At 59.1% G+C, this 53,774-nt stretch carries 62 protein-coding genes and 6 pseudogenes (2 of these 68 cut by a window edge); 39 read left to right on the top strand and 29 right to left on the bottom strand.

Features of this window, described 5'->3' with window-relative positions; genetic code table 11:
* Together QSK43_RS16945 and QSK43_RS16940 are read right to left on the bottom strand one after the other, a co-directional pair.
* Positions 1-871 carry the 5' portion of an NAD-dependent epimerase/dehydratase family protein gene (locus QSK43_RS16945; protein WP_442967848.1) on the bottom strand. The gene continues 1,166 nt to the left of window position 1, outside the view, so the window shows 871 of its 2,037 coding nt (coding positions 1-871); its start codon is at positions 869-871; its stop codon lies off the left edge, out of view.
* Entirely contained in the window at positions 868-1,974 is a 1,107-nt protein-coding gene (locus tag QSK43_RS16940) for an NAD-dependent epimerase/dehydratase family protein (RefSeq protein ID WP_332304422.1), read from the bottom strand. Before QSK43_RS16940 ends, QSK43_RS16945 begins: the two co-directional genes overlap by 4 nt.
* A 230-nt stretch (positions 1,975-2,204) precedes the next feature.
* Here QSK43_RS16940 and QSK43_RS16935 point away from each other — a divergent pair, with 230 nt between their 5' ends.
* Together QSK43_RS16935 and QSK43_RS16930 are read left to right on the top strand one after the other, a co-directional pair.
* Positions 2,205-3,191 carry an MDR/zinc-dependent alcohol dehydrogenase-like family protein gene (locus tag QSK43_RS16935; RefSeq protein WP_332304421.1) on the top strand — a complete coding sequence of 329 codons (987 nt, stop codon included), beginning with the start codon at positions 2,205-2,207 and terminating at the stop codon, positions 3,189-3,191.
* Positions 3,192-3,378: 187 nt separating this feature from the next.
* Positions 3,379-4,152 (top strand): Crp/Fnr family transcriptional regulator, encoded by a 774-nt coding sequence (locus QSK43_RS16930; RefSeq protein WP_332304420.1) that lies wholly within the window; start codon positions 3,379-3,381, stop codon positions 4,150-4,152.
* Here the strand turns inward: QSK43_RS16930 and QSK43_RS16925 are convergent.
* Together QSK43_RS16925 and QSK43_RS16920 are read right to left on the bottom strand one after the other, a co-directional pair.
* On the bottom strand, positions 4,108-4,347 hold the full coding sequence (locus QSK43_RS16925) for a DUF6894 family protein (RefSeq protein ID WP_332304419.1): 240 nt from the start codon (positions 4,345-4,347) through the stop codon (positions 4,108-4,110). The genes QSK43_RS16930 and QSK43_RS16925 overlap by 45 nt on opposite strands.
* Positions 4,348-4,399: 52 nt before the next feature.
* A complete protein-coding gene (locus QSK43_RS16920; protein WP_332304418.1) occupies positions 4,400-4,588 on the bottom strand; it encodes a hypothetical protein in 189 nt (62 codons plus the stop codon).
* A gap of 153 nt (positions 4,589-4,741) precedes the next feature.
* Between QSK43_RS16920 and QSK43_RS16915 the strand changes: the two genes are divergently transcribed.
* The 3 genes from QSK43_RS16915 to QSK43_RS16905 are packed head-to-tail and all read left to right on the top strand — an operon-like array spanning position 4,742 to position 5,490.
* A complete protein-coding gene (locus tag QSK43_RS16915; protein ID WP_332304417.1) occupies positions 4,742-4,945 on the top strand; it encodes a hypothetical protein in 204 nt (67 codons plus the stop codon).
* A gap of 44 nt (positions 4,946-4,989) precedes the next feature.
* Entirely contained in the window at positions 4,990-5,178 is a 189-nt protein-coding gene (locus tag QSK43_RS16910) for a hypothetical protein (protein ID WP_332304416.1), read from the top strand.
* 21 nt (positions 5,179-5,199) lie between these two features.
* The gene (locus tag QSK43_RS16905) at positions 5,200-5,490 is read left to right on the top strand and encodes a DUF3175 domain-containing protein (RefSeq protein WP_332304415.1); all 291 of its coding nucleotides are present in this window, start codon (positions 5,200-5,202) and stop codon (positions 5,488-5,490) included.
* Between the two features lie 69 nt (positions 5,491-5,559).
* Here the strand turns inward: QSK43_RS16905 and QSK43_RS16900 are convergent, their stop codons facing one another.
* Both QSK43_RS16900 and QSK43_RS16895 read right to left on the bottom strand, forming a co-directional pair.
* Positions 5,560-6,090 carry a DUF4142 domain-containing protein gene (locus tag QSK43_RS16900; protein ID WP_332304414.1) on the bottom strand — a complete coding sequence of 177 codons (531 nt, stop codon included), beginning with the start codon at positions 6,088-6,090 and terminating at the stop codon, positions 5,560-5,562.
* A 111-nt stretch (positions 6,091-6,201) separates the two neighbouring features.
* Positions 6,202-7,089: a LysR family transcriptional regulator gene (locus QSK43_RS16895; RefSeq protein ID WP_332304413.1), complete on the bottom strand. Its 888-nt coding sequence runs from the start codon at positions 7,087-7,089 to the stop codon at positions 6,202-6,204.
* Positions 7,090-7,195: 106 nt separating this feature from the next.
* Here QSK43_RS16895 and QSK43_RS16890 point away from each other — a divergent pair, with 106 nt between their 5' ends.
* Entirely contained in the window at positions 7,196-7,534 is a 339-nt protein-coding gene (locus QSK43_RS16890) for an antibiotic biosynthesis monooxygenase (protein WP_332304412.1), read from the top strand.
* Entirely contained in the window at positions 7,531-8,718 is a 1,188-nt protein-coding gene (locus QSK43_RS16885) for an MFS transporter (protein ID WP_332304411.1), read from the top strand. Before QSK43_RS16890 ends, QSK43_RS16885 begins: the two co-directional genes overlap by 4 nt.
* A gap of 278 nt (positions 8,719-8,996) precedes the next feature.
* On the opposite strand, the gene fabF is transcribed toward QSK43_RS16885, so the two are convergent.
* Positions 8,997-10,277 carry a beta-ketoacyl-ACP synthase II gene (gene fabF, locus QSK43_RS16880; protein ID WP_332304410.1) on the bottom strand — a complete coding sequence of 427 codons (1,281 nt, stop codon included), beginning with the start codon at positions 10,275-10,277 and terminating at the stop codon, positions 8,997-8,999.
* Between the two features lie 126 nt (positions 10,278-10,403).
* Positions 10,404-10,991, bottom strand: a complete 588-nt coding sequence (locus tag QSK43_RS16875) for a TetR/AcrR family transcriptional regulator (RefSeq protein ID WP_332304409.1) — start codon at positions 10,989-10,991, stop codon at positions 10,404-10,406.
* Positions 10,992-11,089: 98 nt separating this feature from the next.
* Here QSK43_RS16875 and QSK43_RS16870 point away from each other — a divergent pair, with 98 nt between their 5' ends.
* Positions 11,090-12,202, top strand: a complete 1,113-nt coding sequence (locus QSK43_RS16870) for an efflux RND transporter periplasmic adaptor subunit (protein ID WP_332304408.1) — start codon at positions 11,090-11,092, stop codon at positions 12,200-12,202.
* Complete coding sequence (locus tag QSK43_RS16865) at positions 12,202-15,312, top strand: efflux RND transporter permease subunit (protein WP_332304407.1); 3,111 nt, start codon at positions 12,202-12,204, stop codon at positions 15,310-15,312. Before QSK43_RS16870 ends, QSK43_RS16865 begins: the two co-directional genes overlap by 1 nt.
* Positions 15,313-15,405: 93 nt before the next feature.
* Here the strand turns inward: QSK43_RS16865 and QSK43_RS16860 are convergent, their stop codons facing one another.
* On the bottom strand, positions 15,406-16,152 hold the full coding sequence (locus QSK43_RS16860) for an SDR family NAD(P)-dependent oxidoreductase (RefSeq protein ID WP_332304406.1): 747 nt from the start codon (positions 16,150-16,152) through the stop codon (positions 15,406-15,408).
* Positions 16,153-16,172: 20 nt separating this feature from the next.
* A complete protein-coding gene (locus QSK43_RS16855) occupies positions 16,173-16,571 on the bottom strand; it encodes a DoxX family protein (protein WP_332304405.1) in 399 nt (132 codons plus the stop codon).
* Positions 16,572-16,739: 168 nt separating this feature from the next.
* Between QSK43_RS16855 and QSK43_RS16850 the strand changes: the two genes are divergently transcribed.
* The 3 genes from QSK43_RS16850 (at position 16,740) to QSK43_RS16840 (ending at position 18,439) form a co-directional block, all read left to right on the top strand.
* Complete coding sequence (locus QSK43_RS16850; RefSeq protein WP_332304404.1) at positions 16,740-17,129, top strand: winged helix-turn-helix transcriptional regulator; 390 nt, start codon at positions 16,740-16,742, stop codon at positions 17,127-17,129.
* 161 nt (positions 17,130-17,290) lie between these two features.
* A complete protein-coding gene (locus QSK43_RS16845) occupies positions 17,291-17,617 on the top strand; it encodes a GCG_CRPN prefix-to-repeats domain-containing protein (RefSeq protein ID WP_332304403.1) in 327 nt (108 codons plus the stop codon).
* A 126-nt stretch (positions 17,618-17,743) separates the two neighbouring features.
* Positions 17,744-18,439 carry a superoxide dismutase gene (locus tag QSK43_RS16840; protein ID WP_332304402.1) on the top strand — a complete coding sequence of 232 codons (696 nt, stop codon included), beginning with the start codon at positions 17,744-17,746 and terminating at the stop codon, positions 18,437-18,439.
* A gap of 55 nt (positions 18,440-18,494) precedes the next feature.
* On the opposite strand, the gene QSK43_RS16835 is transcribed toward QSK43_RS16840, so the two are convergent.
* Complete coding sequence (locus tag QSK43_RS16835) at positions 18,495-18,785, bottom strand: winged helix-turn-helix transcriptional regulator (protein WP_332304563.1); 291 nt, start codon at positions 18,783-18,785, stop codon at positions 18,495-18,497.
* 9 nt (positions 18,786-18,794) lie between these two features.
* Here QSK43_RS16835 and QSK43_RS16830 point away from each other — a divergent pair, with 9 nt between their 5' ends.
* A complete protein-coding gene (locus QSK43_RS16830; RefSeq protein ID WP_332304401.1) occupies positions 18,795-19,157 on the top strand; it encodes a hypothetical protein in 363 nt (120 codons plus the stop codon).
* 107 nt (positions 19,158-19,264) lie between these two features.
* On the opposite strand, the pseudogene QSK43_RS16825 reads toward QSK43_RS16830, so the two are convergent.
* Positions 19,265-19,466 (bottom strand): annotated as a pseudogene (locus QSK43_RS16825) (AAA family ATPase); the annotation flags it as partial.
* A 177-nt stretch (positions 19,467-19,643) separates the two neighbouring features.
* Between QSK43_RS16825 and traD the strand changes: the two are divergent.
* The 3 pseudogenes from traD to QSK43_RS16810 form a co-directional block, all read left to right on the top strand.
* Positions 19,644-19,790: pseudogene (gene traD, locus QSK43_RS16820) on the top strand (conjugal transfer protein TraD); the annotation flags it as partial.
* Positions 19,790-19,952 (top strand): annotated as a pseudogene (locus QSK43_RS16815) (type IV secretory system conjugative DNA transfer family protein); the annotation flags it as partial. The pseudogenes traD and QSK43_RS16815, both read left to right, overlap by 1 nt.
* 83 nt (positions 19,953-20,035) lie before the next feature.
* Positions 20,036-20,129 (top strand): annotated as a pseudogene (locus QSK43_RS16810) (IS6 family transposase); the annotation flags it as partial.
* Positions 20,130-20,186: 57 nt separating this feature from the next.
* Here the strand turns inward: QSK43_RS16810 and QSK43_RS16805 are convergent.
* Positions 20,187-20,768: a TetR/AcrR family transcriptional regulator gene (locus QSK43_RS16805; RefSeq protein ID WP_332304400.1), complete on the bottom strand. Its 582-nt coding sequence runs from the start codon at positions 20,766-20,768 to the stop codon at positions 20,187-20,189.
* 132 nt (positions 20,769-20,900) lie between these two features.
* Here QSK43_RS16805 and QSK43_RS16800 point away from each other — a divergent pair, with 132 nt between their 5' ends.
* Positions 20,901-21,938, top strand: coding sequence for an aldo/keto reductase (locus tag QSK43_RS16800; protein WP_442967851.1), 1,038 nt, complete (start codon positions 20,901-20,903; stop codon positions 21,936-21,938).
* 231 nt (positions 21,939-22,169) lie between these two features.
* On the opposite strand, the gene QSK43_RS16795 is transcribed toward QSK43_RS16800, so the two are convergent.
* The 6 genes from QSK43_RS16795 to QSK43_RS16770 all read right to left on the bottom strand — a co-directional run bounded on the left by QSK43_RS16795 (position 22,170) and on the right by QSK43_RS16770 (position 25,342).
* Entirely contained in the window at positions 22,170-23,000 is an 831-nt protein-coding gene (locus tag QSK43_RS16795; RefSeq protein ID WP_332304398.1) for an NHL repeat-containing protein, read from the bottom strand.
* Positions 22,997-23,416, bottom strand: coding sequence for a carboxymuconolactone decarboxylase family protein (locus QSK43_RS16790; protein ID WP_332304397.1), 420 nt, complete (start codon positions 23,414-23,416; stop codon positions 22,997-22,999). Before QSK43_RS16790 ends, QSK43_RS16795 begins: the two co-directional genes overlap by 4 nt.
* Positions 23,352-23,780: a MerR family transcriptional regulator gene (locus QSK43_RS16785; protein WP_332304396.1), complete on the bottom strand. Its 429-nt coding sequence runs from the start codon at positions 23,778-23,780 to the stop codon at positions 23,352-23,354. Before QSK43_RS16785 ends, QSK43_RS16790 begins: the two co-directional genes overlap by 65 nt.
* A 166-nt stretch (positions 23,781-23,946) precedes the next feature.
* Positions 23,947-24,513, bottom strand: coding sequence for a DUF4865 family protein (locus QSK43_RS16780; protein WP_332304395.1), 567 nt, complete (start codon positions 24,511-24,513; stop codon positions 23,947-23,949).
* On the bottom strand, positions 24,510-24,944 hold the full coding sequence (locus QSK43_RS16775; RefSeq protein WP_332304394.1) for a cupin domain-containing protein: 435 nt from the start codon (positions 24,942-24,944) through the stop codon (positions 24,510-24,512). The genes QSK43_RS16780 and QSK43_RS16775 overlap by 4 nt, the downstream gene beginning before the upstream one ends.
* Entirely contained in the window at positions 24,941-25,342 is a 402-nt protein-coding gene (locus QSK43_RS16770) for a tautomerase family protein (protein ID WP_332304393.1), read from the bottom strand. Before QSK43_RS16770 ends, QSK43_RS16775 begins: the two co-directional genes overlap by 4 nt.
* Positions 25,343-25,446: 104 nt before the next feature.
* Between QSK43_RS16770 and QSK43_RS16765 the strand changes: the two genes are divergently transcribed.
* Complete coding sequence (locus tag QSK43_RS16765) at positions 25,447-26,376, top strand: LysR substrate-binding domain-containing protein (RefSeq protein WP_332304392.1); 930 nt, start codon at positions 25,447-25,449, stop codon at positions 26,374-26,376.
* A 64-nt stretch (positions 26,377-26,440) separates the two neighbouring features.
* On the opposite strand, the gene QSK43_RS16760 is transcribed toward QSK43_RS16765, so the two are convergent.
* On the bottom strand, positions 26,441-27,214 hold the full coding sequence (locus tag QSK43_RS16760) for an SDR family oxidoreductase (RefSeq protein WP_332304391.1): 774 nt from the start codon (positions 27,212-27,214) through the stop codon (positions 26,441-26,443).
* A gap of 138 nt (positions 27,215-27,352) precedes the next feature.
* Here QSK43_RS16760 and QSK43_RS16755 point away from each other — a divergent pair, with 138 nt between their 5' ends.
* The 3 genes and pseudogenes from QSK43_RS16755 (at position 27,353) to QSK43_RS16745 (ending at position 29,012) form a co-directional block, all read left to right on the top strand.
* A complete protein-coding gene (locus tag QSK43_RS16755; protein WP_332304390.1) occupies positions 27,353-28,255 on the top strand; it encodes a LysR family transcriptional regulator in 903 nt (300 codons plus the stop codon).
* Between the two features lie 133 nt (positions 28,256-28,388).
* The gene (locus tag QSK43_RS16750; protein WP_332304389.1) at positions 28,389-28,622 is read left to right on the top strand and encodes an AbrB/MazE/SpoVT family DNA-binding domain-containing protein; all 234 of its coding nucleotides are present in this window, start codon (positions 28,389-28,391) and stop codon (positions 28,620-28,622) included.
* Positions 28,619-29,012: pseudogene (locus QSK43_RS16745) on the top strand (type II toxin-antitoxin system VapC family toxin). The gene QSK43_RS16750 and the pseudogene QSK43_RS16745 overlap by 4 nt, the downstream one beginning before the upstream one ends.
* 15 nt (positions 29,013-29,027) lie before the next feature.
* Here QSK43_RS16745 and QSK43_RS16740 read toward each other — a convergent pair.
* Positions 29,028-29,432: a hypothetical protein gene (locus QSK43_RS16740; RefSeq protein ID WP_045021250.1), complete on the bottom strand. Its 405-nt coding sequence runs from the start codon at positions 29,430-29,432 to the stop codon at positions 29,028-29,030.
* Positions 29,433-29,671: 239 nt separating this feature from the next.
* On the opposite strand from QSK43_RS16740, the gene QSK43_RS16735 reads away from it, so the two are divergent.
* Complete coding sequence (locus tag QSK43_RS16735) at positions 29,672-30,247, top strand: thermonuclease family protein (protein WP_332304388.1); 576 nt, start codon at positions 29,672-29,674, stop codon at positions 30,245-30,247.
* A gap of 259 nt (positions 30,248-30,506) precedes the next feature.
* On the opposite strand, the gene QSK43_RS16730 is transcribed toward QSK43_RS16735, so the two are convergent.
* Complete coding sequence (locus QSK43_RS16730; protein ID WP_332304387.1) at positions 30,507-31,166, bottom strand: outer membrane protein; 660 nt, start codon at positions 31,164-31,166, stop codon at positions 30,507-30,509.
* 211 nt (positions 31,167-31,377) lie between these two features.
* Here QSK43_RS16730 and QSK43_RS16725 point away from each other — a divergent pair, with 211 nt between their 5' ends.
* Positions 31,378-32,190: a nickel-binding protein gene (locus QSK43_RS16725; protein WP_332304386.1), complete on the top strand. Its 813-nt coding sequence runs from the start codon at positions 31,378-31,380 to the stop codon at positions 32,188-32,190.
* Positions 32,191-32,282: 92 nt separating this feature from the next.
* Here QSK43_RS16725 and QSK43_RS16720 read toward each other — a convergent pair whose 3' ends face one another.
* From QSK43_RS16720 to QSK43_RS16710, 3 genes are all read right to left on the bottom strand, one after another.
* On the bottom strand, positions 32,283-32,609 hold the full coding sequence (locus QSK43_RS16720) for a hypothetical protein (protein WP_332304385.1): 327 nt from the start codon (positions 32,607-32,609) through the stop codon (positions 32,283-32,285).
* A 115-nt stretch (positions 32,610-32,724) separates the two neighbouring features.
* On the bottom strand, positions 32,725-33,240 hold the full coding sequence (locus QSK43_RS16715; RefSeq protein ID WP_332304562.1) for a YidB family protein: 516 nt from the start codon (positions 33,238-33,240) through the stop codon (positions 32,725-32,727).
* A 421-nt stretch (positions 33,241-33,661) separates the two neighbouring features.
* Positions 33,662-34,654, bottom strand: coding sequence for a LacI family DNA-binding transcriptional regulator (locus QSK43_RS16710; RefSeq protein ID WP_332304384.1), 993 nt, complete (start codon positions 34,652-34,654; stop codon positions 33,662-33,664).
* Positions 34,655-34,880: 226 nt separating this feature from the next.
* Here QSK43_RS16710 and QSK43_RS16705 point away from each other — a divergent pair, with 226 nt between their 5' ends.
* The 7 genes from QSK43_RS16705 (at position 34,881) to QSK43_RS16675 (ending at position 40,497) form a co-directional block, all read left to right on the top strand.
* On the top strand, positions 34,881-35,813 hold the full coding sequence (locus QSK43_RS16705) for a sugar ABC transporter substrate-binding protein (RefSeq protein WP_442967850.1): 933 nt from the start codon (positions 34,881-34,883) through the stop codon (positions 35,811-35,813).
* Positions 35,814-35,925: 112 nt separating this feature from the next.
* Positions 35,926-37,047 (top strand): ABC transporter permease, encoded by a 1,122-nt coding sequence (locus QSK43_RS16700; protein ID WP_332304382.1) that lies wholly within the window; start codon positions 35,926-35,928, stop codon positions 37,045-37,047.
* Between the two features lie 2 nt (positions 37,048-37,049).
* Positions 37,050-37,850, top strand: coding sequence for an ATP-binding cassette domain-containing protein (locus tag QSK43_RS16695; RefSeq protein WP_332304381.1), 801 nt, complete (start codon positions 37,050-37,052; stop codon positions 37,848-37,850).
* A gap of 22 nt (positions 37,851-37,872) precedes the next feature.
* On the top strand, positions 37,873-38,673 hold the full coding sequence (locus QSK43_RS16690; protein WP_332304380.1) for a TIM barrel protein: 801 nt from the start codon (positions 37,873-37,875) through the stop codon (positions 38,671-38,673).
* Between the two features lie 57 nt (positions 38,674-38,730).
* A complete protein-coding gene (gene iolG / locus QSK43_RS16685; protein WP_332304379.1) occupies positions 38,731-39,729 on the top strand; it encodes an inositol 2-dehydrogenase in 999 nt (332 codons plus the stop codon).
* A gap of 170 nt (positions 39,730-39,899) precedes the next feature.
* Positions 39,900-40,160, top strand: coding sequence for a hypothetical protein (locus QSK43_RS16680; protein ID WP_332304378.1), 261 nt, complete (start codon positions 39,900-39,902; stop codon positions 40,158-40,160).
* 121 nt (positions 40,161-40,281) lie between these two features.
* Positions 40,282-40,497, top strand: coding sequence for a hypothetical protein (locus tag QSK43_RS16675; protein ID WP_332304377.1), 216 nt, complete (start codon positions 40,282-40,284; stop codon positions 40,495-40,497).
* On the opposite strand, the gene QSK43_RS16670 is transcribed toward QSK43_RS16675, so the two are convergent.
* Positions 40,458-41,393: a 2-dehydro-3-deoxygalactonokinase gene (locus tag QSK43_RS16670; protein ID WP_332304376.1), complete on the bottom strand. Its 936-nt coding sequence runs from the start codon at positions 41,391-41,393 to the stop codon at positions 40,458-40,460. The two genes, QSK43_RS16675 and QSK43_RS16670, sit on opposite strands and share 40 nt — an antisense overlap.
* Before the next feature lie 115 nt (positions 41,394-41,508).
* Here QSK43_RS16670 and QSK43_RS16665 point away from each other — a divergent pair, with 115 nt between their 5' ends.
* From QSK43_RS16665 to QSK43_RS16625, 9 genes are all read left to right on the top strand, one after another.
* Entirely contained in the window at positions 41,509-42,417 is a 909-nt protein-coding gene (locus QSK43_RS16665) for a dihydrodipicolinate synthase family protein (protein WP_332304375.1), read from the top strand.
* A complete protein-coding gene (locus tag QSK43_RS16660; protein WP_332304374.1) occupies positions 42,414-43,580 on the top strand; it encodes a mandelate racemase/muconate lactonizing enzyme family protein in 1,167 nt (388 codons plus the stop codon). Before QSK43_RS16665 ends, QSK43_RS16660 begins: the two co-directional genes overlap by 4 nt.
* 24 nt (positions 43,581-43,604) lie before the next feature.
* A complete protein-coding gene (locus QSK43_RS16655; RefSeq protein ID WP_332304373.1) occupies positions 43,605-44,876 on the top strand; it encodes an ABC transporter substrate-binding protein in 1,272 nt (423 codons plus the stop codon).
* A 70-nt stretch (positions 44,877-44,946) separates the two neighbouring features.
* Positions 44,947-45,873 carry a carbohydrate ABC transporter permease gene (locus tag QSK43_RS16650; RefSeq protein ID WP_332304372.1) on the top strand — a complete coding sequence of 309 codons (927 nt, stop codon included), beginning with the start codon at positions 44,947-44,949 and terminating at the stop codon, positions 45,871-45,873.
* A 10-nt stretch (positions 45,874-45,883) separates the two neighbouring features.
* A complete protein-coding gene (locus tag QSK43_RS16645) occupies positions 45,884-46,714 on the top strand; it encodes a carbohydrate ABC transporter permease (RefSeq protein ID WP_332304371.1) in 831 nt (276 codons plus the stop codon).
* Positions 46,715-46,716: 2 nt separating this feature from the next.
* A complete protein-coding gene (locus QSK43_RS16640) occupies positions 46,717-47,799 on the top strand; it encodes an ABC transporter ATP-binding protein (RefSeq protein ID WP_332304370.1) in 1,083 nt (360 codons plus the stop codon).
* Positions 47,796-48,779, top strand: coding sequence for an NAD-dependent epimerase/dehydratase family protein (locus QSK43_RS16635; protein ID WP_332304369.1), 984 nt, complete (start codon positions 47,796-47,798; stop codon positions 48,777-48,779). The genes QSK43_RS16640 and QSK43_RS16635 overlap by 4 nt, the downstream gene beginning before the upstream one ends.
* Entirely contained in the window at positions 48,704-50,458 is a 1,755-nt protein-coding gene (locus QSK43_RS16630) for an SMP-30/gluconolactonase/LRE family protein (RefSeq protein ID WP_332304368.1), read from the top strand. The genes QSK43_RS16635 and QSK43_RS16630 overlap by 76 nt, the downstream gene beginning before the upstream one ends.
* A gap of 3 nt (positions 50,459-50,461) precedes the next feature.
* Positions 50,462-51,223 (top strand): SDR family NAD(P)-dependent oxidoreductase, encoded by a 762-nt coding sequence (locus QSK43_RS16625; RefSeq protein ID WP_332304367.1) that lies wholly within the window; start codon positions 50,462-50,464, stop codon positions 51,221-51,223.
* Between the two features lie 147 nt (positions 51,224-51,370).
* Here QSK43_RS16625 and QSK43_RS16620 read toward each other — a convergent pair.
* The 3 genes and pseudogenes from QSK43_RS16620 to QSK43_RS16610 form a co-directional block, all read right to left on the bottom strand.
* Positions 51,371-51,463: pseudogene (locus QSK43_RS16620) on the bottom strand (bifunctional methylenetetrahydrofolate dehydrogenase/methenyltetrahydrofolate cyclohydrolase); the annotation flags it as partial.
* A gap of 28 nt (positions 51,464-51,491) precedes the next feature.
* Positions 51,492-52,037, bottom strand: coding sequence for a sarcosine oxidase subunit gamma family protein (gene soxG / locus QSK43_RS16615; protein WP_442967846.1), 546 nt, complete (start codon positions 52,035-52,037; stop codon positions 51,492-51,494).
* Positions 52,018-53,774, bottom strand: partial view of a sarcosine oxidase subunit alpha gene (locus tag QSK43_RS16610; protein ID WP_332304365.1) — the 3' portion only. It continues 1,207 nt past the right edge of the window; 1,757 of the gene's 2,964 nt are visible here — the last part of the coding sequence; the start codon falls outside the window, past its right edge — the gene reads right to left on this strand; it ends in the stop codon at positions 52,018-52,020. Before QSK43_RS16610 ends, soxG begins: the two co-directional genes overlap by 20 nt.

The following is a 53,774-nucleotide window of genomic DNA, read 5'->3' as shown; positions in this document are numbered from 1 at the left end:
TGACCGCGCCAAGATGATAATGCCTCGGGTCAAACCAGAGACCCTCCTGCACCGCGACGTCGGGAGGCACATCCTGCCAGGCGTACCAGTACATCCGGTCGGCATCGACGTTCAGCGCCACCATGAACCGCCGCGCCTGTTCTATTTCGTCCTTGCGCCAGGTGGAGTAGCCGGTCTCGGTGATCCAGATTTCTGCGTCCGGGTTGAAGCGGTTGAGAACCTTGCGCATTTCCCCCAGATGCATGTCCCAGCCGCCCCAGGCGCCTTGCTCGCTGTCCCAGGTGCCGGGAAAACCATGAAAGCCCACCGCATCGACCACGCCGAGGACGCCCCGTTCTCCCATAAGGTTCAACCAAAAGGGATCGAAAGGGCAGGGACCGCCGAGCACGGGCTTGAAACCGCGTTGTCTGGCCCAATAGGCCGCTCCGCCGACCATTTCGCAAAACAGCATGAAGTCGCTGTCTTCACGCCAGTCCCAGTCGAGAAGGTTGTTAGGTTCGTTCCACAACTCGACATGCGTGAAATGGTGCCCGTAACGGGTTAGGATGTGGTCGATGAAATCGGCATACGATTTCAGCTCGACGGGAGCCCCGGAGGAGCGCCCGGTGCGGGACATCGAAGGCGGCGTATAGTGAATGCAGGGCAGAAGTTCGATCTGGCCGGCGAGATGGGGGATCAGCCAGTCGAACCATTCTTCACCTCCAGGAGCCAGATACTCCGCCCAGGAAAGATGAGTGCGCAAATAGCTCGCACCGCTGGCACGGATGTCGAGCAGGGCGGCTTTCGCCCTTTCGAATTCGCCCGGCCGAAACCATTCCACGAAGCCGAATTTCCGGGGGGCGGGTTGCAGGCTTGTCACGCGTTCCATCATGATACCAGACCTCTCGCGAGCAGTTCCTGCTGCATCTGAGCGCCCCGGTCCTGCCCACCGGTGCTGCGTACCCACGCGGCGAAGGGACCGAGGGAGTTTTCCAGCCGGTAGCGGGGCGTGAAACCGAGAAGCTCCTGTGCCTTGGAAATATCCGCAAAGCAGTTGCGGATGTCTCCCGCCCGGGCCTGATACGTCATCTCCGGCGCGATATGCGCTCGATCCAGAGCCTGCGCGAGCAGGGTGGCGACCTCGGCTATCGTATAGGCCTGGCCGCTACCAATATTGAAGACATGGCCGGGTGCGGCGGGTTTCTCAAGCGCCAGCCGGAAGGCCCGGGCGACATCCTGCACATGGACGAAATCCCGTCGTTGCTCGCCATCTTCGAAGATGATTGGGCGCTGGTTGTTGGAAAGGCGGGCAGCGAAATTCGCCAGAACACCCGTGTAGGGATTGGAAAGCGCCTGCCCCGCGCCAAAGACGTTGAAGAGGCGCAGGGCTACCGCCTCCACGCCATAGGCCCTGCCAAAAATGAGAACCTGCCGTTCCTGGGCATATTTGGTTAAGGCATAGATCGAGGCGAGATCGACGGGTTTTTCCTCGTCGGTCGCAATCGGCGTCAGGTCTGCACCGTCGGCATCGGTGGGGTTCCAGATATGACGTTTGATCTGGTCCTCGTGTCTGCGTACATGGCCGAGTATCGTGCCCTGCCTGTTCCGGTAGAGCCCTTCGCCGTAAACGCTCATGGACGAGGCGACGATGATCCTGCGGACGGGGCGCTCGATCAACGCCTCGAGGAGAATTGCCGTGCCGAGGTCGTTGCAGCCGACATAACGGGCGATTTCGTACATGGATTGGCCGACCCCCACTTCCGCGGCAAGGTGTACTACGGCATCCACACCGTCGAGCGCGTTAATAACCGCCTTTTTGTCGCGGATGTCAGCTTTGACGACGTCGGCGAAATCACCAATGGCGGGGCCGCAGTCGCCGTGAACCTGTTCAATGAACGCATCCAGAACCCGGACGTTATGACCATGTTCTCCCAGTTCTGCCGCCACATGCCGACCGATGAAACCGCCGCCGCCTGTTACGAGAATTGTTGCCATCTGGAGTGTCCTCTGCCTGGCTTTAAGGGGTGGAAATCGGTCCCCCAACCGCAGATGGATGTAAAAGTTCCTTCTTGAATGACTTCAATGTTGTCTTCTACTTCATCAATGACTTCTTCCGGAACCAAAGCCGGGCTTCGTTGTTGGACAATTCCAAACGCGTTGTTTCTCCTCCGGCGGGACTGTGTACCTGTCGGACAATAGCCGGAAAGACCACAAGGAGCGCTTTGATGAACCTCATGGACAACCGTAGCAGCGTCATGGATGCCGCAGTCGTCAGCGGCCCTGAAACCCTGCGCGTCGAGAGACACCCTCTCCCGGAGCCGGAGCCGCATCAGGTACGGATCAGGCTGCAGGGATGCGGCGTCTGCGCCTCAAACCTCACGCCCTGGTCCGGTCCGGAATGGATGCACTTTCCGACGGAACCCGGTGGTCTCGGACATGAAGGCTGGGGTGTGGTCGACGGGATCGGCGCCGGTGTCGACGATCTCAAGGTTGGGGACAGGGTTGCGGCGTTGAGCTATCACGCCTACGCCACCCATGATGTCGCCGACGCCGAGCTTGTGGTACGCCTGCCGCCCGAGCTGGACGGTAGGCCCTTTCCCGGAGAGCCTCTCGGCTGCGCCATGAATATTTTCGAGCGCAGCGAAATCGAGGCCGGGCAAACCGTTGCGATCGTCGGCGTCGGCTTTCTGGGAGCTTTGCTGACGCAATTGGCCGCCCGCAGGGGAGCAAGGGTCATCGCAATATCTAGGCGGCCCTTCTCGCTGGCTGTCGCGCGCCGCATGGGTGCGGCGGAAACTGTCGAAATGGAAGACCACTGGCAGATCATCGAACGTGTCAAAAAACTTACTGACGGCCGTTTCTGTGATCGGGTCATCGAGGCGGTCGGCAAGCAATGGCCGCTCGATCTGGCTGGAGAGCTTGTTTCGGAGCGAGGGCGGCTCATCATCGCCGGCTATCACCAGGACGGACCGCGCCAGGTGAACATGCAGCTATGGAACTGGCGTGGACTGGACGTTGTGAACGCTCACGAACGGGATCCGAAAATCTATATCTGGGGAATTGCAAGGGCGGCGGCGGCAGTGGTTTCAGGTGAACTCGATCCATCGACGCTCTATACGCATACCTATCCTCTGCGCGATCTGGACAAGGCCCTGAACGATACCAGGGACCGACCGGAGGGTTTTCTCAAGGCTCTCGTGACATATCCGTGACACACGAAGGTGGTTTCGATCCGCTTGAAACGAAACGGAATCCCCAGGATGCGGTCGGAACGACAAACTGACATCAGTGTCAGACATTGGTACGGTAACGTACATAGCATTTTCTTACAATTTTCAGCTGCTAACCTCTCGGTCGGGTTGGCGCTGTCTAACCAGGGAGCGAGCCAGACGAACCGTTATGCCTCAATTGAATAATTTCGTGCACAACCGACTATTGAAGGCGTTCGGCGACGAGGGCTTTTTGCGGCTGGCCGCCCGTATGGAGGCGGTCGAATTGCCCGTAGGACATCGGCTCGTCGCTGCGAATACGCCGATCTCACACATCTGTTTCATAGAAGCCGGTCTTGCTTCGTCCGTCGCTCGCACTGACGGCGGCAAAAGCATGGAAAACATGCCCGTTGGACGCGAGGGCGTCACGGGATGGCCCGTTCTCCTGGGGGCCGAAACGACGCCGGACGAGACGACCATGTGCGTTTCGGGCAAGGGTTTCATCATCCCGGCTGCCGACCTCAGGCAGGAGATGGAGCGCGACGCCCGGCTGCGCGACCTGTTGCTGGGGTATATCAATGTCTGTCTGCTGCAGGTCGGACAGCTCGTTCTTGCCAATGGGCAATATACCCTGCGGGAGAGGCTGTCCCGTTGGCTGCTGATGTGTCACGATCGGCTCGATACCGACGATTTGCCGATTACCCATGAGTTTCTGTCGGCCGTGCTCGGCGTGCGCCGGCCGGGGATCACCAACGAACTGCATATTCTCGAGGGAATGCACGCCATCCGGGCGACGCGCGGAAATGTCCGTATCGTCAACCGTCGGGTGCTGGAGGAGACAGCGGGCATGACCTATGGCGTCCCGGAGAGGGAATATGAAAGCCTGATCGCCCGTTTGCGGCCGGATCTCTCGACGCCGTCAGCACTTTCTGTCGAGAGCATCGGCGAAAGGCACCACCTTTAACAACTCGTGGGCGGAATCGCGGATAACGACGCATCCTTCGGATATGTCGCGCCCCTGAAGGATCGCTTCGCTCATCAGTTCGCGCGCGTCCTTGCGCGCCTCTTCTATGGCCTGATCGAGCGAGACGAGTTCGCTTCCTTCGTCGTCATCAAGAACATATTGGCCACTGACTATACTAAAGAAAAACCTTGGCATCGAAGTGTCCCCAAGATCTGGCCGGCTACGGCGGGTTTTCCCGCTCTCGTGGCTAACCGAACTCACGCAAAATCTGCGCCTGTTTTTCCAGCCGCCCGGCAAGTTCTGAAATGCTCATATTCGTCGCACATAGATGAATGGCGCATTCGAGAAATTGAAGGGACGAACGCTTCAGGTAGTCCCGCTGTTGTTCGTACGCGATCCGGGAGATGCGATCGGGTTCGTGAGGTTTGTCCGTCATCGTCCTGCTCCACCAGTTTTGTCTGTCAAAATCGCCTAACTGCGACCCGGTGGAATTGTTTCGAAAAATTCCTGCCGGCGGTTTGCCGTGTTTTACGGAACATTCCCGAGGCAAAGCAGTTGGGACCCACCGACAGTGAACTCGGAGGAAAGAATGGCCAACAATTCACCAAAGGACGGCGCGCCCGGAACCACGGAGCAGTCTCCACGCTGGGAAGGCCCCGCTGAAAACCGGCCGCGCGGCTACATGAAGCCCAAGGACGATCCCGAACATGACAGGGATGCCGTGGGCGAAAACCTGCGCGATCCCAGGAAAAAACGCGTCTCCGACGCGATGAAAACCAGGGACGACCAATAGGGCGGGACGTGAGCAACCCGTCATACGAACGACAGGAGGAAGAAATGTCGACCTCGACGAAGACACCGGCCAGTATCCGCCAGGGCGGACCCGGCGCTTCACATGAAAACGCCAAGGCGCCGCTGGAGATCAAGAAGCCCCCGGCAGATAGTGATAAACGGTCGAAAAGCAAGGTTTCCGGAGGTGGAGGTGAGCGTGACAGCCATCACACGCATGATCCGGAGCGGAAGTGACGCTCCGCTGGGAGAAATTCGATGAAAAAAGGCAAGAAGAAAAAGAAGTGGTCGCAACGTGTGACCGAGGAAAGCGACGCACTCGATCTGGAGAAAGATGTCTTTACGAAGAAGGACCCGACGCAGATCGCCCGCTCGCTGAAAGCCTCCGCAGAACAGTCCACGAGGCGCAAGGCCAATCCTTTCCGCTCGGCGATGTCGATGCTCGTGTTCTACATCAACCGGGCCGGACGCGGTCTCCCGGACAAACGCAAGGCGACGCTTGAGGACGCAAAAGACGAATTGCGCAAAGAGTTCGGCAAATCGAAATAGTCACGCCATGCCGGCATCACTTTTTTCAAAGTAGAGCCTCCTCGCCGAACCGAGGAGGCTCTTGGCCGACTATTTCTTTTCGAGGTCTTCGGCGGCTTTCAGGTGATGCTGAAGGGCAGGCAGTGTTTTGGCCGCCCAGGCTTTCAGAGCCGGGTTTTCCCCGCTTTCGGAATAACGCTGGAACAGGTCGACGGCGTCTTCGTGAACGGAAACCTGATCTTCCTTGTATTGTTCGATAAACTCGGCGCTCTGAAGTTTTTTCAGGTCATCGAGCATGTCCTGATGGGCAGAGCTTGTCTTGCCGTCCAGCGTTGCCTTGACTTCGCCGCTCTCTACGAGCTGCTTGAGTTCGGTGCTGGTTTTCTGATGGTCGGTTACCATCTGTTGGGCAAATGCCTTGGTGGCGTCGTCGCCGCGTTCCAGCGCAAGTTTGCTGGACTCAATCTCGAAAACGTCGCTGCTGCTGACTTCCCGGACAAAATCCTCCACGCTCGGAGCGATTCCGAGCGCCGAGTTTACGCCGGTTTTCTCCGTGGCGGACTGGGCCAGTGCGGTTGTCGCAAGAGCCACAAATGCAGAGCCTATAAGAAATTTCTTCATCGTTTCCTCCTGGGGTTGGGTTGCGGTGCGTCCTAACCTCAGGTGGGTGGAGATGTTCCTGACTTCGTTTCAGATATGCTGGGGTACCGGCACGTTGCCGGCCATCCGGCGCTATTGTGGTTGCAGATGTTCGGCCATGAATTCGATGAATGCCCTGAGCCTGGGCGTGATCTGGCGGCTGGCCGGCCACAGGACGCTGAACTGATCGGTCTCCGCCACGAACTCCTCCAGGATGGACACGAGGCGACCCTCAGCGATTTCAGCACGGATCGCAAATGGCGGCAGGCAGGCTATTCCCAGTCCCTCGGCTGCCAACGCGATCAATGGGTCAACGGCGGTCGCGCTCATCCGCTCCGGCAGAATGATCTTCTCCTGATTTTTCGAACGTGCCAACGGCCAGGACCGCAGCTTGCCCGTACTCGGAGAACGTTGCAGGAGGCACTGATGATGCACCAGATCATCAGGCGCTTCTGGCGTACCGTATTGCGCGAGATAGGCTGGTGAGGCCACTATTTTCAGTCGAAACCGCCCCACATTGCGGCTCATCAGCCGGCTCTCCGACGGATGTCCCGTGCGAATGACCGCGTCGAAGCCTTCTTCCACAACATCGACAAGCCGGTCAGTGAAATCCAGGTCGAGTTGCACTTCCGGCCATCTGCGCATGAAACTTGCCATCACTGGTGTCAGCAGCATGCCCACCAGCGGCAGACTGATGCGGAGTCTGCCTTTTGGCGTTCGCGCGGAATGGGCAAGCTCGGCCTCGGCCGCCTCGACCTCTTCGAAGATGCGGCGACAGCGCTCGAGGAAAATCCGCCCTTCCTCGGTCAGTGTCATATTGCGGGTGTTGCGATGAAACAGCCGCACATCCAGCCGTTGCTCAAGCCGCACGACGGCTTTGCCGATTGCCGAAGCCGAGAGGCCGAGCTTCCGTCCAGCTGCAACGAAGCTGCCGGTTTCCGCCGATTGCACGAAGGCGTTCAGTGCCGCGAATTTTTCCATAGCGAATAGATAGCGGAACTTTTGTCCTTAGTCATCGGAATAGAGGCTTGTTTTTCCGGGAAACTCCCTCGGTTATATCCGGGTCTCCGCAACCAAGGAGACGACCATGATCCCCGCTTTCACGACCCAGCCATCGCCAACGACTTTCATCGTCAACGTAATTCACGTTCACCCCGGCAAACAGGAGGAAGCGTTCCAGCTGATCCAGGATGTCGTGCACTATGTCGCGGAGCGGAAGCCCGGCTTTCTGTGGAGCAACCTCGCCAAGAGCACCGATGGTCTGACCGTCGTGAATATCGAAGCTATTTCCGATCCCGGCGACGTTGAAATCTTCTTTTCCGATCCGGTATTTCTGGAGAAGTTCGGTCGGCTCGATACCGTGTCGAACAGCGAGTTTCACACCTATACCGTCGGCGATCTGGTGCTGCCTAAGGTGCCGTCGTGAGGACGCGTGGCGTTTCTTTGCCACTTGCGGGCTTGTCCGCTCTCGCGGTAGCCGGCTTCGTCACGATCCTGACAGAGGCCCTACCGGCCGGGCTGCTCCCGCAGATCGGAGCATCGCTGGGTGTAAGCGAAGCCCAGGTCGGACAATGGATCAGCATCTATGCGCTCGGGTCGCTGCTTGCCGCCATCCCGCTGACGGCCGCTACCCGAAGCTGGCGCAGACGGCCGCTTCTGCTTGGGGCCGTGGTCGGTTTCGCGCTCGCCAATCTGGTCACCGCCCTGACGGGAAGCTTCATTGTGGCAATGGCGGCGCGTTTCGTCGCAGGCCTGTCGGCCGGCTTGCTCTGGGCGTTGCTCGCGGGTTACGCAGTCCGGATGGTGCCGTCGCACCTTGCGGGACGCGCCATGGCAATTGCCATGGCGGGCACACCGCTTGCGCTCTCCATCGGCATTCCCGGCGGGACCTTTGTCGGCATGCTTGTGGGATGGCGGCTGACATTCGGGCTGCTCAGTGTCATTGCCCTGCTGCTGGTCGGCTGGATTATTGCGAAGGTGCCGGATTTCGCCGGCGAGCGTGAAACGGAGCGGCCTTCATTATCGCAGGTCTTTGTGGTTCCGGGCATAAGGCCGGTGCTGGCGGTGACACTTTTGTTCGTGCTGGCCCACAACCTGCTCTACACCTATATCGCGCCCATTCTGACCGGCCATGGCATGGCTGCCCAAATCGACAGCATCCTTCTGGTCTTTGGCGGAGCCGCACTGGTCAGTATTGGCCTCACGGCAGCCCTGATCGACAGGTGGTTGCGACCAATGACTTTCGTCAGCATCGGCCTGTTCCTCATTGCCACGCTGGTATTTGTGTTCGCAACCGGCGCGCCCCGGGCCATCTATTGTGCCGCGCTTATCTGGGGGCTGGCGTTTGGCGGGGCGGCAACGCTGTTCCAGACCGCATCGGCGCGTGCGGCAGGCCCGGTGGCCGATGTGGCTCAGGCAATGATCGTCACGGCATGGAATGTTGCCATTTTCGGTGGCGCAGCTGCGGGCGGCTTCATCCTCAATACCGCCGGAGCGGAGGGATTATCTCGCATCGCCATCGTCCTGCTCGCAGGGGCTGTCGCAGCAGCAGTCTGCATGAAACGCGCCGATACCGAATGCCAGGCTGTCGGCCTGTCGTCTCCAAATTGAAATTTGCCGTCCGGTTGCCGGGGCGGTCTGCCTGATGATGCCGTGCAGGCAAAAAAAAGGGGCCATCGGAAAACCGAGGCCCTTAGGTATGAAGGTTAAAAACCTCCAGAGGGGAACAGCTGATGCGATGGAACTGGGAGGACACCATCGCGTGCATCAGCTATGGGCTTAATGACTAAAATTTGTGCGGCACGCAAACAAATTTTGTGCAGTGCAGCTATGCAAGAACAGTGAGGGTGGATTTTGCCGGCTGTTCCCCGGTCTCATCCCGGTCGTGTTCATATCGCGTTACCGCCGTCCCAGCGCCGGAATATCGCGCTTGCATTGACCCCGCCGAAGCCGAAACCGTTGGATATTGCGTATTCCGTTGCGAGACGGCGCGCGTCATTGGCGACGAAATCGACACCTTCGGCTTCCGGATCCGGCGTATTGAGGTTGAGGGTCGGCGGTGCGATCTGGTTCCTGAGCGCCTGGATCGCGAAGATCGCTTCCAGCCCACCGGCTGCACCGAGCAGATGCCCGGTTGCGGATTTCGTCCCGCTGACCGCTACGCCGTTGTCAGAACCGAAGACGCTTTTGATGGCCCTGATCTCGCCGAGATCTCCGACCGGCGTGGAGGTGGCGTGCGCATTGAGGTGACCGATGTCCCGAGGCGTTATTCCGGCCTGCGCGATGGCGATTTCCATGGCGCGGCGAGCGCCGTTGCCGTCTTCGGGGCCGGAGGTAATATGATGCGCGTCGGCCGTCGTGCCGTATCCGACGAGTTCGGCAAGCGGCGTGGCGCCGCGGGCAAGGGCGTGGCTCAGCGCCTCTATGACGAGCATGCCGGCGCCTTCGCCCATGACGAACCCGTCACGCGACACATCGAAGGGACGCGATGCCTCGCTCGGCGTATCGTTGAAGTCGGTCGATAGCGATCTGGCCGCGGCAAAACCACCGAGGCTGACGATGTTCATGCAGGCCTCTGTGCCGCCGCAAATCGCAATGTCGGCTTCATTGGATCGAATGAGCCTTGCAGCATCGCCGATCGCCTGAACACCGGCGGCACATGCGGTCACCGGCGCACCGAGCGGGCCTTTGAAGCCATGGCGGATCGAGACCTGTCCGGCCGCGAGATTAACGAGGAACGACGGTATGGTGAAGGGCGAGAGACGGCGGACCCCGCGTTGATCGACGGTGCGAACGGCTTCGGTGATTGCTGGAAAGCCGCCGATGCCCGACGCGATGATCGTCGCTGTTCGCAGGCGGTCTTCGTTAGAGGTGGGCTTCCAGCCCGCCTGGGCGAGCGCCTCTCCGGCAGCTGCGAGCGCGAAGATGATGAACCGGTCGACCTTGCGCTGGTCCTTCGGAGCGACGGCCGTATCGGGATCGAAGCCGCCTTCCGGATCCTCGAGGAAGGTGGGCACAACGCCCCCGACTTTCGAAGGCAGATCCCCGACGATATCGTCGCCCAGCCGACGAAGGCCGCTTTTGCCCGCGATGAGACGCGACCAGGAGATGTCGACATTCTTCCCGAGGGGGCTTACAGTTCCCATTCCTGTCACAACGATACGACGCATAATCTTTTCCACCTGTCTTTACAGTAAAAATTGAGATGCCTTGAGTGCCCCGGGCTTCAGCATGCCGGGTTGGCAACGTGGCTCACGTCCTTGTCGGCTCCGGATCATCGGACCTGTCGATAGTCTTCAGGCGGCGTCATCGCCGCGCGCGATGCGCCTGACTTCACCGGCGGCCGCGTCGAGAATGCCCTGCGACAGCTTCTCATCCTCCATGATGCGCGATATCGTGACGGCGCCGACCATCAGAGACAGTATCGCCATTGCCTTGTCGCTGGGACCGGACCTTTCGGGATTGTCCATCAGTTCATCAAGAACTTCGAAGTGCGCCCGGATTCCGTCCTCAAACGGACGTCTGACCCCTTCGCTTTGTCGCGCCGCATCCGACCCCAATGCCACCAATGGGCAGCCTTCTGCCTTTTCACCGCGATGATCCGGCGAGAGGTAAAATTGCACGACGGCTTCGAGAGGGTCGGAGTTATCCGCAGCCGCTTCCGACCATCTTCGTGTCGCGCTTTCCATCGCGCGCCTCGATGCCAGTGCGGCAAGATCATCCTTCGAGGTGAACTGCTTGTAGAAACCGCCTTGCGTGAGGCCGGCACCCTTCATCAGATCTTTCAGGCCGATTCCGTCAAAACCATGCTCCCGAAACAGGCGGCTGGCGACGTTGATAACTGTTTCCCTATTTTCCTCGGCCTGTGCGCGGCTCACTCTCATGATGATCTCCAATTAGATTTCATTTGACATCTATAATCGAAATAGAGTTAGATCGCAATCTAAATTATATCGGTCGCTGGTCAAGAAGAGAACCTGAAATGAAACGCAAACATGTACTGACTTCCGTAGGTCTCGTGGCAGCGGCTGGAGCCGCCACCATCTTCCTGCTGTCTGAAATGCCCAAACCCGAAGCGGAGGCTAAAGATCCGCGAACGGTGTCGCCGCTGGTGCGGGTGGCGCAGGCGAAGAAGACTGAAACGGCGGAACGCTCGTTCACCGGCACGGTGGCGTCGCGGGTGCAGAGCAACCTCGGCTTTCGGGTTCCTGGCAAGATCGTCGAGCGGCTGGTCGATGTCGGTCAGCAGGTGAGACAGGGGCAGGCCCTGATGCGTATCGATGAAACCGATCTCCAGCTCGCGCTGACGGCGAAACGCAATGCCGTTACCGCAGCACGTGCAGGTCTGGTTCAGGCGCAGGCGGACGAAAAGCGCTATGCGGCCCTGGTGAAGAATGGGCTGGCTGCCACTCCTCAGCGTTATGAACAGGCGAAAGCAGCGCTCGACACTGCCACGGCACAGCTTGCTGCTGCCGAGGCGGATGCGGAGGTTGCTGAAAACGCAGCAAACTACACCACTCTTCTCGCCGACTCGGATGGAACAGTCGTCAATACCCTTGGAGATTCCGGACAGGTGGTGGCTGCTGGCCAGACGGTCGTACAACTGGCGCAGGCAGGTCCACGCGAAGCGGTCGTCTGGTTACCTGAGACGCTGCGACCTCAGGTTGGATCGGAGGCGCAGGCCAGTGTCTATGGAAGCGGCGGGCTCAACGGAAATGCCAGACTGCGACAAATATCCGATTCTGCCGATCCTCAAACCCGGACCTACGAAGCCCGGTACGTTCTCGAAGGAGGCGCAGCCTCCGCGCCCCTGGGCTCGACAGTGACGATTAAAATTCTCGATGCCGACCGCCAGTCGGAGGTCGCGATACCAGTCGGCGCCATTCTTGACGACGGTAGCCGCACGGGTGTGTGGGTTGTTAACGGCACACCATCCATGGTGAAATTCACCCCGATCAAGGTTCGGCGGGTCGGTGAGGAAACCGCCTTCGTCACGGGGATTGAAACCGGAGAGAAGATCGTTGCTCTGGGCGCGCATCTTCTCGACGATGGCGCAGCCGTCAGGATTGCCTCGACCCAGGAGGTGAACAACTGATGAACTTCAATCTCTCCGCCATCGCCGTTCGCGAACGCGCCATTACCCTGTTCTTCATCGTTCTTCTCGCCGCCGCTGGAGCCTACGCCTTCGTCAAGCTGGGACGGGCGGAGGATCCATCCTTCACCATCAAGACCCTGACGGTCACCTCGGTCTGGCCGGGTGCCACTGCGCGGGAAATGCAGGATCTGGTTGCCGAACCGCTCGAAAAGCGCCTCCAGGAACTGACCTGGTACGACCGCGTCGAAACCACGACGCGGCCCGGCTACGCTTACCTCACGGTCACGCTCAAGGACAACACGCCGGCGAGCGCCGTCGCGGAAGAATTTTATCAGGCCCGCAAGAAGCTCGGGGATGAAGCCCGCAATCTCCCGCCTGGCGTCATCGGACCGTTCGTCAACGATGAGTATTCCGACGTGAGTTTCGGCCTCTATGCCCTGAAGGCCAAGGGAATGCCGATGCGCGATCTGGTTCGGCAAGCGGAAATCATCCGCCAGGATCTCCTGCACGTGCCTGGCGTCAAGAAAATCAACATCGTGGGCGAGCGTCCGGAGCAGATTTTTGTCGAGTTCTCCTATGCGAAGCTCGCGACACTCGGCATATCCGCGCAGGATATCGCTTCTGCGTTGCAGCGACAGAACACGGTCACGCCTGCGGGTTCCATCGACACACGAGGACCACAGGTCTTTATCCGCTTCGACGGAGCTTACAACAGTGTGCAGGCGATTGCCGACACGCCGATTGTTGCTGCTGGACGAACCCTGAAGCTCTCCGACCTTGCAGAGGTGCGTCGCGGTTATCAGGATCCCGCAACCTACCTCATCCGCCACGAGGGCGAGCCGACAATCATGCTGGGTGCCGTGATGCAGGCTGGATGGAACGGTCTTGATCTCGGCAAGGCGCTTGAGGCCCGGTCCGCAGCGATCGCACAGACGCTGCCGCTGGGGATGACGCTGACCAAGGTCAGCGACCAGGCCGTCAACATCGATGAAGCCGTCGGTGAGTTCATGCTCAAGTTCGCGATGGCGCTTGGCGTGGTTCTGTTTGTCAGTCTGGTGGCACTCGGCTGGCGCGTTGGCATTGTTGTCGCACTTGCTGTGCCACTCACCCTTGCGGTGGTCTTCCTCATCATGCTGGAGACCGGGCGTTTCTTCGACCGCATTACGCTTGGCGCTTTGATCCTCGCGCTTGGCCTTCTTGTCGATGATGCCATCATTGCCATCGAAGTGATGGTGGTGAAGATGGAAGAGGGTATGGACCGCATCAAGGCGGCCGCCTATGCCTGGAGCCATACGGCAGCGCCGATGCTGTCCGGTACGCTGGTCACGATCATCGGACTGATGCCCGTGGGTTTTGCCAAGTCGACCGCAGGCGAATATGCCGGCAACATCTTCTGGGTCGTGGGCTTTGCGCTCATCGTATCCTGGATCGTCGCCGTTACCTTCACGCCCTATCTCGGTGTGAAGATGTTGCCCAACATCAAGCCGGTCGAGGGCGGTCATCACGCCATCTATGACACGCCGAACTATCGTCGTCTGCGTTCCGTCATCGAGTTCGCCGTCCGCCATAAGTTCATGGTCTGCGCTGTGGTCGGCATTTCCATGGCCGTTTCGGTTGTCGGCATGGGCGGCGTGAAGCAGCAGTTCTTCCCGACATCAGATCGTCCAGAGGTCCTGGTCGAGGTGCGCATGCCCGAAGGCACGAGCATTGAAGCGACAACATCCGCTGTCAAGAAGGTCGAAGACTGGCTGCAGACCCAGCCCGAGAGCAGTATCGTCACGTCCTATATAGGGCAGGGCGCGCCCCGGTTCTTCTTTGCCATGGCACCGGAATTGCCCGATCCGGCCTTCGCCAAGGTCGTCGTACTCACGCCTGACGCCCACGCCAGGGAAGAACTCAAGTACCGCATGAGGGCTGCCATATCCGAGGGTCTTGTTCCCGAGGCATCGGTGCGCGTCACTCAGCTTGTGTTCGGTCCCTACACACCGTTCCCGGTCGAGTTCCGGATCATGGGTCCTGATCAGGGTGAGCTTTACAAGATTTCCGAGCAGGCCCTGGCGCTCATGAAGACCGTTCCCGATGTCCGCCAGGCCAACAGGGATTGGGGCAACCGCACACCTGTTCTGCGATTTGTGCCCGACCAGGAGCGGCTCAATCTGATCGGTCTTTCGCCCTCGGAGGCGGCTCAACAATTGCAGATGCTACTCACCGGCATCACCGTCACGCAGGTGCGCGACAACATCCGCAACGTGCCTGTCGTTGCGCGAAGTGCCGGTGAAAATCGCCTCGATCCGTCACGGCTTGCCGACTTCTCGCTGATGAGCAGGGATGGCCGTCAGGTTCCGCTGGATCAACTCGGGCACTCGGAGATCCGGTTCGAGGAGCCGATCCTGAAACGTCGCGACCGCACTCCTGTCATAACCATCAGGTCTGATATCAACGAGACGAGCCAGCCTCCGGAGGTTTCCCAACAGGTCATGAAGGCTCTCCAGCCGCTCATCGCATCGCTTCCGGTTGGATATCGTATCGAAATGGGCGGCAACATCGAGGAGTCCCTGAAGGCGAATACGGCACTTGCTCAGGTGTTCCCGCTGATGATTGCCGCCATGCTGATCGTCATCATTCTGCAGGTTCGCAGTCTGTCGACGATGACCATGGTGATGCTGACCGCACCGCTTGGTCTCGCAGGCGTGGTTCCGACCTTGCTGCTGTTCAATCAGCCATTCGGCTTCAACGCCATTCTTGGCCTGATCGGACTGGCTGGTATCCTCATGCGCAACACATTGATCCTGACGGAGCAGATCAAGGAGAATCAGGCAGCAGGGCTCGATGACTATCATGCCGTGATCGAAGCGACAGTGCAGCGGACACGACCTGTGATCCTGACGGCTCTCGCGGCGATCCTGGCATTCATACCTCTGACCCACTCGGTGTTCTGGGGGTCGATGGCCTACACGCTGATCGGTGGAACGGCGGCGGGCACGGTGATGATCCTGCTCTTCCTTCCAGCCCTCTACGCGGTATGGTTCCGGATCAAGCCAACGGCGGGAAACGGCCACGAAGACATGGCTGAACCTCTGAAGCCGGTGCCTGCAATGGCCGCCGAATAGAGTGTTTCAGACCGGGGCCTTGCTCCTGTTTTACCAGGCGGATAACCTGTTTCCTCCGCCTGGTGCAGTGGATGGCGGACAACTTTGGCCATCTCAACGCGCGGCGTCGATAATCATTCCGCCGTCGGGCATGAGGCTGTAACCGGTGATGAACCGGGAATCCCTGCTTGCGAGGAACAGCGCGACGGGTGCTATATCCTCTTCGGGCGAGCCGAACCGGGCAAGCGCGTTGTCGGGCGCCGGCGTGTTGGCCTCGGCAGCGCCCCAGGTATCGGCAACTGGCAGGATGTTGTTGACCGTGATCTTGTCGACGCCCCATTCGCGGGCCGCGCTACGGGTCAGCGCCCGGATTGCCTCTTTCGCCATGTTGTAAGGGGCGTAGGGCGACAGGCCGGCAATGCCAGCCAGCGAGCCGAAATTGATGACGCGGCCCTCTCCGCTGACCTTGAGATACGGATGAACTGCCTGCATCATCCGCAGGAAGGCGACGGGAGCCATATCGAAGTTGCGCTGCAACTGATCGACCGACAGATCGAGCACAGAAGACTGCGCCACGGAGGGGTCGAAAGCGTTGTTCACCAGAATATCGATGCCGCCCCAGGTTGCGGCGACCTTATCGACCGCGGCTTTGATCTGATCGGCCTTGCTGACGTCGGATGCAATGCCCACCGCCGTTCCGCCCGCTGCCTCGATGTCGGCCACGACGGCCGCCACATTGGCGGGAGTGAGCGACAGAACCGCGACTTTTGCGCCCTCCGCCGCAAAAAGCCTCGCTGTGGCGCGGCCGATGCCGCGGCCGGCACCAGTGACGATGGCAACCTTGCCCTCAAGTCTTTTCATGTTCATCTCCATTTTCCGGTTTATCGGTACGTCATTGCTTCGAGCGCATAGGGCGACGGCATGTCGCGTGCGTCATTCTGTGTTGCGAAGGATGCAGCCAGAAACAAAAGGCCGATCGCTGCGGGCGCCGCACCTTTCAGACTGCGCACACCGAGATGGGCCAGTCCCGACAGGATCAGGTGATAAAAGATGCCCGCATAGGCGAGATCGCTGAGCGGCACGTTGACCCTCGTCAGGATCGCCATGGGTCCGAAAACCTTCACCGCGATTATGAATGGCACCAGATTTGCAGCGTGATAACCAAGGTCGGCTTGTGCGTTTCGCACAAATTCCGGCTTGGTCACGTACAGGAAGGCGGATGACAGATACAGTAACGACAGGAGCGCCGTGCTGATCCAGTATATGTAAATCGCGGTCATGAAATATCCTTGATCGTCGAACCGTTGTGGCGGGACTGGGCGAAAGCCGGGCTCTTTTCGGGTGCTGCGTTGCACCGGCGGCCAAGAGCTTGTATTGAAAATTGTAGCGTATGATGGATTTTCGCAAGTAGGATGAATTTCGATCAGTAAGTATGGAAAATATGACTAATGGCCGAGAATGATTTCACGATGCAGAACGAGATGCGCCGCGCCTTTGCGATGCTGTCGGGAAAATGGAAACTGGAAATCATGTGGTTGCTGCACCAGCGGATTTACCGCTTTGGAGAGTTGCGCAAGGCTATTCCCGGCATCACGCAGCATATGTTGTCGGCGCAGCTTCGTGAGCTGGAAGCGGATGGCTTGGTCTCGCGCACCGTTTTTGCCGAGGTGCCGCCGCGTGTCGAATATGAGATGACGCAAAAGGCGCGTGGTCTTGGGCCGACGATGGAGGCTTTGAGCTCCTGGTGGGAAGAGTATGGTAAGACCGTTCCTGCCAAACCTGCCGCACGGGGGCGCAAGCCGAAGGATGCCACCTTCGTCGCGAAGCGTACCCGCTAAAAAGCCTGTCAGGTCAAACTTCTGGTGAGGAGGTCTGGATCGAGACATCATGAATCTGGGCCGCAATTGGGCAAAATTGCCACGAAAACACCAAGGTTCATTCAGCTGCAATTCACCGGCCAGGGCGCTAAATCCCTCCATCCCAAAAGGAGGGAGATGAAATGCGTAAGATGATTCTAAGCGCTGGAATAATTCTCGGTGCCCTGTTCGGCAGCGGCGCGAACGCCATGCCTGTCGGTCAACTGTCCACGCCCCTGGCGTCCAACATTCATAGCGTGGACTATGCCTGCGGACGCGGCTTTCATCTATCGCCGCGCGGATATTGCCGGCCCAACGGACCGCCGAGATATGAGCGCGGCTGGGGCAGGCGTGATCATTGGGGCGGCCGTCGGGAGTGGCGCGAGCGTGAAGCACGCAGAGAATGGCGTGAACGCAGAGACTGGCGCGAACAGCGCGAATGGCGAGACCGCCGCGATTATCGTTGGTAGTGAGCGCAAGGCCCTCTCTCAACCGGGAGGGTCTTTTTCACATACGGCTGGTTTCAACTAAGCGTGAGGAAACCTGAGGCGAAGTTGTGGGTTAATCCACGAACCCGTCATTCAAAGGAGAAAATCATGCATGTCACCAGACGGACCATCCTCGCAGCCGGTGCTGTTACCGCCGCCGCAACGGTCTTTCCCCGTCCGCATGTCGCACATGCCGCTCTGCCGTTGACGCAGCCAGCCCTTCCGTTCGCGCAGGCAGATCTGGCGCCCGTCATTTCGGAGAAAACGGTAAGTTTGCATTACGGAAAGCACCATAAAGCCTATTATGACAAGCTCAATACACTGGCCGCCAGCACCCGTTACGCCGACATGGAGTTAGTCGAGATCGTCAAAGAGACCGCCAAATCTGAAGCGGCGGAAGATATAAAAATTTTCAACAACGCCGCCCAGGCCTGGAACCACGTCGCCTATTGGGATCAATTCGTTCCGGGCGGGCCGAACCGGCCGGAGGGTGATCTTGGCGACCGGATAAACGAGACTTTCGGCGATTATGATGGCTTCATCAAGCGCGCAGTCGATGTTTCCGATACGGTATTTGGTACAGGCTGGGTCTGGCTTACGCGCGACGAGGATAACAAGCTTGCGCTCATCGGATACGAGGATGGTAACAACCCAGTCGCTGTCGGCCGCCCCGCTTATCTCGGTATCGATATCTGGGAACACGCATATTACGTCGATTATGAAAATCGCAAGGCAGAGCATATCCGTTCGGTACTCGACAAACTGGTCAACTGGCGGGTTATTGAAGAGCGCATGAGCGCTTGAGCCCGCGCAAACGGGAAATCAGGGAGCGAAGTAAAGGGAGCCGGCATTACACCTCTCAAATTGTCTGCCACGACGGCTTCTCATGCGGTCGGGAATCGGAATCATCACGCGAATTTCGAAACTGGTCCGAATTTTCAACCACCCATGTCCAAAGCGGGATCATGCGGATTAAAAGGCCCATTCCCAGCTCGGTAAGCTCGTATTCCACGCGTGGCGGCATCTCCGAAAGATCGTAGCGCGTCAGCAACCCATCTCTCTCAAGCTGGCGGAGGGTGCGTGTCAGCATCCTCTGGGTAACGCCGTGCATTCTACGGCCAATATCGGCATGGCGTAGTCTGCCGTACACACCCAACGTATGGATGACACCCAACGACCATCGACTCCTGACGATATCGGTGCCTTGACGGCAGAGGTAGTCTTTGCTCAACCGACGATCCGCAACGAGATCGTCTACCTTGCTGGTGACACGGTGACCTATGGCGAGGTTGCCGACAAGCTTCAGCGGGTGCTTGGGCGTCCATTTACAAAAACGGAATGGACGGTTCCGCAGCTCAAGTCAGAACTTGCACAGGACCCCGACAATCACATCAAGAAATATCTGGCGGTCTTTGCTGAAGGCAAAGGGGTGGCATGGCCAAAGCGCGACAGCTTCAACGAGCGAAATGGCATCAATGTCATGACTGCTGAAGAGTGGATGCGCGAAAACCTCCGGTCCTGATAGCGCTGCAGCTCGGCCGGTTCAGGGGCCGCGCCGAGCGCTTTAATGTAGATTGCAGAATGAAAAAGCATCTGAGGCGCTTCGACTACTTCGCCGACATTGCCTCACGCCAGATCGAACGACGCGTCGCGCATCCATTGCTAGCGCTGACGAGATCGTCTCGAGTTCGGCATAGCCGATCCGATCGACGATCGCCCGGATGGCGGCTCCGGCTTCGATCAGCTGAAGCTGTTCCAGATCGCCGACCAGAACCACTTTTGTCCCAGTCTTCGTCACAATTTCGATGAACAACGCCATCTGCCGGAGAGATTGAAATCGGGGAAGGGGGACTGCAGTCTGCCTTTGAGGACGTGGTCAGACGGCGTCGCGGAGGGCAGGACGCTACGATCGGAGTGGAAAAGGACGTCCGCGACAAAAGCAAACAGGCGCAGACCACGCCGGACACACCCGCTGCCGGCGCGGGCAGCGCTGGCGAGGCTTGAGCGCATGGCGACATCCGACGCCCACAAGAAGGACATGCGTGAAAAGATCGAACTCGGCGCCCTGATCGTCAAAGCAGGGCTTCGTTACGAGAAGCGAGCGCTGCTGCTGGGCGCGTCGATCGAGACAGCGCGTCGCATCAAGGGTAACGAGCCCGGCTGCTCATCCAGCCACACGAAGTTCTGTGCATGCGGGCCAACAAACAGATCGTCTTCACCCAGGGAAACGCACCGCTCAGATGCGGACGTGCCATCTGGTTCCGCCGCGAGGACATGAAGGGCATGCGTCGAGACAAACAGGTTTCACCGGGATTAAGCGCCGATCCCAGAGAGAAGTGCGGGGAAAAGCGCGTGGGTACGCCTGGAAAATCACTACGGCGGGCAGCGCGCGGGCACGGATATGTACCTATGATCGAGAAGCGGCTGCGCGAGTTCGCGCCCGCATTGTGGTTCGGTACGGATCGATGATATCTGCGGCAAGTGGCGTTATCTTCGGACTTCAAAGATCAGCAAAGCTGAAAAATCAACCCTCAAATAGACTTGCTTTGCCTCATTGGTAATTTGCGACATGTTCGTCCCGGGCCTTTCCGGTCACCCGGTCACGCACGCTCTTCAGAATCTCGTCGGACAAGGCGGGATCGTTCACCGCCCGGGACATGACCAGAGCGCCGACGAAGCTTGCGACATCCGCGATCGCTCGGGCGCGGTCAGGTCTGGAACTACTGTCCGTCTGCCAGTTCTCCATATGGGCGATCAATCCGCGGATATGGTCTGTCACCGGCCCCCGCTCCGCCTCCGGCAGCCTCGCGAGCTCCGGACCAAGAGCGGCCACGGTACATCCCGCGCCGGCGGCGGCGCGATGCTCCGGTGAAAGATAGGATTTCGCGAAATCGTCCAACGAACCATTGAGGGCGTCGGCCTCCAGCATGGTCTGCATCGCATGGGCCAGCGCCTGCTCTGCAAGTTTGCTCTTGGATTTGAAGTGACCGTAAAAGCCACCATGGGTGAGGCCGGCCCCTTTCATGATGGCATCGACACCGACAGCATGGATGCCATTCTCGCGAAACAGCTTTGCCGCCGTATCGAGAATCCGCTGCCGATTATCCTTTGCCTGTTTTCTGGTTGGACGCATCCGCAACTCCTTTTTTGAAAATGCCCTTGACAAAATATATGACGATCGTAATTTAAATGCAATACATGACGATCGTCATTCAAGTTAATAAACCTGGCGGAACCGCCTTTTTAGAGGATGAAGCACATGAGCATGCGTTATAGGGTTTTCGGCCGCACAGGCCTTCGCGTATCGTCGCTGGCGCTGGGCACTGGCAATTTCGGCACGGGTTGGGGCTATGGCGCAGACCGGGAGACTGCAAAGCAGATCTTCGACGGTTACCGCGCCGCTGGCGGCAATTTTATCGATACGGCCGACCAGTATCAGTTCGGCCAGTCGGAAACGCTGACCGGCGAGTTTATCGCCAGCGAACGGGATGATATCGTGCTCGCTACAAAATTCTCGCTGGGTGATGCGCCGACCAGCGGTCTGCAGAACACTGGCAACAGCCGAAAGACCATGATTCAGTCTGTGGAAGCCAGCCTGAAGCGCCTGAACACCGATCACATCGATCTTCTCTGGGTGCATATGCCGGATGGCGTCACCCCGATCGACGAAATCGTCCGTGGCCTTGATGACCTCGCTCGTTCCGGCAAGATCCTCTATTCTGGACTGTCGGACTTCCCAGCCTGGCGCATCGCCACCGCTGCGACCGTTGCAGACCTGCGCGGCTGGTCGCCGATTTCGGCGCTGCAGATCGAATACAGTCTCGTGGAACGCACCGTCGAGCGTGAACTTATACCCATGGCCAATGCCTTCGGTCTGGGCACCGTTAGCTGGTCGCCGCTTGGCGGTGGTCTGCTCACCGGAAAATATCGCAAGGGTGAGACGGGCAGGGCGCAAGGGCTTGGCGCGGTTATTCATGGCGAAAGCGACGATCGCAAGACGGCAACTGTTGATACGGTTCTGGCGATTGCTGAGGAAACCGGACTTCCCGCCGGTCAGATCGCCATCGCCTGGGTACTGGCCAAAGGCACAACACTGCCGATCATCGGTCCACGCACCAGGGAGCAGCTCAACGACAACCTCTCAGCACTCGATGTTCGCCTGACCGAAGAACAGATCGCCCGCCTCGATACAGCCAGCGCCATCCCGCTCGGCTTTCCCCACGACATCGTTGCCGCCAGCCGGGATCGTCTGGCAGGTGGCAAGGCCGAGGTGATGGACTGGCCGGCCGCTTCGGTGAAGTAAGGCCGTCGATCGGTCGAATTTTCCATCCGTCATGCTCGGCCTATCCCCGGCTCAGCAGCCGGGGATGACGGAACGGCTCCCGGGCAGAAGTCCAGTGTCACCCGCAGCGCGCCGTGGTTCGCCTCGGACCCTGTCTGCGGACTTCGATCGCTGCCAGCGGTCGTGAGTTGCGCTAACCGGCCCGACACATTAGCGCACCCGGCTCCTGACGTAGTCCCGTCGGTCCGGCCCCTATTGGGGGATCGGAATCCGATAGATCGTCCCGTCGCTCCACGCCGCCGTCAGCAGCGATGCCCCATCTGGCGACAGAACCAGACCGACAGGGCTTTTGATACCGTCCGCCACGGTACGGGACCGACCATCAGGAAGGATTTCCCGAACTGTCGTGCCGCCATAATCAACCACGAACACGCGGCCGTCCCGGGTCATCGCGACGTCGGGTCCGGGCGTGCGGAAGGCGGCTCCGGCTTCGACGCGCGCGCCATCGGGCCGAACGATCGTGACACCGCCGCCGATGTTGGAAACGACGTAGCCGCCGTCCGGCGTCTGCACCGCGCCCACAGGTGTTTGCAGGCTGTCGATGACAGGTGTGGGCCGTCCGTTGTCGGTCAGGCTGAGGATCTCGTTCGTGCGGCGGTTGGCGATCAGCAGCCTGCCGGTGCGGTCGAAACCGATGCCGGCAGGCGTTGCCAGCCCCGTCACATGCAGACTGCGCGCGCCCTCGGGGGTGAATCGATAGATTTCGCCGCGGGAATAGGACGCGACATAGATCGCGCCATCCGGCCCGATTGCGAGACCCGAGGGGCCGGCAAGCCCGTCCGCGAAGACTGCGCGGGTGCCGTCCGGCGCGATCCGCAAGACGCGGCCGGCGCCCCATTCTGCGACATAGAGATGGCCCGCCGCATCGAAGGCCATGCCGACGGGTGAACTGAAGCCGTCCCAGAGTTTGTCCGGCGTGGGCGGATTGGCGCGGACTACCGTCGGGGCCATGAGAGGGACAGCAGAAGCCGTCGTGAGGACAACAGCTCCCCCAATGACGATGGAATGGAGGAGGCTCATCATGCTGCGCGCTCCTGCTTTGTCGTGGACCTGGGCGCAAAGACTTCTTTTGCGGCAAACAGGCCGTTGAGCGCGGCAGGAAAACCGGCATAGATGGCCATCTGCATGATGATTTCGATGATTTCGTCGCGAGATAACCCGACATTCAGGCCAGCCTCGATGTGCACCTTCAATTGCGGGGCCGCGTTGCCCATGGCGGTCAGGGCGGCAATAGTGGCAATCTCGCGGGCGCGCAGGTCGAGGCCGGGGCGGTTGTAGATGTCGCCGAACGGAAACTCGATCAGATAGGTGGCAAAGTCCGGTGCGATGTCCGCCAGCGATGCGACAACCTTCTCTCCCGCCTGGCCGTCGATTTCAGCGAGTGCGCGTCGTCCGCGTTCCAGCCGGCTTTCGCCGACGCTCTGGTAGTGTTGCGTCATAGTCCTTCATCCTCTGTTCCTGGCCGGCATAGCCGGCGATCTTGGTATCGAGGACGAGAAGAGAGGCTTGCAGTTCGACCACATGGGCACGGACGCGCTCGCGATGCTGTTCCAGCATTTCGCGTCGCTCCATCTCCGTGCCGACGCCGCGCTCCCGCAAAGCTGCATACTGCAGCATGTCCCGGATCGGCATCCCGGTCGTTCGCAGACGACCGAGGAATTCGATCCAGATCAGGATCGACGCGTCGTAGTCCCGTTGGCTCGATCGGTCCCTGTCCGCATAGGGAAGCAGCCCGATCCGCTCGTAATAGCGGATGGTATGGGCCGACAATCCGGAACGCTTCGCCAGTTCACCGATCTTCATGAGCACCTGTTCTCGTCACGACGCAAAAACAGATACGGGTTGGAGTGCACTCTAAGTCAAGGCGTTTTTTTTTGACCATGAAGGCTCGGGATTGCTGCTTCACTCTCCAATGCCGCTGTGCCGGAGGGTGTAATACTACCCGCGTCATGCAGGCTTCGACTTCGCCTCAGGGCAAGGAAATATGCCCTACCTTATAGGTCTGGATGTCTCGGGACCCTGGCAGTTGCCCTTCCGGCAGGAGATGCCACAGCCGGAATTTCACCAGCGTCCAGCCCGTCGGATCGAAAGCCGAAATGGCTGCGAGTGCGCCACAGCGGACCGCCATTTGTGCGTCAGCGACGGCCTCGGCTCGCAAGGACGCCAGATCGGAATGAGGGGGGATTGGTATGATCTCGCGGGTCGCGAACCGCGCTTCGCGAAGCTCTGCCCCGAGTTCAGCGTGCCAGGCCACCCATGTCCGCACCCTCGGCCATCCGAAATCCCGCGATACTGCGACAAAGCCAGGCCCGGTCAGAAACGCGTCGAGCCCTTCCGGCTGGTCCCAGAGGTAGAACGGCGCGTACAGGTTGTCCGCGCTTATGAAGCCGCTGTCGTGCTTGCGGGCAGAGAGATAGGCCTTGAACCGCAAATGTGGAAAACCGTCGAGCAACGGTCCTTTGTCACGGATGCGCCGGTCGATGACCGCCATGTCGTAGTCAGCCGGCAGGATGAAGCTGTATTGCATCGCGATCATGAACATTGCTCCTTGGGCGCGACCGCTTCCATCCAGTGCACGGCGGTTCCGTCCTTCACCGGCTGTACGCTGATATAACCGAAAGGGCGGGCAGGGCCTGCACCGTGCCAGTGGCGCTCGCCTGGGGCAAACCAGACGCAGTCGCCCGCACAGACTTCGATGACATCGCCGCCGTCGCGTTGAACGAGACCAACGCCGTCCAGCACGAACAGGAGCTGACCACGCGGGTGGCTGTGCCAACGGGTGATGACACCGGCGTTGACGAAGGCGCGCATCGCCGTCATCTCGCCCTCTGTCTTGCTTGAAAGTAGCATCTGCACGCGGAACGGCCCGCTTGCGATACCCTCCGGCGCGGGCGCTATTCCAACGCCGTCACGCACGATAACCATTGCTGGCGAACAGGCGGTGTTCATCTCGGGTAGATTGCTCATCGGTCATCCTCCTGTGACGGCATGGCGGCTGAGGTGCCTGAAGCGAAAGACCAATCCTCGAATGTCGAGTTGGCGATTACGACCATCACATCCTCTGGCCTGACCCCCGGTGCTTTGGCCAGATTGTCGACCAGACGCCGAAAAAATCGTGCCTTGATTTCCGCAGACCGGTTCTTTCCAGTGGTGATGTGAAAGAGCATAAAATCATCCGAACGCGGACCGCCCCGATACGTGCGGTCGAATACAAGCTCTCCGGGCTGATGGGCGTGGAACACCACGAAACGGTCATTTTCCGGCACTTCGAAGCATTCGACAAGGGCGCGGTCGAGACTGTTGGAAACAGCGGAAATGTACTGGGAGGATTTTCCCGCCAGCATGGATACTCGGGTGAAGGGCATGGCAGTCTCCGTAAGGTGATTGACATGCGCATTATCCGATACCACAATAGTCCTGAAAATCAAATTATTCAGGACTGATGATCCTGTTATGCGGGATGATTTCGATGCGTGTTACCAACCTGGACATGGATGCCCTTCGTAGCTTCGCCGCCGGCATGGAGGCAGGGTCTTTTGCCCGGGCTGCCGACCGGCTCGGCCGGTCTACCTCGGCCATCAGTGCACAACTGAAGAAGCTTGAAGAGCAGGCTGGCGTGACATTGGTACGCAAGTCGGGACGCGGCCTGACGCTGACTGATAGCGGGGAAGTGCTTCTGTCCTACGCACGGCGGCTGCTCGATCTCAACGACGAGGCGATGAGCGCCGTACGGGGTGTGGAACTCGAGGGCTGGATCAGGTTCGGACTTCAGGAAGATTTTGGCGAAACCGTTCTGCCGCAGGTGCTCGGCCGCTTTGCGCGTGCCCATCCCAAAGTCAGGATCGAAGGACGGATCGCCCGCAACTCCGAACTTAAGGACAGGATCGCCTCGGGTCATCTCGATCTGGCGCTTGCCTGGGACGATGGCTCGACATCCGGCACCACCGAGCGGATCGCCACCGTACCGCTGTGCTGGCTGGGTGCGGCAGACCGTGCGCCTGCCTGGCTACCAGATGGCCGGGAGCCACTGCCGCTTGCGGCCCTCGAGGCTCCCTGCCTTATGCGCACCATCGCGTGTGAGCATCTCGACAGGCTGGGCCTCGCCTGGCGTATCGCCTTTGTCAGCCCGAGCCTCGGTGGACTCTGGGCGGCCACCGAAGCTGGACTGGGCATCGCCTTGCGCACGCCCATTGGGCGACCACGATCGATCCGGCAGCTTGAGTCACGATCTCACGGTCTGCCGGATTTGCCGTCGCTGGGACTGGCGCTTTTTCAAGCGGGAAAAGACACCAGCCCCTTGACGGCGCATCTGGCAGGGATCATCCGCGAGGCGCTTTCGGAAACATTGCCTGCCGAATGGCTGACACAACATGCGATCGAATGGTCGCCTGCTGCCTGATGTCTCAAACGGTTGCCCGCGTGGGTCTTCGATGGCCTGTCGGGACGGACAGGTCGCATCGACCTCACTTCGTGGTGTAACCGCCGTTGACGAGGATTGTCTGGCCGGTCATCCACCAGCCGTCCGAGACCATGAAGCGGATATAGGGAACGATGTCCTCGATATCAGTCAGGCCCGTTTTCGAGAAGCCGGAGAGTGCCGCGGCGGTCTTGTGATAAGCGACGGCGTCCTGGCCCTCAGCCGGATAGAAGAACGGCGTGTCCATCGGACCCGGCCCGATCGCCGTCACCGAGATTCCACGCGCGCCAAATTCCTTCGACGCTGCGCGCGTGAAATGCTCGACTGGCGCCTTGGTGCCGGCATAGCTGGAATAGAAGGGCGTGAAGGCACCAAGCAGTGAGGTGACGAGCGTCACCAGCTTGCCATTGTCGTTAAGATGCTTGCCTGCTTCTTTGATGAAGAAGAAGGCCGTCTTCGCGTTGACCGCACTCATTTCGTCATATTCGGTTTCGGAAATTTCGACGATCGGTTTCTTGAGAACCTTGCCGACGGTGTTGATGGCGATGTCGGGCTTGCCGACGGCGGCGACCGCATCGGTGAAGAGCTTCTCGATGGCGCCGGCCGTCGTCAGGTCGGCCTGAAGGGCGACGGCCTCGGCGCCGGTCGCTTTGACTGCAGCTACTGTCGCGTCAGCTTCCGCCTTGGTCGCCAGGCTGTTGTAATGGATTGCGATTGCCCTGGCGCCTTGCTGAGCGAGATCGCGTGCGATCAGTCCGCCGAGATTCTTTGCCCCGCCGGCGATGATGACGGTTTTACCTTTGATGCTGTGGTCGGTCATGAGTGGGTCTCCTTTGCCGGTTGCGACCACATCGCGGCCGCTTTCGTTGGAGGAATATATCGACTAGGATCGCACGATAAAGGCGACCATTTTGACATCACCTGTCAGAAATGCAGCACAATGGAGACACTCCCACCTTTGGACCGCGTTGACCTTTTTCGCATTTTTACCCGCGTCGTCGAATGTTCGAGCTTCACCCGTGCAGCCGACACGCTCGGCGTGCCGCGCTCCTCTGTTTCTGCAGCCGTTCTGGAACTGGAGGGACGCGTGGGCGCTCGCCTGCTTCATCGCACGACGCGCAAGGTCTCGCCCACCCAGGACGGTACCGCCTTCTATGAGCGCTGCCTGCGCGTGATCGCCGACGTCGAGGATACCGAAAACCTGTTTCGGCAGACGGCGGCGCAACCGTCGGGCAGGCTTAGAATCGATGTTCCGGGCCGAATCGGGCGTCTGATCATCGCGCCGGCACTTCCAGAATTCCTTGATCTCTACCCTCAGATAGACATCGATCTTGGGGTCACCGATCGCGCAGTGAATCTGGTGGAAGATAGCGTTGATTGTGTCGTGCGGGTCGGCGCGTTAAGCGATTCGGGCCTGATAGCGCGGCCAATCGGTAGACTGCCACTCATTAATGTCGCCAGCCCGGCCTATCTGAAGCTCCACGGGACTCCCCGCACGCCCGACGATTTCGGGCACCATTGGGCGGTCAATTATGCGTCGCCTTCCAGCGGGCGGGTGGAGGACTGGGAGTGGATCGAACACGGTTCGCTTCGCGCGGTGCCGATGCGTGGCCGTGTCACCGTCAACAGCGCAGAGGCATACATCGCGTGTTGTCTGGCTGGCCTCGGGTTGATCCAGATCCCGGCATATGACGTTCGCGTCCATCTGGAGACGGGGGAACTGGTTGAGATCATGCCGGATCACCGCGCGGAACCTATGCCCATGACATTGCTTTATCCACACAGACAGCATCTTTCGCGGCGACTGCAGATCTTCGCCGATTGGCTCGAAGTTCTACTCAAACGGCAGCTCCTGGAATAGATGACTGGCCAGGCGCCGGTCGGTCGAACGCGCTGTTCTTCTGTTTCGGCACGTACTGCTTTCCAACCTGTGCGGTTGAAATCGGCTCCCGGAATTAATACCAACTGCGACGTTGGTATTACAGGAGTGCCCGATGACGACGGCGGTAACTGCCAAAGGGCAGGTCACCATTCCCAAAGCTGTGCGAGAACTACTTGGAATTGCTCCTGGGAGTTCCCTCGACTTTGTTCGCGCTCCGGACGGCCGGATCGTCCTTGTCAGAGCCGACAAAAAACAGCCACCGACGCGCTTTGCCAAACTTCGGGGACATGCCGGAGAAGGTCTGGATACCGATGCTATCATGGCGCTTACGCGCGGTGACAAGTGACGCTCGTCGATACAAATGTCCTGCTTGACCTGGTAACAAATGACCAGATGTGGGCCGACTGGTCGATTGAGCAGCTCGAAAGCGTAAGCGTTTCAGGTTCATTGTTCATCAACGATGTCATCTATTCTGAGCTTGCCGTTCGGTATGAACGAATAGAAGGCCTGGACGTATTTGTGGACGAGGCGGGACTAAAATTACTTCTTTCCCGCGCTCTGCGTTGTTTTTGACGGGGAAGGTATTCACCCGGTACCGTTGCGCCGGTGGCTTTTGAACAGGAGTTTTACCCGACTTTTTTATCGGTAGCCACGCAGGGGTTCGAAACCTTCCGCTCTTGACACGGGACATCGGTCCTGTTTCCCGACCGTGCCGCTGATATCTCCAGAACTTTGATCGTACGACATTGCGTCAGACGCCGCTGATGATGTCGCAGATACCTTTTCGGACGATGTTTTTGTCTGTGACCTGTCCGGCCTGAATGTTGAACATGACGTCGATCCGGACGCCGGCAGCCTTCTGGCGGGCAACAACACGCAGCGTCTGAATTCTTCCGCTACCGGTTGTTTCCTGGTGAGCGTCGATTGAGGACAGGGCCTTGTTGACCTGAATGCCGGAGAAACCTTCTGCTGCAACGGCCTGGGCTAGCTTTCGAAGGACGTCAGACGCCTTTGCCTTCGGCAATTCCTGCCAGGACTTATAGGATACTGCCGTCACCATCGGTACGCCAGAAACGGTGAAATTTTTCTCGCAGGATGCCGCGAAGACCGGGCTCGAGAAAGTGACGAATGCGAGCAGGGCAATAGATGTTTTCATGCGGATGTCCTCGTGGATTTCAGGCAAAAAAACACGCCCGGCGATAGGAGTCCAGTCATTGCAACTGAAATTGTCTCAACCGGTTCATAATCTGGATCGCGCTGGACTGCATCGCAGTCGTCAAGTGCGGCTAATTCGCTGGAAGCCAGACTTATCCATTCCTAAAATTGCATCAATCGCGTTATCCGGACCGATACTGTCCGCGGCTATTCTGTCTATTATCGGGAGCGAAGGATGTTATGGCCAAGGTTGTGCAATTCAGATCGCGCCACATGGCGCGACCCGTTTCAGGTTGGTCATTTGCCAGGCGTGTTGTCCTCGGCATGGTGGCCAGCTTCCTCGTCGGGGCCAGTGCAACTTATTTCATGAGCGACAGCGGGGCTGGTGAGCAAGGTTCACGGCCGAAAGGGAGCGATATTCCATCATATCGGGCGGCAGAAGAAGCCTCTCTGTCAGCGCGTTCGCAGACCGTGACCTTCCGGCAATGCAGGGGGAGTGTTCGTGTCAACTGCATCGTTGATGGCGACACCTTATGGACTAACGGCATTAAGCTCCGTATTGCTGATATTGATGCGCCGGAAATTGGCCAGCCCAGTTGTGCCTCTGAAAAGGTGCTTGGGGATCGTGCAATGATAAGGCTGTTGGAACTGGTCAATGCCGGTCCCTTCGAGACGGTCTCCTGGCCTGGGCGCGATGAAGACAAGTACGGGCGCAAGCTCAGAATCCTTATGCGGGACGGCCGGTCGCTTGGCGACATTCTTGTATCCGAAGGTCTGGCCCGGACATGGACTGGAAAGAGGCAGCCATGGTGCTGACGGGTTCAGGCGATTGGGAAGATTATCCTGGTTGCGTTGAAGTCTAGACCGGATTTGACCGCTTTTATTCCGAAAACGCTGCGGGAAGGCTTCTGCAGGTATGTGGCGCATAGGCACACTGGAGGCCGTCACCGGAAAAGTGACGCTTGTGTCGTTCAGATCCAGGCAATTCATTCAAAAGCGCAGACCGTGCTGCGGGATCAGATAAAAGAAAACCCGGCCTGATGGCCGGGTTTACCCGTTTTGTACCAGAGACGACTTAGAATTTTATGCCAAGACCGACGCGGATTGCGTGCTGATCGACATCTGCGTTGATCGCCGCGCCGCCGAAATTGAAGTCCTTGTCACCAAAGTCGGTGTATCGGTATTCGATCCGGCCGAACATCATATCCGTGAATGCGTAATCAAGCCCAACGCCCACAGTGTAGCCGTTGAAGGTTTCCTTCTCATCCACGATTCCAGGTACCTCTGCATAGCCACGGGCGTAGGCCCATCCGGCTGTGCCGTAGAGAAGGGCGCGATCAAAGGCGTAGCCGACACGCCCGCGGACCGAACCCTGCCAGTCGAATCCATAGTCGAAGTCTGTGCCGAGAATGGTGGCGGAGTCATCGCCCCAGTTTTTGTCGAAGTCGGCTTCGATACCGACGACCCAGTTGTTGCCAAGGTCGTAGTTGTAGCCGACGAAGCCGCCAAGAAGGCCACCATTGAAATCTGCAGAGGTTTCGCCAGGAATGCCGACAACGGATACATCATTATTGTTCCATCCGTATCCGCCCTGAACACCAACCGTGAAGCCTGTCCAGCTGAACAGCGGCGCAGCTTCCGCTGCAGGCGCGGCAGGAACTTCTGACACGGCATCGGCAGCCATTGCGCCGGATGCTGCAAGCACAAAAGCGATTGTCGTAACGATCTTCTTCATTGTGTTTGAACTCCCTTACATGAGGCTTATATGAGCGATCATTAAAATGCATATCTCCCGAAATGGCTGTAGTATTTTTGCAACGCTCATCGTCGTCCTGCGGCTTCTCGGTTCCTGTTGGGGGTCACCCACACGGGCGATAGACGTTAGCTCGGGGAAGTCGTAAACTGGTTGGCAGATGAGGCAACGATATACTCTTGGGAGGAAACGAATGCCTATCTTCATGGACCGGCACGAGCTTGCCGGAGTTTCAGCTGCGGATATTGCCGCGGCACACGTTAGAGATCTCAACATCCAGGATCGATACGGCGTCAGGTTTTTGACCTACTGGTTTGATGAGAGACGCGGCACTGCGTTTTGCCTTATCGATGCTCCGGACGCCGCAACCGCGCAGTGCGTGCATCGGGAAGCCCACGGATTTGTCGCAAGTGAAGTTGTGGAAGTCGCGCTGTCGGCCGTAGAAGCATTTCTTGGGCGAATACAGGATCCAGTGGTAGTTGCAGCTGCATCGAAAGATATGGACGCCGGTCACCGTGCGATCCTGTTCACGGATATCGTTGGTTCAACCGAAATGACGTCCCGCCTTGGCGATCGTATGGCGGCTGAACTCGTCAGAGCGCATGACGCTCTCGTTCGTGGTTGTCTAGGGCGACGGTCGGGACGGGAGGTCAAGCACACCGGTGATGGCATAATGGCGGTGTTCTCTTCAATACCATTTGCCGTGGACTGCGCCATTGATATCCAACGCGAGTTCCATCGCTACAACAGCGACAAAGGCGAGCCCCTTCACATCCGCATTGGGCTGGATTGCGGTGAACCAATTGAAGACAGCAATGATTTCTTCGGCACAACCGTGCAAATGGCAGCAAGGCTTTGTGCGGCGGCCCAGAGCGATCAAATCCTGATATCGGACAAGACCTTCAAGGAATATGGCGGCGCTGATGCCCTCGTGCATGGCGATCGTTACAGACTGAAAGGATTTGCCGAGCCCGTCCTTGCTTACTGTTGCGAATGGCTGCACTAGCTGCGCGATTGGAAACGAGCGTGTGGTAAGTCTACCTTTGAGATTTTAGACGAACGTTTGAAGTTAAGTTACTAATTTCACTACTAGATATGTCATCTTAGATGAATCGGGATTGCGCGGAAATTTTGACGCGCGTCAAGCGTCGGCGTGATCGGTCCGACGACGAGAAGCTGTTGATATTGGAAGAGGCTGCTGTAGAAGGTGTCAAGATTGCAGACGTAGCCCGTCGACACGATATCAAACCTCAGCAGATTTACGGAGCGCTCCGGTTCGGCGGACAAGGCCGCTGAGAGGTCGGTACGTCCATACGTATCGAGATTGGTTGCAAAGGCGGTCGTGTTTTGAAGATCGAAGTCAGTATTGCGCCCAGGGGCTTCCACTCGCAAAGATGTCCAGAAGCGTTCCGTCGACAGGAACAACGATGGCTGAGTGGGAAAAATAAATCTGTACTGACTCGAACGAGGCGAGCTGCAGCCGCAAGGGACGCCATTCTGAACAGCGCGCTTGCGGCATTTGTCCGAGCAGGGGAGTTGGTCAGTTCTTAAGAGCCTGATCTTCAGAGGGTACGGTCCCATCTGGTGTCAGTTCATCGACCGCTCGTGGTAAATCCTTGCTGAGACGCGCCAGTATCTCTTCACGCGACAGACCCGTCTTTGCGGCCAGTTCGTCGAGAACCTCCGGCCCGATCGCCTCTGATAGTTCGTTGCCGTTGATGTCGTCATTCTCACCCGGCTTCACCCAGGATTCGGCCTTCTGCCCGAAGCCGTTCTGTTGGAAGGTCTTGAGAAGGTCGCTCAGACCGCCGCTTAAAATTCCTCCGGAGGTCAGACCGCCAAAAATGGATCCGATTCCGCCGGAGTCCCTGCCGCCACCAAGTTTGCCGAGCAAGTCGTCACCGCTTGTCTGGGGCGAGCTCGCTTCTCCGCCCTGGTTAGCTCCTGCAGTCTGCTGCGTGTTCAATCCCCGCAGAAGTTCCGCGATTTTCTCTCTGTTCTGATAGCCAGCAACGGCAAGTACACCCAGCAGTGCTTTCAGTTGACCGCTCACCATGATCGTCTCCTCGTTTTCCTGGGCCTCGAGAAAACATGGCGACGTGGCCCTTTTCGCTGGAACAGAACGATTGGCCAGCAATTAGGTTCCATCAAGGTCAATGGGTTGGGGCTTGCCGAGGAGCGATATTACGCAATGCTGAACGAGCCAGCATGGCCGTATAACTTAAACCCAATGCCCTCCGGCAAGCCCGGTGCGATTCAAGTCAGCAAGCAGAACAGTTCGGTAACTCGGGTCCATCAATGGCAGAACTTATCGACTGGGCCTTCATGCGGCGCGACATGCGTCAGACTGCGACCGAGTAGCACGCCGGACACCGCTGGCCGTGGCAGCGGACACTGCAGGCCTATTTATTTTAGACAGCTCGGTTTCACGTGTTCCTTGTGATCGGCAGCATCCGACGCGCCACGTTTGCCAATTATTACGCCGATGATCGAGCGACAAGTTTTCCTTTAAAAGCTTTGCTTTCTCGCGACTCTCTGCCCAGTATCATAGATAGAATTGCCGCCACCATTTCGTTAGCGGGCTGCTCGTATGTCGTTAGGTCATAGGCAGGGGAGGCGGAGAGAGGCGTGTTATCGAAACCGGCAATCGCAATATCAGCCGGAATACGGAGTTTTAGGGTGCTACGAACGTAATCGATCGCGCCAAAGGCAAGAGCATCGTTTTCACACATAAGAAGATCCGGCCATTGCTCGCGTGGCGTCACTTGAAAAAACACCCTTGCTGCCCCAAATCCGTCCTCTGAACTGTAGGACGATGCCGAAAGATCAAGCGCAGGCTCAGAGTCATGGGCTTCCCAGAAAGCGTTGAACGCGCGGCGTCGGCCTAACGCAGTGGAAAGGGTTTTGGGACCGGACAGAAAAGCAGGACGCCGGTATCCTTTAGAATGAAAATACTCGCATAGTTCTCGCATCGCCCGCGGCGTGTCGCAAGTGATTGCAGGGACATCCAGTATTTGGCTATCACGGGCCAAAACGTAAAGCGGCGCCCCGCCCTGCAAGCGGTCATCCTCCAGCATCTCCGGGCGGAACGCCGTACCGAACAAGATGATAGCGTCGACTTGACGCTGACCCGCATCCAATAGCGCCTGCACGTGGTCGAAACGTTCATTGATGTTGATAAGGACCGCCAGCAAGCCTTCTGATTGAAGTTGCCAAGTCAAAATCTCGAGAACTGGCAGTTTGTGTGGGTTCTTAAAGTCATCAACCATGATCGCGACTTGGTGCGTCAGGTTTGTCGCCAGGCTGCGTGCCAGCAAGTTCGGCCGATAGTTGAGGTCTTCCGCAGCCTTCAGAACCTTCGCTCGACTTTTCTCGGCGATCGACGCTCCCGGTGTGAATGCGCGGATAACTGTCCACTTCGATACACCCGCAGATCGTGCCACATCTTCAGCTGTTGCTCGCTTAGTCATTATCTCACCTTGGACCGTCGTGTGGAATGGATATTCTGTTTTAGAAAAAAATGGAACTATCGAGTTGACATAATGAAGCCAATTGGTATTAATTTCATTATTGCTACCGGTAGCAAAAATTCTTCCGTTAGCAATGGGAGACGACGGGGGAGGTCCACGTCGAAACAGAGGAAGGGCGCCGGCTTAGCCGCGCCTGTTGGGAGGAACGAACATGAAATCGCTTATCATGAAGCTTGCGCTTGGCGTTTCGGTCGTCGGAGCTGTTGCGGGTGCCGGGAGCATGGCGTCCGCGAGGGATATCAAGATCATCGCCGTGACGCATGGCCAAGCGAATGACCCTTTCTGGTCTGTCGTCAAGAATGGTGTGACAGCCGGTGCCAAGGATGCCGACGTTCAGGTCGATTACCGCGCACCGGAAACGTTCGACATGGTGGCCATGAGCCAGCTGATCGACGCTGCAGTCAACCAGAAGCCGGACGGACTGATCGTCTCGATCCCCGACGCATCGGCGCTCGGCCCATCGATCGAAAAGGCCGTCGCTGCAGGAATTCCGGTGATTTCCATCAACTCCGGGTCCGATGTTTCCAAAAAGCTTGGCGCTTTGCTGCATGTCGGCCAGGACGAGTACGGCGCAGGTAAGGCCGCCGGAGAAAAGCTGAACCAGATGGGCGGCAAAACCGGCATCTGCATAAACCAGGAAGTGGGCAACGTCTCGCTCGACCTGCGTTGCAAGGGCTTCTCGGATGGCTTCGGCGGCACTGTTACCGTGCTTCCTGTGTCTAACGATCCGGCCGAAGTTCGCGCCAAGGTCAAAGCTTCACTGAGTGCCAACGATGCCATCGATACCATCATGGCGCTGGGTGCAAGTACGGCTGGCGAACCTGCACTTGCCGCCGTCAAGGACGCGGGCAAGACCGGCAAAATTAATGTGGCGACCTTCGATCTTTCTGCCGACTTCCTGAAAGCGGTGGCTTCCGGCCAGGCTGCCTTCGCGATTGACCAGCAGCAGTTCCTGCAGGGCTACTTGCCGACCGTTTTTCTGGCCAACAACACCAAATACAGCCTCATCCCTGGCGGCAACGTTCCATCGGGTCCGAACCTGATCACCAAGGACAAGGCGGCTCAGGTCGTCGAGCTGTCGGCGAAGGGCATCCGCTGATCCACCCCAGTCGCGTTGGCATGCCGACAGCCCCGCCAACCGGAGGAGCTGCCGGCCACCCTTTCGCATTGTCCTGCATGGCTGTGGCGGTACGACGCCCACGGGAGGAACCATGACTGAAACTAACAAAATGCCAGTCACACCGATGAGATCCGACGAACGCATCAAGAAGACCAGCTTGCTGACAAGCCTGATGCGACGCCCTGAACTGGGCGCTGTTGCGGGCCTGTTGATGGTGGTCATCTTTTTCTTCTTCACCGCTGACCGGTCGATGTTCTCCTTATCGGGCGTGATGACGATCCTGGCGCCAGCGTCCCAGCTGGGCATCCTTGCCATTGCAGCGTCGATGCTGATGATTGGCGGAGAGTTCGATCTCTCCATCGGCTCGATGGTCGCCTTCGCTGGTCTGATTTTCGGTGGGCTTTTGGTCAATTTTGGCCAGCCACTCTGGATCGCGATCCTGCTTACCCTGCTTTTCGCAGCGCTGCTTGGCGCGGTGAACGGTCAGATCGTCATCCGCACACGGCTTCCCTCATTCATCGTCACCCTGGCTTTCCTGTTCATCCTGCGCGGATTGACACTTGTCGGTCTCAAATGGGCGACCGGCGGATCGACGCAGCTTCGCGGCATAAACGAAGCCGTTGGAGACAGCTCCATTGCCAGCCTGTTTTCAGGCCTCGCCTTCCGGGGCTTTTTTGCCTGGCTTGCGGAAAATGACCTGATTGAGAAATTCGACAACGGCGTACCGAAGGTCGCAGGCGTGCCGGTCTCCGTGGTCTGGTTCGTCGGTCTTGCCGGTATCGCGACGTGGGTTCTCCTGCGCACCCGTGTCGGAAACTGGATTTTCGCTGTCGGCGGCGATGCCAATGCCGCCCGAAACTCGGGTGTGCCGGTCGACCGCGTCAAGACCGGGTTATTTGCCTTGACAGCATGCGCCGCTGCCCTCGTCGCCATCATAACGGTGCTTGATGCCGGATCGACGGATGCACGACGTGGCTTCCAGAAGGAATTCGAAGCCATCATCGCAGCTGTCATCGGCGGCAGCCTCCTGACGGGTGGTTACGGCTCGGCCATCGGCGCATTTTTCGGCGCGATTATCTTCGGCCTCGTCTCAATTGGCCTGACCTACACCAAGTTCGATTCCGACTGGTTTCAGGTGTTTCTCGGCACCATGCTGCTGCTAGCCGTCCTCTTCAACAACTTCATTCGCCGCAAGGTAACAGGGGAGCGCTGAGAATGGCCGACATGAAATCCCATTCCACACCCCCGATTATTGAGGCCAAGGACATCGTGAAGCACTATGGCTCGGTGATCGCGCTATCGGGAATCTCGATGAAGGTGCTTCAGGGCGAAGTTCTCTGCCTTCTCGGTGATAATGGTGCTGGCAAGTCGACACTGATCAAAACATTGTCCGGCGTGGTCAAGCCTTCCGGTGGCGAACTGCTCGTCGATGGAAAGCCGGTCGCGTTTTCCAGCCCGCGCGACGCGCTCGATGCAGGCATCGCCACCGTCTACCAGGATCTGGCGATGATCCCGCTCATGTCCGTGACGCGCAACTTCTTCATGGGGCGCGAGCCGCGCAAGGGTATTTTCCCCTTCCGTTACATCGACTTCAAGCATTGTGATGCCGTGACCCGGGAGGAGATGCACAAGATAGGGATCGATGTGCGGGATCCTAACCAGGCGGTCGGCACCCTGTCCGGCGGCGAACGGCAATGCGTGGCGATCGCGCGCGCTGTCTATTTCGGGGCGAAGGTGCTGATCCTCGACGAGCCGACATCGGCGCTGGGTGTGGCGCAGACGTCCATGGTTCTCAAATACATCAACCACGTACGGCAGAAGGGACTCGGGGTTATCTTCATCACGCACAATGTGCGCCACGCTTTTGCCGTCGGTAATCGCTTTACCATCCTCAATCGCGGCAAAACGCTGGGCACCTATGCCAAGAGCGAGATTTCCATCGACGAGCTTCAAAACATGATGGCCGGCGGCAAGGAGTTGCAGGCGCTCTCCGACGAGCTCGGCGGCACCATCTGAACCACGAAACAGGATTGTAATGATGACGGAAGAACACGCACATTCGAAGCCCTTCGAACTGGCAGTCTGCGCGGAAATGGTGTTTCGCTCTTTGCCGGTCACGGAGCGGCTGAAGCGGATTACGGAACTTGGCTTCGTCGCCGAGATCTGGGACTGGACCAGGCATGACATTCCCGCTCTCGCCAAGTCCGGCGCAACGTTCTCGTCGATGACGGGATACATCACCGGCACGCTTGCAGACGATGAGGGTGCCGATGAGCTCATCCGGACGGCACGCCTGTCCATCCCCGTCGCGAAGGAACTTGGTTGCCCCCGGCTCAATCTGCACGGGACGGGTCTCGACGGCCAGGGGCTGCCTGTGGTCAAGTCGGAAGGTGTCACCGGCGCAATGTGGCTAAAGGCCCGAGAAACCCTTTACCGTATCGCGGATCTTGGCGAGGAAGAAGGCGTGACCTTCGTTCTCGAAAACCTCAACGAAGCGGTCGATCATCCGAACACTCCCTTCGCCAAGGCCGCCGATACGATCGCTCTGGTGTCGGCGATCAACCGTCCGTCGCTAAAGCTCAATCTCGATCTCTATCACGCGCAAATCGGAGAGGGGAACCTCATCGAACTCTGCCGTCAGGCGCTCCCGTTTATCGGCGAGATCCAGGTGGCGGACGTGCCCGGCCGCAAGGAGCCAGGTACCGGAGAGATCAACTATCAGGCCATTGCTCGCGCGCTCAATGACATGGGCTACACCGGCGTCATCGGTTTAGAAGCCTGGCCGTCCGAAGAAGACGAACTGGCTTTGAGCCGCTTCCGCCAGGCATTCACACTCTAACGATCCCTCTCTGCGCGGCCGTCAGGTACGCGCGTTAAAATATCAAAAGGAATGAACATGCTGAAAGTCGGTCTTCTCGGTGCGGGGCGGATTGGAACCGTCCATGCAAAAGCGATCACGTCGAACCCCGGTAGTGCGCTGATCGCGGTCTCGGATGTCAATAAGGACGCTGCTGCAAAACTGGCGGCGCAATATGACACCGAGGCGCGTTCCAGTTCCGACATCATCAACGATGCCACCATCGACGCAGTCCTCATTGCGACATCGACGGACACGCACTCGGATCTGATCGAGGCGGCAACGAGGGCCGGCAAGGCCGTGCTGTGCGAGAAGCCGGTCGATCTGAGCCTCGAGCGTGCACGCGCATGCCAGGTCGTGGCGGCCGCCAGTGGCAAACCCGTCATGATCGGCTTCAACCGCCGCTTCGACCCAAACTTCGCGGCTCTCAAGGCCGCCGCGGACCGCGGCGACATCGGGAAGACGGAACTGCTGTCGATTACCTCCTTCGATCCGGCGCCGCCTCCGGTCTCCTACATCAAGGTTTCCGGCGGTCTCTTCCGGGACATGATGATTCACGACTTCGACATGGTATGCTGGATCTTCGGCGGCGCACCTGAGACGGTGACGGCAATCGGCAGCTCGATCGTCGATCCGGACATCGGCGCAGCCGGCGATATCGACACCGCTGCCGTCACGCTGAAATTCTCAGACGGCCGCATCGCCGTCATCAAGAACAGCCGGCGCGCCGTCTATGGTTACGATCAACGCCTCGAACTGCTGGGCTCCGAAGGTCTGCTTTCCGCCGGCAATATCCTGGAGAACACTGTCACCAGGTCCACGAAAGACGGCGTGACAGGTGCCAAGCCGGAATACTTTTTTCTTGAACGCTACATGCGTGCCTACTCGATCGAGTGGAACGCTTTTGTCGAAGCCATCACGTCCGGATCGGCATTGCCGGTTTCGCTTGATGACGGCGTCAATGCCCTGGCGCTCGCCGAAGCCGCGACACGGTCCCTGAAAACCGGGCAGACCGTCAGGCTTTCCGACATCATCTAGGCGGGAGGCAAGTTGCCAATGGTCGACACGGATATGGCTCCCATTGTGCACAGTCGTCATGCCTGAAGGTGGACTTCGGTGTCCATCGACTGAACGAGGCCTAAGCGGGATCCAGGACGACATGCTCACCTCGTTCGGCATGTCAGAAATGCTGTGACGGCCCCTAGACGATGAGCAATCTCTACAGCACCAAAGTGACCGCCATCGGTGGTCGCAGCGGTACTGTCAGCAGCGAGGACGGTCTTCTCGACCTTCCTCTGGCGCTACCCGCGACGATGGGTGGCGAGGCCAATACGGAGCAACTGTTCGCGGCCGGATATGTCGGGCGCGTTCAAGCGCAGAATGTGGAGCGTTTCCGGGAGCGGCAGGCCCCCGATGGAGAGGTACCGGAGCGCCCATGGAATAACCGAACAGGGTATAGGGGGGCCTGAACCAGTCCGGAGATTTCCTGTCCCACATGTTCGGCAAGGCTCCATCTTCAAGACGCTTGGGCACGCCGCCGCCGACGCCGCTGCCGGGAACGGTTACTGGGTTGCCTCGGGAGTGTTGCGTATGGTGGAAATCGTAGAGGAATTGAAGGCGAAGCTGGTTGAGATGGACGGGAAGATGGAAGAGCTGCGGCGCGAGATCGTTGATCTTGAAGTTCAGAAATCCGCATTCGAGACGGTAATCGAGGTTTGCGATCCCAGTTCCGAACTAGCTACGCCGCTTTTGTACGCTGCCCGTCGTCACGGGAAACGGCGAGCGGTCGCGTCACCAAGCGCCTGATGCAGGACCGCCAGCGCACCTTTGGTCAAATCATCCTCGTTACCCGTGGATGTCTTCAGATCAAAGATGTCTGCCGCCTGCTTGTAAAGGTCATTGAGACCGTCATTGCCGACAATTGTCGCTTCACCCTTTTCCACAAACCAGCCCGCATCTCGCGCCTGACGGAACTCCTGGCCAATCACCAGTCCGCGGACGAATGATCGCAATTGATCGGCTGACAGCTTGCCGGCAAGGGTGCCTGTTCGCGCTGAAAACAGCAGAGACGACATGGCGCCGGACTGCTTTGCCTCGTTAAGCCCCCAAAGATAAGCATCGTGATCATCTACGGGAGGCTGGGTCGAGCCGCGGGCGATGAAAGAGTGATTGATCAGCAGATTGAAGATTTCACCCGTGACGAACGTCTGAAAGCTGTCGATTTTTCCTGCTTTGACGCGCGCCCATTTGCTGTGGGTTCCCGGGATGATGACCGTAATGTTCCTATCGAGCCCATAACCGACAATCTGGGTTTCTTCCCCTCGCATGACGTCCGGAAACGGTGTCCTGAGAGAATCCTGAAGGCCCGGTAAAAACACGAGGTCCGACCCGTTCGGCAGCTTTCTTCTGACTGTACCTCTGGCCAGTTCCTCCGGCCCCGCGGGGCAGGGAACGTAAGCGACTTCCACCCATCCGTTACGACTTGTGATCATGCCCAATGCCGCAACAGGCAGGTTGCCGTGCGCTGAGAACCATGGCGCGAGCGCAGCCATGAGGATGGTTTCGTGCTGTCCTTTGGGGACGGTCGTGATCCCGTCTGCGGTTTCCAGAGCCGCTATATTTTGTCCATGCCCGTCGGCAAGTATCGCCCTTAACGACGTTGTCCCCCAGTCAACCACGATCGACGTCGGCTGTCCTTTCATGCGGCAATCCTCCTGCTGCGCTCATATTAGGGGGTTGTCATACGGCGCAATGCGATATAGTGTCAATTGATGAATTCAAGGTATCAATATATGATACTTAATTGGGAGGAGTAAGATGGTGGCTGGCCTGAAGGGGATTTTGCCCGTTCTGCCCACGCCTTTTCTGGCGGATGGCGGCATTGACGAAGCTGGCATGGAACGGCTGGTGACTTTTGCGCTCGATAAGGGCGTAGACGGCGTCGTATTTCCCGGTTTCGCCAGTGAGGTGGAGACCCTGGATGCCGCCGAGCGAGAAGCACTGCTGAAAATCGTCGTTGATACGGTTGCCGGTCGCGTGCCAGTTGTGGCGGGCGCAAGTGCGGCTGATTGGCGTCAGGTAATCAAGCATGGGCGGGCGGCGTCGGCGCTGGGAATTCGCCACCTGATGGTGCAGCCGCCCAAATCTGTCGGAACCGATGCGCTGGCGCTGGTCGAGTTTCTCGGGAGGATTCTCGAATCGCTGCCGGAGGTCGAAATCATCCTGCAGAACGCACCTGCGCCGCGGGGGTCGGATCTTTCTCCCAAAGCTATCGTGGAAATCGTGCGGGCGCTGCCCCAGGTCACATACGTCAAGGAAGAGACGCTTCCCGCCGGCCCGGCCATCAGCCACATCATCGCCCATGCGCCTTCTACGCTGAAGGGCGTCATCGGTGGTGGTGGTGCCCGTTACATTCTTGATGAATATGCCCGTGGCGCGACCGCGGCCATGCCGGCGCTGGAGATCGCCGAGGAACATGTAGCCATCGACCGCGCGCTTGTTGCCGGGCGTCTGGAGGAAGCTCGCAGGATTTATGTCAGCACCCTGCCACTCCTTGTTCTGCAGGCGGTCTATCGCATGCGGCTGACCAAATATGTGCTGGCTCGCCGTGGGGTAATCGACGGCATCGGCGTGCGTGCGCCGACCCCCGAACTCGATGCAGCGGCCATCGCAGATATCGACGCCAATCTGGTTGAACTCGGCCTTGTTGCCCCGGAGGCCGCATGAACAGCCCCGTCGCAACCGTTGAAGTCTTCACGCTGACCCAGTCGCGCAAGGTTCCCTATCTTGGCGCCCTCAGGGACGGCGAGGTGGTCAATCCAAACGGCTATATCGTGCGCAAGGGCAATCGTACGGTCTATCCCACCTTCGACCGCAGCGTGCTGGTGCGCATGACGACTGAGGCCGGCACCATTGGTTGGGGCGAGACCTATGGCATCGTCGCGCCCGGCGCTGTCGCGGCGCTCATCAATGATCTTCTCGCCGGTTTCGTAATCGGCCGCGACGCGTCCGCCCCTTCGGCGATCTATGACGATCTTTACGACATGATGCGGGTGCGTGGGTATACCGGCGGCTTTTACGTGGACGCGCTCGCCGCGCTCGATATCGCGCTCTGGGATATTGCGGGGCAGGAAGCCGGTAAATCCATTCGAGACCTGCTAGGTGGCGGTGTGGAGAGTTTCCCGGCCTATGTTTCCGGTTTGCCGGAGAAGACACTGAAGGCACGAGGGGAGTTGGCAAAATACTGGCAGGATCGCGGTTTTGATGCCTTCAAATTCGCAACGCCGGTGGCTGACGATGGCCCCGCAGCGGAAATGGCCAATCTCCGGCAGGTGCTAGGCCCGCAGACGAAGATCGCCGCAGACATGCACTGGAACCAGACGCCGGAACGGGCGCTGGAACTCATTGCCGAAATGCAACCCTTTGATCCATGGTTCGTCGAAGCGCCGGTCTGGACGGAAGATATTGCCGGGCTGGAAAAGGTATCGAAGGGAACCGATGTCCCCATCGCGGTTGGCGAGGAATGGCGCACCCATTGGGACATGCGCGCCCGCATCGAACGCTGCCGTATCGCAATTGTGCAGCCGGAAATGGGTCATAAAGGCATCACCAATTTCATCCGCATCGGTGCTCTCGCCGCCGAGCAGGGCATTGACGTGATCCCGCACGCTACCGTCGGCGCCGGCATATTTCTTGCTGCCAGCCTGCAGGCGTCATCGACATTGCCGACGCTGAAGGGACACGAATTCCAGCACTCGATCTTCGAACCGAACCGCCACCTGCTGGAAGGCGACATGGATTGCCGCGAGGGCAGATATCACCTGCCGTCCGGCCCCGGACTTGGGGTACGACCGTCGGAGGCGGCGCTCAGTTGGATTGAACGTATCTGATTTGGTTTTTTGGAGGAGGAAACCATGACCAAAAGAATGAAGCCGCTGGCGCTGGGTACGGCGACCGCTGTTTTGATGACGATGGGTGCTGTTGCCCCGGCTATGGCCGATACCGTGCTGAAGTTCATTTCCTGGCAGACAGACGATGCCGGGACGGGTGAATGGTGGCATTCCGCCATTGTCGCCTTTGAGAAACAGCATCCGGGCGTGAAGATCGAATTCACCAAGGCGGAGCGCAGTTCCTACGCGGATACGATGACCACGCTTTTTGCTGCCAACCAGCCGCCGCAAATCGTGCATCTCGCATCTTTCGAATTCCAGATGTTCGCCGACAGCGGCTGGCTGGAACCGCTCGACCCGTGGCTCAAGAAGGACGGTATCGACATGACGGGCTGGGCAGGCCAGCAGAAATGCGAATGGAACGGCGAGACCGTCTGCATAATGACCAACTATTTCGGTTTCGTGATGGCCTACAACAAGAAGCTTCTCGAAGAGGCGGGCGTTGCGGTTCCGAAGACCTATGGCGAGTTTCTGGCGGCTGCAAAAGCCACGACCAGGGATCTGAATGGCGACGGCATCATAGACCAGTTCGGCACCGGCCATGAAACCAAGGGCGGTCCGGGGCAATATCTGACAGAAATGCTGAACTACATCCTCGATGCGGGCGCCTACTGGACCGACAAGGACGGAAATATCACCATCGATACGCCGGAAATGGTGGAAGGGCTGACACGCTGGAAAACCGTGATGAAGAGCGGTATCAGCCCGGTCGACATGGGCGCCAGCGACGTGCGCAAGCTCTTTGCCGATGGCAAGATGGCCATGCGGCTCGACGGACCCTGGCTATACGGCACGACCGAAAAGGGTTCGGCCAAGAACGATATCGTCTATACCGCGCCACCGCTTCACCCGCCGCTCGGCGGATCGTCCAACGTGCTGGCCATGCCGGCCGATATTCCCGACGACCAGAAGGCATTGGTCTGGGATTTCATAAAGCTGACGATGACGCCGGAATTCCAGCGCAGCTATGCCACTCTTGGCGGCAACACGCCACCAAGCCCGGAGGCAGACGTCTCGGGCGTCGAAAAGTCCATCCCGCATTTTCCCGTGCTGATCGAGACGATGAAGGCCGCGGCCGAGGCGGGCATCGACCGCATTCCGACGGGACTTGAGCTTTTTTACAACGAATTCAGCAAGATGGTGATGGAAGAAAGCCAACGGATGATCATTCAGGATCTGGACCCGGCGGAGGTGGCGAAAACCATGCAGGCGAAGGCCGAAGCCATCAAGGGTTGATCCCGTTGTTTTTGTCATGGCCTGCCCATTGGGCCATGGCCATCATCCGCATCCGGCAGGAGGACTATCCATGACCGAACCCGTTCGGGCTGGGCGTCGCAAGTTCTTTGATCTTGCCCGTCCCAGCCGACAACATCTTCTCGGCTATATTCTGATCGCGCCTGCAGTCCTGATGGTTGCCGCCATCATCGTCTGGCCGCTCGTGCTCGCCATTGACCTGTCGTTCCAGCAGGTCAAGATCCCGCGGCTCGGCGGCACCAGCCGGCCGTTTTCGCTCGGCAATTACACCTGGCTGTTCTCGTCGCCGGAATTCTGGCTGGCGTGCTGGGTCACGCTGAAGCTGGTCATCGTCGTCACTGCCGGCAGCGTCGCCGTTGGTCTCAGCACGGCGCTTCTTGCCAATAACCGTTTTAAAGGCCGCACCGTCGCGCGGCTGGGAATGGCGCTCCCTTGGGCGGTGCCGGAAATCATCGCCGTCGTCATCTTTGCATGGATGTTCGATACGTCCTTCGGCCTGTTTGGCTGGCTGGCGATCAAGCTTGGTTTTACCGACCAGATGATCCCTTGGGTCAGCAGTTCCACGGCCGCCTTCTGGGCCGTTGCCATCACCATGGTGTGGAAGGGCTTTCCTTTCGTGTCGATCATGTGTCTGGCCGGTCTGCAGTCCATTCCCGCCGATTATTATGCCGCCGCCAAGGTGGATGGCGCGAGTGTGTGGCAGCGTTTCCGCTGGATCACCATGCCGCTTTTGATGCCGGTGCTGGGCGTGACGTTGGTGCTGACGCTGCTGTGGGTGTTCCGCGACTTTTCCATCATCAAGGTTCTGACGGGCGGTGGGCCGCTGCGGTCGACCCAGACGCTGTCGATTATGACCTATGATCAGGCCTTCCAGTATCACAATTTCGGCCGTGCCGCCGCCGTCGGCGTGCTGACGCTGGTGATCTGCATCGTCGCCAGCCTGCTGATGCTCGGTCGGCGTGCGAAATCCATCTATTGAGGAAGCTTTGATGAAACGGACATTTGCACAGAGCCTTGCCCTTTACGCGACCGTGATCTTCACGCTGGTGATGATCCTGTTCCCGGTATATTGGCTCGTGGTCACTGCGCTTTCCACCACGGATGAGCTCTACCGTCTGCCGCCGACCTTCTGGCCGGACGATCCGCAATGGGACATTTTCGCCCGGGTCTGGGCCGCAAAACCAATCCTGCTATGGCTTTGGAACTCGATGCTGGCGGCCATCGGTTCGGTAGCGCTGTCGATGCTGGTCTCGGTCAGTGCCGGTTATGCGCTGTCGCGTTATTCCATGAGGGGCGGCGCGACCATGGGTCTTTTCATACTGACGGCGAAGATGCTGCCGGCTACGCTGCTCGTCATTCCGCTGTTTTCGATCTTTTCCAGCTTCGGCCTGATCGGCAGCCTGTGGACGCTGGTTCTGGCACATTCGACGATGATCATTCCTTTCGCCACATGGATGCTGAAAGGCTATTTCGACACCATTCCGAAGGAACTGGAGCAGGCGGCGATGGTGGATGGCTGCTCGCCGATCGGCGCCATGGTGCGCGTCGTACTTCCCATCGCCACGCCGGGCCTTGCTGCCACCGCACTCTATGCCTTTGTACTCAGCTGGGCAGACTACGCCTATGCGCGCACCTTCCTCGTTAACTCGCCGGACAACTGGACGGCCAATCTCGGCATCACCACGATGCAGGGCGAATATGTCACCTACTGGAACGACATTTCTGCTGCATCTGTGTTCATCGCGCTGCCGATCATCGCAATCTACCTGTTCCTGGAACGTTATTTGGTCGGCGGCCTCACCGCTGGCGCGGAGAAATAAGCATGGCCAATATTTCCATTCGCAATGTCAGCAAGTCCTATGGTGCGCTTAACGTGCTCAGGCCGTTTTCGCTGGAAATCGAGAATGGCGAGTTCGTGGTGCTGGTCGGGCCTTCCGGCTGCGGCAAGTCGACGATGCTGAAGATCCTTGCCGGTCTCGAACCGGCAAGCGAAGGGCAGATTTTCATTGGTGACCACGAAGTGACGGATCTGGCACCAGGCGACCGCGACATAGCCATGGTGTTCCAGAACTATGCGCTTTATCCGCACCTGACCGTTCGCCAGAATATCGGCTTCGGCCTGAAGATGCGCGGTACGGACAAGGCCGAAATCGATCGCCGCGTCGATGATGCGGCACGTATTCTGGAGGTGACACCCTATCTCGATCGCAAACCGAGGGACCTTTCGGGTGGCCAGCGGCAGCGCGTCGCGCTTGGCCGCGCCATCGTGCGCCAACCGCAGGCCTTTCTCATGGATGAGCCACTGTCGAACCTCGACGCCAAGCTGCGCGTACACATGCGTGCGGAAATCGGCGCTTTGCATAAGCGCATCGGTGTTACCACCGTTTATGTTACCCATGATCAGGTCGAGGCGATGACGATGGCGGACCGTGTCGTCATCATGCAAGGTGGTATTATCCAGCAGATCGCAGCACCTGACGAACTTTTCAATAATCCGGCCAATCTTTTCGTTGCCGGTTTCATCGGTTCGCCGGGCATGAATTTCCTCAACGCTGAACTGCGTGACGGCGCCGTGACCCTGTTTGGGCAACAGATTTCCCTGCCGGGCGCGGTCGGCCTTCAGGGAAGCGTGGTCGTCGGTCTGCGGCCGGAACATCTCGTTCTGGGCGATGCGCCGGTGGCCTTCGGTGTCCGCCCGACGCTGGTGGAAAGTCTGGGATCGGAAAAATATGTCTATTTCGATGCGGAAGGCGCAAGGGTCGCGGATGGCGAGGAGGGCAAGTCCAAGGGGCTGATCGCGCGCGTCTCGCATACCGGCAACCTTCCCGCCGAGGAGGCGGTCCGGCTCGGTTTCGATCCGGCCCAGCTTTATCTCTTCGATGCAAAGACCGGGGCACGGCTATGATCCTCGTCACCGGATCGGCAGGCCGTGTCGGCCGTGCCGTTGTCACCGCTTTGCGCACACAGGGCCGCACCGTCCGCGGCTTTGATCTGCGGCCATCGGGAACCGGCGGCGAGGAGGTCGTCGGGTCGCTGGAGGATGCGCAGGCACTGTTCTACGCCATGGAGGGGGTGAGCTCCGTCCTGCATCTGGGGGCCTTCATGTCATGGGCGCCAGCGGATCGCGACCGCATGTTTGCTGTCAATGTCGAGGGCACGCGCCGGCTTCTGGATGCGGCTTCAGCGGCCGGTGTGCGGCGGTTCGTCTTTGCCTCGTCGGGTGAGGTCTATCCGGAAAACCGGCCGGAATTCCTGCCGGTCACCGAGGATCATCCGCTTTGCCCCAATTCGCCTTACGGTCTGACGAAGCTTCTGGGCGAAGAGCTGGTGCGCTTCTACCAGCGAAGCGGCACCATGGAAACGGTGATCTTGCGCTTTTCGCATACGCAGGATGCGGCGGAGCTGTTGGACGAGGACAGTTTTTTTTCTGGCCCCCGGTTTTTCCTGCAGCCACGTATTCGCCAGCAGAAGAGTTTCGGAAATACTGCTATCGCCGAATTGCTCCAGTCCCGCGATATCGGTGAGCCGTCGCACATACTGGCGCGCAATGAAAACGGCCGTTCGTTCCGCATGCATATAACGGAAACGCGCGACATGGTGTCGGGCATTCTGCTCGCTCTCGATCACCCCGGAGCGGCGGGCGGCATCTTCAATCTCGGCGCCGATGAACCGGCCGATTTCGCCGAGCTTCTGCCGAAGATTGCGGCACTGACCGGCCTGCCCATAGTGACAGTCGATTTTCCTGGCGACGGCGTTTATTACCATACGTCCAACGAGCGGATCAGAAACAGTTTAGGGTTTGAAGCAGAATGGACGATGGACCGGATGCTGGAAGAGGCGGCCGCCGCAAGGCGGCAGCGCCTCGAGAAGGAGCAGAAGCGATGAAACCCGAGACGCCGGGCGGCACGGCGGCCCTGGCCAAGGGGCTGACCCTGCTCGACATGGTCGCCGATGCGCCGGAACCGCCGCGTTTTGCCGAGCTGTTGCGCGCTTCCGGCCTGCCCAAGCCGACCTTTGCGCGCATCCTGCGAACCCTCATCGCTTATGGCCTCGTCCGTCAGGATGAGGCCCGTGGCACCTATGTTCTGGGTCAGCGCTTTCTGGAAATGTCCCACAAGGTCTGGGAGAGTTTCGATCTCGTCTCGGCGGCGACGCCGGAACTCGAGCGGCTGGCGGCCGAATTGGGGGAGACGGTTGCGCTGTGCCGGCTTGATGGTACCATGACGCAATATCTTGCCGAGCGCTCGCCTAACGGCCTTTCCGTGCGTGTGGAGGTGGGGCGCCGCGTTCCCCTGCATTGCACAGCACCGGGCAAGGCGCTACTTGCCTTTCAGGACCCCGCCGTTGGCCGTTCTCTGCTGGATCGCCTGACGCTCGATTCGCAGACACCCAAGACCATCACCGCTCTCGATGCATTGCAGGCCGATCTGACGCTGACGCGGGCGCGGGGTTATTCCATTTCCTATGAGGAGCATCTGCCCGGGGTGAATTCCGTTGCCGCCCCAGTCATGGGCCGTGACAATACGCCCATGGGCGTGCTCGTTGCGCTCGGGCCGTCGTCGCGACTTGATGCGTCCAACATCCACCCCACCGGGCGTGAACTGATTGCCGCCGCCCGCCGCATCACCGGCGCAGCAGGCGCTGTCGCCATAAGCTCGCGACCACGTCCGCGTTCGGCGACGGGCCGTCCCAGCGCCGAACTCAGCTGCGTCCTTCCGTGGGGCGCGCAGCTTGGGGAGAGCCCCGTCTGGCACGAAGGCGAAAACGCCCTCTACTGGGTGGATATTCTGCATCCGGCCGTCCACCGTTTTGATCCCGCCACCGGCCGCAATGAAAGCTGCGAGACCGGCAAACTGGTCAGCGCCGTCATTCCGGTAACGGGCGGGCGATTGCTGGTCGCGTCTCAGGATGGCGTTGAGTGGCTGGATTTCGCATCTGGCCGGCTGACACCCTTCGTCAGCCCGGAGGCGGGCATCTCCGACAATCGCCTGAACGATGCCAAATGCGGGCCGGATGGCGCGATCTGGGTCGGCTCGATGCGTATAGATGCCTCCAAGCCAACGGGTGCGCTTTATCGCATCAACGCCAATGGCACATTCGAACGCAAGGAAGGTGGTATCGTCGTTTCCAACGGCCTCGGTTGGAGCCCCGATGGCAGGACCTTCTATTTCGTCGATACGGTGCCCGGCCTCATCCACGCCTATGATTGCGATCCAGCAACGGGTGCCCTGTCGCAGCGCCGCGAATTTGCCCGCATTCCCGTGGCCGATGGTCGGCCGGATGGACTTGCCGTGGATGCGGAGGGTGGGGTCTGGTGCGCGATCTGGGATGGTTGGTGCGTGCGCCGTTATCTTCCGAACGGCAAGCTGGATCAGGTGATCGAGATGCCGGTGCCGCGCCCTTCCAGCATTGCCTTTGGCGGGCCGGACCTGTCGACGCTGTTCATCACCAGCGCCCGCACGCGCCTTCCGGCGTCCACGCTCGCCGACGCGCCGCTGTCCGGAGGACTGTTTTCCTGCCGCCCGGGAATTGCCGGTGCGCGCATCTCATCGTTTGAAGGATAAAGGATGCGTCTCGAAAACATCTTCGGCCTGAAGGGCCGTACAGCGTTGGTCACCGGCTCAAGCCGAGGCATAGGGGCGGCGATCGCCGAGGGCCTGGCGGGTGCAGGTGCGCATATCATCCTGCATGGCGCGAAGCCGGGTGCGACAGTGTCTGTGCAGCAGCGGATCGTCGCGAGCGGCGCTACAGCTGACGAGCTGGCGGGCGATCTCTCCGAAGCCGGTGCTGGCCGGGCTCTCATCGAGCGCGCAGAGGCGATCGCACCGGTCGATATTCTCGTCATCAACGCAAGCGCTCAGATCAATGCCACGCTTTCTGCATTGACGCCAAACGATCTGGCGTTTCAGTTTGCAGTCAATCTGGGTTCGACCATTGATATGCTGCAATCGGCACTGCCAAAAATGGCGGCGCGTAAATGGGGCAGGGTTGTTTCCATAGGCTCGGTCAATCAGCTGAGGCCAAAAAGCGTCGTTACCGCTTACGCGGCAACCAAGGCTGCGCAGCATAATCTGATTCAAAGCCAGGCGCGAGACTATGCTCGAGATAACGTCTTGCTCAACACACTTGCGCCCGGCCTTGTCGATACGGACCGCAACGCGCACCGCCGCGACGAGGACCCGGAGGGCTGGGAAGAATATGTAAGGACACTGAACTGGATGGGGCGTGCGGGGAGGCCGGAAGAAATGGTGGGAGCAGCAGTGTTCCTCGCGTCCCAGGCATGTAGCTTCATGACGGGTGAGACAATCTTTCTTACGGGCGGCTATTAGGTGGCCAGCCGGACATGAGATTGTGGGGCGCGCTGCGGGTAGCAAGCAAGCTCTCTTGCTGATAGAAAAGACGCCGCGGCAATTCGCATTTGTAGACATTCAGTTGTCGGATGGTCCGATAGGGGTCGACGTCGGCTTGGCGTGCCTGACGCCGCCGCGTTCTTCCAGTGCCGCACTTGCCTGTTTGACCGTATCGATTACCGAAGCGGCGATTGATTTTCCATCAATGATTGTCGTCACGTTCGAGTATCCATAAAAACAACGTGCCTCAATTGAACTCGAGGCTCATGCGGACAAGGTCGTCCCACAGACTCTCCGCAAAACCGCGCAGCACGATGACTTCGAAGATCTGTGCGTCAAGGCGGGTGAGGTGGGCGGCGATGTGGCCGAGCAGCGTCGTGGCGGAACGTCCCACCGGAAAAGCGGCGAGGGAAAGATCGACCGCCGTGCCCTTCGCAAGCATCCGCTCGGCCATCTTACCCTCGATGCGGATGCGCACGCGCCCCTGACTCTGGTCGACACTCGTTGCCTGCGGCTCAAGGGTGGCAAAAAGTGCCTTCATCTCCGCGTGAGACAAGGGTTCGCCAACGATGAACCATTGACCGGGAGAGACGGCGCGCACATCGCCTTTTGCGAGGCTGCGGAGACGGGTCTCGATATTCGAGGCGTCTGGCGCAGCGAGAACATGGATGATCGCGCCCTCCGGCATGGGTGAGAGTTTGACAGAGGCGGAGGAAATCGCCCCTTTCGCGCCAAGCACCGGGCGCAGTGCCGGCCGGAAATCGGATTTGAAATCAGACATGGAGCTTCTCATTCTCAGAGTCGAAGAAAACCGGGTGGCAAAGGCGGGCGGCGGTGAATTCGTTGCGCAGGCCGTTCCAGACAATGACTTCCTCGCCGTGTCTGCGTGCGCCGTTCTTTACGAGTGCGAGACCGATGGTTGCGCCAAGATGCGGAGAAAACGCGCTTGAGGTCACATAGCCCTGATCGTTCTCTAGCGTCGCCACATCGTCCCCTGAAAGAATGTGCGAGCCGGTGCGGAAGGACTGGTTGGGATCAAGCGGCATTACACCGACGAGGCCTGGCCGGTCGCCCGCGGAAAGCCCTTCGCGTTCCAACATTCGCTGGCCGATGAAATCCGCTTTCGTGGTGGAGACCATTTTGCCAAAGCCGAGATCGGCGGGCACCACGGTGCCGTTGATCTCGTTATGGGTGACATGGCCCTTTTCGATGCGCAGCACGCCAAGCGCCTCGACGCCATAGGGCATGATGTTCTCGAATTTACCTGCTTCCATCAGCGCATCTGCAACGCTTTCGCCATAGCCGGCGGGAACGGCGATCTCGTAAGCCAGTTCGCCGGAGAAAGAAATTCGGAACAGGCGACCATGCAGTTGCCCGCCAAAGAGCGAGACATCCCGTGCCGCAAGGAAGGGAAAGGCAACGTCGGAGATATCCTCGTCAACGATCTTCTGGAGGATGGTGCGTGCCTTGGGACCGGCGATCGCCATCTGCGCCCAGTGGTCGGTGACGGAGGCAAGGCGCACGTCGAGGTCCGGCCAGAGCGCCTGCGCGCAGAATTCCAGGTGGTTCATGACACCCGCCGCATAGGCCGTAGTGGTCGTCATGAAGAAGCGGTTTTTCTCCAGCCGGCTGGTGGTGCCATCGTCATAGATCATGCCGTCTTCGCGCAGCATCAGGCCGTATCTAGCCTTGCCGACCGGCAGTTTGAGAAAGGCGTTACAATAGACCCGATTAAGGAATTCGGCGGCGTCCTTACCGCAAATCTCGATCTTACCGAGCATCGATACGTCGCAGAGCCCGGCATTCTTGCGCACGTTCAGAACCTCGCGATCGACACTTTCCCGCCAGCCGCTTTCGCCTTTGCGAGGAAACCAGGAGGAGCGGTACCAGAGTCCGGTTTCGACAAAGATTGCACCGTTTTTTTCCGCCCAGCCGTGCAGCGGCGATTTGCGCACCGGCTGGAAATGATGACCGTGATAGGCCCCGGTCAGTGCGCCGAAAGAGACGGGCGTATAAAAGGGCCGAAAGGTGGTGGTACCCACATCCGCCGGTGAAACGCCGCGCGCCTCGGCCAGAAGCCCGATGGCATTGACGTTCGACAGCTTGCCCTGATCCGTCGCCATGCCATTCGTCGTGTAACGCTTGGCGAGTTCGACATGACCGTAACCTTCGCTGACGGCGAGGCCCAGATCTTTGCGATGAACATCGTTCTGGTAGTCGACAAAGGCTTTCGTCTTGATGCCGGGGATTGACCAGAGCGGCTTTGCCGGCGAGGCCACGATATCGTCTTCCACCACGCCGAATACGGGTGGGGTCGCGGAAAAGCCGAGATTCTGTGCGAGTGCCGCTCCCTTTCTCGCGCCGTCCTCAAGGCAGGCAGCGATGCCGTTTACAACGGAAACCGCGCCGGCAAGTTCGAGCCCGTTGAGATTGCCGGGTGCAAGGAAAGCGGCCTCGTTTTCCGACCAGACGGGTCTGCCACCACGGTGGCAGGCGAGATGGATGATGGGGCTGAAGCCGCCCGACATTG

It is taken from the genome of Rhizobium sp. GR12 (genome assembly GCF_036596185.1).
Taxonomy (GTDB): Bacteria; Pseudomonadota; Alphaproteobacteria; order Rhizobiales; family Rhizobiaceae; genus Agrobacterium; species Agrobacterium nepotum.
The sequence above is the reverse complement of the archived record's forward strand: the minus strand, read 5'-3'. Positions and strand labels throughout refer to the sequence as shown.

Coding starts and splice junctions, on each gene's coding strand:
- QSK43_RS16940 (WP_332304422.1), bottom strand. CDS start 1,974: ATGGCAACAATTCTCGTAACAGGCGGCGGCGGTTTCATCGGTCGGCAT.
- QSK43_RS16935 (WP_332304421.1), top strand. CDS start 2,205: ATGAACCTCATGGACAACCGTAGCAGCGTCATGGATGCCGCAGTCGTC.
- QSK43_RS16930 (WP_332304420.1), top strand. CDS start 3,379: ATGCCTCAATTGAATAATTTCGTGCACAACCGACTATTGAAGGCGTTC.
- QSK43_RS16925 (WP_332304419.1), bottom strand. CDS start 4,347: ATGCCAAGGTTTTTCTTTAGTATAGTCAGTGGCCAATATGTTCTTGAT.
- QSK43_RS16920 (WP_332304418.1), bottom strand. CDS start 4,588: ATGACGGACAAACCTCACGAACCCGATCGCATCTCCCGGATCGCGTAC.
- QSK43_RS16915 (WP_332304417.1), top strand. CDS start 4,742: ATGGCCAACAATTCACCAAAGGACGGCGCGCCCGGAACCACGGAGCAG.
- QSK43_RS16910 (WP_332304416.1), top strand. CDS start 4,990: ATGTCGACCTCGACGAAGACACCGGCCAGTATCCGCCAGGGCGGACCC.
- QSK43_RS16905 (WP_332304415.1), top strand. CDS start 5,200: ATGAAAAAAGGCAAGAAGAAAAAGAAGTGGTCGCAACGTGTGACCGAG.
- QSK43_RS16900 (WP_332304414.1), bottom strand. CDS start 6,090: ATGAAGAAATTTCTTATAGGCTCTGCATTTGTGGCTCTTGCGACAACC.
- QSK43_RS16895 (WP_332304413.1), bottom strand. CDS start 7,089: ATGGAAAAATTCGCGGCACTGAACGCCTTCGTGCAATCGGCGGAAACC.
- QSK43_RS16890 (WP_332304412.1), top strand. CDS start 7,196: ATGATCCCCGCTTTCACGACCCAGCCATCGCCAACGACTTTCATCGTC.
- fabF (WP_332304410.1), bottom strand. CDS start 10,277: ATGCGTCGTATCGTTGTGACAGGAATGGGAACTGTAAGCCCCCTCGGG.
- QSK43_RS16875 (WP_332304409.1), bottom strand. CDS start 10,991: ATGAGAGTGAGCCGCGCACAGGCCGAGGAAAATAGGGAAACAGTTATC.
- QSK43_RS16870 (WP_332304408.1), top strand. CDS start 11,090: ATGAAACGCAAACATGTACTGACTTCCGTAGGTCTCGTGGCAGCGGCT.
- QSK43_RS16865 (WP_332304407.1), top strand. CDS start 12,202: ATGAACTTCAATCTCTCCGCCATCGCCGTTCGCGAACGCGCCATTACC.
- QSK43_RS16860 (WP_332304406.1), bottom strand. CDS start 16,152: ATGAAAAGACTTGAGGGCAAGGTTGCCATCGTCACTGGTGCCGGCCGC.
- QSK43_RS16855 (WP_332304405.1), bottom strand. CDS start 16,571: ATGACCGCGATTTACATATACTGGATCAGCACGGCGCTCCTGTCGTTA.
- QSK43_RS16850 (WP_332304404.1), top strand. CDS start 16,740: ATGGCCGAGAATGATTTCACGATGCAGAACGAGATGCGCCGCGCCTTT.
- QSK43_RS16845 (WP_332304403.1), top strand. CDS start 17,291: ATGCGTAAGATGATTCTAAGCGCTGGAATAATTCTCGGTGCCCTGTTC.
- QSK43_RS16840 (WP_332304402.1), top strand. CDS start 17,744: ATGCATGTCACCAGACGGACCATCCTCGCAGCCGGTGCTGTTACCGCC.
- QSK43_RS16830 (WP_332304401.1), top strand. CDS start 18,795: ATGGATGACACCCAACGACCATCGACTCCTGACGATATCGGTGCCTTG.
- QSK43_RS16805 (WP_332304400.1), bottom strand. CDS start 20,768: ATGCGTCCAACCAGAAAACAGGCAAAGGATAATCGGCAGCGGATTCTC.
- QSK43_RS16800 (WP_442967851.1), top strand. CDS start 20,901: ATGCGTTATAGGGTTTTCGGCCGCACAGGCCTTCGCGTATCGTCGCTG.
- QSK43_RS16795 (WP_332304398.1), bottom strand. CDS start 23,000: ATGATGAGCCTCCTCCATTCCATCGTCATTGGGGGAGCTGTTGTCCTC.
- QSK43_RS16790 (WP_332304397.1), bottom strand. CDS start 23,416: ATGACGCAACACTACCAGAGCGTCGGCGAAAGCCGGCTGGAACGCGGA.
- QSK43_RS16785 (WP_332304396.1), bottom strand. CDS start 23,780: ATGAAGATCGGTGAACTGGCGAAGCGTTCCGGATTGTCGGCCCATACC.
- QSK43_RS16780 (WP_332304395.1), bottom strand. CDS start 24,513: ATGATCGCGATGCAATACAGCTTCATCCTGCCGGCTGACTACGACATG.
- QSK43_RS16775 (WP_332304394.1), bottom strand. CDS start 24,944: ATGAGCAATCTACCCGAGATGAACACCGCCTGTTCGCCAGCAATGGTT.
- QSK43_RS16770 (WP_332304393.1), bottom strand. CDS start 25,342: ATGCCCTTCACCCGAGTATCCATGCTGGCGGGAAAATCCTCCCAGTAC.
- QSK43_RS16765 (WP_332304392.1), top strand. CDS start 25,447: ATGCGTGTTACCAACCTGGACATGGATGCCCTTCGTAGCTTCGCCGCC.
- QSK43_RS16760 (WP_332304391.1), bottom strand. CDS start 27,214: ATGACCGACCACAGCATCAAAGGTAAAACCGTCATCATCGCCGGCGGG.
- QSK43_RS16750 (WP_332304389.1), top strand. CDS start 28,389: ATGACGACGGCGGTAACTGCCAAAGGGCAGGTCACCATTCCCAAAGCT.
- QSK43_RS16740 (WP_045021250.1), bottom strand. CDS start 29,432: ATGAAAACATCTATTGCCCTGCTCGCATTCGTCACTTTCTCGAGCCCG.
- QSK43_RS16735 (WP_332304388.1), top strand. CDS start 29,672: ATGGCCAAGGTTGTGCAATTCAGATCGCGCCACATGGCGCGACCCGTT.
- QSK43_RS16730 (WP_332304387.1), bottom strand. CDS start 31,166: ATGAAGAAGATCGTTACGACAATCGCTTTTGTGCTTGCAGCATCCGGC.
- QSK43_RS16725 (WP_332304386.1), top strand. CDS start 31,378: ATGCCTATCTTCATGGACCGGCACGAGCTTGCCGGAGTTTCAGCTGCG.
- QSK43_RS16715 (WP_332304562.1), bottom strand. CDS start 33,240: ATGGTGAGCGGTCAACTGAAAGCACTGCTGGGTGTACTTGCCGTTGCT.
- QSK43_RS16710 (WP_332304384.1), bottom strand. CDS start 34,654: ATGACTAAGCGAGCAACAGCTGAAGATGTGGCACGATCTGCGGGTGTA.
- QSK43_RS16705 (WP_442967850.1), top strand. CDS start 34,881: ATGAAGCTTGCGCTTGGCGTTTCGGTCGTCGGAGCTGTTGCGGGTGCC.
- QSK43_RS16700 (WP_332304382.1), top strand. CDS start 35,926: ATGACTGAAACTAACAAAATGCCAGTCACACCGATGAGATCCGACGAA.
- QSK43_RS16695 (WP_332304381.1), top strand. CDS start 37,050: ATGGCCGACATGAAATCCCATTCCACACCCCCGATTATTGAGGCCAAG.
- QSK43_RS16690 (WP_332304380.1), top strand. CDS start 37,873: ATGACGGAAGAACACGCACATTCGAAGCCCTTCGAACTGGCAGTCTGC.
- iolG (WP_332304379.1), top strand. CDS start 38,731: ATGCTGAAAGTCGGTCTTCTCGGTGCGGGGCGGATTGGAACCGTCCAT.
- QSK43_RS16680 (WP_332304378.1), top strand. CDS start 39,900: ATGAGCAATCTCTACAGCACCAAAGTGACCGCCATCGGTGGTCGCAGC.
- QSK43_RS16675 (WP_332304377.1), top strand. CDS start 40,282: ATGGTGGAAATCGTAGAGGAATTGAAGGCGAAGCTGGTTGAGATGGAC.
- QSK43_RS16670 (WP_332304376.1), bottom strand. CDS start 41,393: ATGAAAGGACAGCCGACGTCGATCGTGGTTGACTGGGGGACAACGTCG.
- QSK43_RS16665 (WP_332304375.1), top strand. CDS start 41,509: ATGGTGGCTGGCCTGAAGGGGATTTTGCCCGTTCTGCCCACGCCTTTT.
- QSK43_RS16660 (WP_332304374.1), top strand. CDS start 42,414: ATGAACAGCCCCGTCGCAACCGTTGAAGTCTTCACGCTGACCCAGTCG.
- QSK43_RS16655 (WP_332304373.1), top strand. CDS start 43,605: ATGACCAAAAGAATGAAGCCGCTGGCGCTGGGTACGGCGACCGCTGTT.
- QSK43_RS16650 (WP_332304372.1), top strand. CDS start 44,947: ATGACCGAACCCGTTCGGGCTGGGCGTCGCAAGTTCTTTGATCTTGCC.
- QSK43_RS16645 (WP_332304371.1), top strand. CDS start 45,884: ATGAAACGGACATTTGCACAGAGCCTTGCCCTTTACGCGACCGTGATC.
- QSK43_RS16640 (WP_332304370.1), top strand. CDS start 46,717: ATGGCCAATATTTCCATTCGCAATGTCAGCAAGTCCTATGGTGCGCTT.
- QSK43_RS16635 (WP_332304369.1), top strand. CDS start 47,796: ATGATCCTCGTCACCGGATCGGCAGGCCGTGTCGGCCGTGCCGTTGTC.
- QSK43_RS16630 (WP_332304368.1), top strand. CDS start 48,704: ATGGACGATGGACCGGATGCTGGAAGAGGCGGCCGCCGCAAGGCGGCA.
- QSK43_RS16625 (WP_332304367.1), top strand. CDS start 50,462: ATGCGTCTCGAAAACATCTTCGGCCTGAAGGGCCGTACAGCGTTGGTC.
- soxG (WP_442967846.1), bottom strand. CDS start 52,037: ATGAGAAGCTCCATGTCTGATTTCAAATCCGATTTCCGGCCGGCACTG.